Raw genomic sequence first — 56,009 nt, forward strand, 5'->3', positions numbered from 1 at the left:
TCTGCAGCGCGCCATCCTGATAGCCACGGTTAGCATGACCACGCACCTTTCTGGCGATTTGTTCATGCGAATCGCCCAGCAGGAATCCCTGCCGCACCGTGTTACTGATGCGCGTCATGCGATCGACTTCAAGGCTATCAGCCCATTCACTGAGCAGGCGTCCCTGAAATGGCTTGGCCATCGCCGCCGCATACACAGCATCAGGGGAGATTCCCACCAGCGGATGAAGCGCCAGAACATCGTCGGGGATAGCGAACTGAAACAGGCTCATCTGATAGCCTGCCTCATGCTGCGCCAGTTCCTGCAGCTCGCCGGCGAGGCTTTCGCTCATCGACTGAACCACATCACGATTTAACGCCCTGACGCTGACCAGAAGAGATTCTAGCCTCGACACCGTGAAACTTTCCGCATCGAGGGTATCTATCGCCACCAGCAGCCTGGCCGTAAGCTCTGCATCGCTGTCATTCAGGATTTTTATCATCCTGTTTGCAACGCTGGTGCTGTACCGCGCTATCCTTATCGCATGCGCTATCGATTCATCCTGAAGCTTGTCATTCGCCGTTGCCATTTGCACCACCCGGGTTACTCAGTCCGCCGGCCAGCGTGACCTGCTGATTTCGCAGCTCGTCGATTACCTCTTCGGGCTTCGCATCCGGATCGATAAATTTCAGAGCCTGCAATACGCGAACAGCATCGACCTGACGTATATCACCACCCTGACGGAGCGACTGAACAGCTGTTGCAGCTGCGGCATCAAACGTCTGGGCTGAAACATCCAGTTCGGTGCGTACATCGACATTGCCGCCTTCTTTCTCGCCCAGCCATTCCGCCATAATCTGCAGGATATTATCGAGCGCATCCTCAAGCGAGCTTGCCATGGTGTAGAGAGGTGAATTCTCCTGCATCCGCTCTTCGTGAGTCTGATCTAAGGATTTAGTCGATGTGTTTTCCGCGCGCAGCAGTTTTGCGCCGGCCTGACGCATCTGGTTTTCCAGATCCTCAAGGGAAATCTTACCGGCTTCAATCGCAGCCCCGGTATGCTCGACATATTCCAGTACCTGCCGCTGGCGGTCATCGAAACGAGTCGCAGAGGAAGAACCTATCGTCAACGTTTCGCCATCAGCCAGACCGTAAGCCACCAGCAACGGCACGCGAGCGACATGCAGGATGTTGTCCTGTTCACTCTGACTCTGCCAGTGCTTGATATTCAGTAAGGCGAGATTAAGCAGTGGCGGTGAACCGCGCATAAAGCCTGTGCGTTTTGTGTAAAGCGTCACCAGGGGAATATCATCGCGACTGGTTTCCCACTCGTCGTGAATCTGCCACTGGCTTTCGCCGTTATCACCTTTATTACGGCGATAAATTTCAACCTTGCCCGGCATGATATGGCGTATTTGCTCAACTTTCGTTTGCCCATAATCATCGCCATCAACAATGATGACCTCTCTGATACGCAGATCGGTCAGCACCACTTTCCCTTTAACCACTTTCGATTTCCAGCCGATGACCTGTCGTGGATTAAGCATCGTGGCATATGGGCGGGATCCTGCGGCTTTTTCGTCGGCTTTAGTTTTTACTGCCTCCGGGTCAATTTTCGGGAAATCCACCAGCGCATGTACCAGACCATACTGGAATCCGATGCTGAAAAATTGCTGCGCCCAGACATCGAGCCGGTTTCCTTCCATATCAATATCTGGCGACAGCTCCCGTATTTGTTCAGGAGAGTCCTCACTCAATACCGTCGGCTCAGCAAACACTCGCCCGATGTTTTGTTTAATGGCCTCTTCATAGGCAGGGAGTAACGTTGCCGAAGCCAAACGCTCCTTATAACTTTCAGGATCTTCGTTCGGCCATTTCGGGAGATACTTCTTGCCCTGCCGGCGCATTTCCAGCGTGCCGCCCATCAGCGCATCATTAATATCCCATGCCTCAACCATGTCGTTATAGTCGAGGTTGGGCGTTGAAATATCAGGCATGGTTTTACATCCGCAGTTGGGTGACTTTTCCAGTCGGTTTGATAATCGGGAATTGCTTCACAATGAAATACCCACCGGCATCGTTGGGATGATCGTTATCCGCCGTTTTATCCGGCTCACCGTTTTCGCCCCAAACCTGTTGCTCAAGCGATTCTGTGTACACCGGGCACCGCTTTACATTCACTTTGTAGCGACGTTCACCGTTACCATTGCAGAACATGGCATTCATCGCGTTGATGCGGTCTTTCACTGGCGGGTTTGATGCATTAACAACCACATTGAAGCCAGCCTGCTTAAGCTGAGCGATATCCGTGGCGCTGGCATTGCTGGATTTGCGGGAATCGCCGGAAGCGTCCGGGTAAATATAGATTTCCCGCACCTTGCGATAATCGTTGCCGTCGTACAGCCAGAACCGTTCTTTTATGATGCGGATCATGTCAGGGGTGTCGTAAGCCTTCACGATTTCATTAACCGCAAACGGAAGCCCCAGACGTAATACATGAACAACCCCGGCCATCTTCCCGACGTTGAAATCCATACCGATATACAGCGGCTCACCTGGTTGCTCTTCCTCCCGACAGTTATTCAGCTTACGGTCAAACTGATGGTAAATCGTCCCGCTGGTCAGGTTAGTGAACTGGCCACGCAGATAAGCCTTGATCAGCTCCGGCGGGTATGACTCCATCAGCGACGGGATATAGTCCGGCGGTAGATTCTTTTCGTTGTCGAACGTCGAGGCCTGCACCAGGCCGTACAGCGTTGAGAGCGAAGGCTTATCTCGTACAGCCTTTGCGAACTGCTGATAAACGAATTTAAACCCTTCCGGCGTCGTGGTAACGTCGATCCCGTTACGAAGACCGTCCACGTTGTAACGCATACGGGCAATGATTTTTCGCCAGGCTAACTGCGCCTTTTTGGCGGGCATTACGTCCAGCTCATCAATCAGCGCGTTACCGATTTTAAAACCAACGATGGTTTGCGGTTTCTCCATCGAGCGGCAAATCGTCGTTCCTCGGTACTGGCGCCCGGCGTAGAAGTGAACCTCTTTGTTTCCCTCGTTGATTTTGACATTCAGCCCCCAGTCGTGGGCCACCTCCTCAACAGTGGGATAAAAGATGTCACGGATCTGCGGATACGTTGGCGCAAAGTAACCCTGGTTGATTTTGGGGTGTTCCCACATCCCTTTGCAGATACCACCGCAGCCGACCCACGTCTTACCGGAACCGAAGCCGGCGACGTAGGCCTTAAACTTGTACTGCATCGCAAGAAATTTGGCCTGAGGGATGTTAAGCGTCGGTGCTATCGCCATCCTCTTCCCTCACTCGTGCATCGACTACGTTGATATTGATTGCAACTGGCGTTGGTTCGTCATCCTCCGGATCAGCAGCCAGCTCTTTGCGTAATTTTTCGACCTCCAGCTGCCGGCGCTCAATTTCAATCAGCTGCAGACGCTGGGCGAACTCGCTATCAGCCAGGCCGAGACGTTTCATCACCGCCTCGTACATCCGCTCCCGGCTGATAGCGGTAATCTCCACGCCATTCTTCCCAAGCTTCACACCGGAATAGGCAAGCGCAGCATCAGGCGCCAGTTTTCGCGTATCGGCGAAGAAAGGCTGGCCGATGCCATCTCCATTACAGCGAGGGCATTCCGGGTTAGGTGCGCTGGTGTGGTCGTAACCGTAGCCACCAACATCAACGGGCTCGCGACGTTTTCGCTCAAGCGCTTCGAGTCGCTTCTCTTCGTACTCCACGGCATCACGCCATTGATACTGATGACCAAAGCCCCAGCAGTAACGGCAGCTCCCGCGGCGATACTGTGATAGCTGGTTGGCGTCGTACGTTGCCAGGCTCCACATTTGCTCAAGCACTTCATCAGCACTTCCAAGCGTGCGCACAATGGATGCTTTCTGCTGCTGCGCAATAGCCTGCGCAACTGAAGTTTTCTGAAGCAGCTGATAACCAATTTGTTCAGCAGTCTTCTTGCTATACCCGGCGCGAATAGCGGCCTGTGTGGCGTTGTTGTCCTTCAGGTATTCCGCGACAAATGAACGTTGTTGATCGGTGAGGCCATCATCATCCACCAACTCTTCTGCGCACTTTTCCTTTTGCGCAGTGCGCAGTTTCTTCTGCGCAGGTTTTTGCGCAGTGGGTTTCTTGATGTATCGGCGGGCGGTAGCGTAATTCAGTCCCTGCGCTTCACACCAATCCTTCGGTGATACGCCGGTTGCGGCATGATCGGACAGGAACCGTTGCTGAAGCTCGCCCCAGTCCGGTTTTGCCATGGATTATTCCTATTTAACGTGAGGGAGAAAAAGGAATTACTGATTCTCCATAAAATATTCACTTTTATGTTTTGGAATTAAGGCTCTTTAGTTCAGGAGTTATTATGAAAAGAATTATGCTTGCTGTTTTTGTGATCTGTGGTGCGCTGTCACTTTCAGGATGTATCCTTCCCCCTGGTCCCCATGGAGGCGGACATGGTGGAGATCACTTCCATGGTCCTGAGCATCGTTAATCGCCTGAGGGCTTTCATTTTACAAATGATGAAAAAGGCCGCAAAAATATGCGGCCTTTAGTTACTACCAGCTAGCGTATAAAGAATCTCTCAGGAACCACCCGGGAGAGGTTCATCTATACGGCTAACTGACCTCTGCCGTTCTGGTGTTGGCAGGCAGAGACGTTATGAGAGTAGTGAGTATTTCAAAATTCACCGGGATAAACAGACAATGATGTCAGTTACCCCGTATAACTGGAAATTGGTGATTGATTGAACTGTCAGCTCAGACGATTTGTCTGATGGTCATTATCACAGGCACTCTATGAACGCCTGCTGTAATGCCTTAGCTGACCTGCTCAGCGGCAGTATCAAACAGCGCCAGCGCTTCGGTCGCTTCCTGGATTGCCTTACGGGTCTTCGAGACAATCTCACTTTCAGTGAAAACACGATCGAAAGAGTCAGCGAATAGCTCAGACTTCAGATAGCTGTCGCCTACCCAGTCAATGGCTAACTTCGCCGCTGCAGTGTCGTAATTCACTTTCTTGATAATATCCAGGCGGATTTGCTCAGATGCGGTGATCTCTGACATGTCTTACCTCTTTGATAAATAATACATACAGAAAGGCCCTGTATTAACAGGGCCTTTTATCGTCAAACTTTAGGGAACCAACGCTACAAGCCAGGTAAAGTAATGACACCCTGACTTTATACTAAAAAGTGACTCATATTAGAGCTAATGGTGATCATCCATAAAACCAGCCTGCGACACCAAGGAACATGGCTGACAGAAAACAACAAATTGCAGTTTTATGCATCAATACACCGTAAAAGGCGCAAGATATCACGACAAGAAGTACAATAAGGACAGGCCACATACTAAACAAAAGAATAGCATATGACTCCGAATTATTATAAATATTATTTTGCACTAGCATCATAATCCTTCTACGGTGTTTGAAAGCTTTGCAATGATGCCAATTTTAAATTCCAACAGCGAATTTATAATAAATAGAAGCCACCAAACCAACGAAAAATCACTCTTACCAAACAAAAATCATTACCAAGAAGATTCAACTACAACCCAAATATTCAACCCGTGTATATAACGCTGCACCGGAACACAAACAAATACACCTTCATTTAAACTTACTGACTTTATTATACTACCCGCAGGAGGAAAAACATCCCCACTCCCAGGCAACTTGTTAATTTGTTCAGTACCATATCGATAATACTCTGGAAGTTGTGGAAGTTTGCACTCAGTCATAATTAGCAGCTCATTTTATAAGAACTCAATGTAGCATACATGATGAACTAAAAAACCCACATTGCAAACAATATATTTCGTTAAAGTGAAAAACATTGCTTCGCGAGGAGATTTTTTTGTTCACAGCTTCTCTTACCCTCTAAATTCCCTAAGGTTTTACCTAATATCTTAATTTTGAAATGGTAGAAATATTATGAAAGTTACAGACGTACAATCCATGAAGCATACACTCACTAAGCTTGTTAAATCAGAAACACATTCTACACTTACTTATGACTTTGCTCTGCCATGACAAAGTCTACTGTTCTACCCGTGAGCTCAGGGATGAGCCACTTCCTGTAGTGTCAGACCATCCATTTTTTCTCAAAACCAGTAGAAAAACACCTCGAAATCTGACTAAACTCCGACATTGGCTGCCTCTGCAGCGCCCCGTCAATTTGTCGGATTTACTCCACGGGGTTTTTTATCACCTGAAACTGCTGGGCAAAGGCTCCAAGAATCCAGCCCACCAGCGGTACACGTTCCCGGCATCCAGAAGCAGGATACCTGAGAGATGTTATATCCTTCGATCATATGAGGAATGTATCGTAGGTAGTTCTATTCAAAGGTGAGTTCATCAAGCCTTAATGGTTTTCTTATAAAAGCCTTTTGGCATTCGATTATGAGTATCTGCCCCTCGCACAATGAGCAAAACACAGGAGAGGATTTACCGGAATCACCATTTCCACAGGTGAACTCCTTAACCCCATAAATAGTGCGCTCAACCGTGTTATCTCTGATAAGATTGATATGCCCTGCATGCTTTTCACCTTGTACTATGTATTTAGACTGCTTACCTGTTATACCCTCAGAGAAAATTGCCACCCCTTTATCAAAATCCCAGATAAAAATCTTACGCCCACCGTCAGATACAAGCATTTCCAGTGTCAGCTTGTCATTTGATGCTGGGTCAGACATTCTTGCATAGCATTTTCTAATCACAACACACCTACCCATTTTTAGGTAGAATATAAGCACACCAGAAGCGGCATTCAATAAGAAAAAATAATCTGTCCTGCATAAGCCAGCTGACCTGCCCACAGTATTAGATACAACCAGAAGAGAAAAGGCCTACCGTAATGGAAGGCCTTTATGGGGTTATGCAGTATGTTGTGGTGCCGGGTGCCTCCCGGTAAGTCTGCCCCAGCCAACAGACCTGCGTGTGTGCTCAAAGAGAAAACCTGGCTGGTCGCCCCACCGCACAGGGGGATTCACCACGCATCTACATTAGCTATGCGATAAGTGCATAGTCAATCCGATGTAACCAGTAAAAACACCTCTTTCGGAAAACTGTATATCCTGGCAGACAATAATTAATCATTTCATATTGAATCATTACAAAACCAACAATAAAGTTTCATATCAGGTTTCAAATTAAGAAAAAATTCCAGTTAGGAATTTTCTCACTTAAATCCCACACTACCCCTCATGCGAACCATAATATCCATGGTCCCTAGGAGGGTTAACTCACATGACAACCATACTGATGATAGCGTTAGCTGTAGTTCTTCTTTTAGTTGCAGTGGGTTCACTGGTTTCATACTTGCGAGAAACGAAGAAATATAAAAATACTTTTAAAAAAAGGTATTAACTTTTACCCAATTCTGCACAAAAGGGGTAGTCAACCGGCACTACCCCTGCTTTCTAACTACCGCCTTCCAGTAAGAAGGCCTAAGTCACCCTGGTGTCGCAGAGAACGTCTATACACAAGATCCATGACCTGATTACACAACCACACTCTCGCAGTGCTCTGCGCCCGTGCCCTTGAGTTCCTGTCACATCATCGCCGCTAATAACCGCTGCACGTTTGGCATTCGCGCTGTTTTACTGGAGCATTTCCCCTTATTTAAGGGTAATGCTCGGACAGTTGGCCTGCACTGCTTTGTTGTGCGCCAGGATGTCACGCTTGGTCTGCATATCCAGCGCGTCTATATCGTGGTCGGTCAGGTAGATGACCCTCACCCAGCCGCAGGCCATATCAACGACTACCGGGGCGGGTAAACTTTTCGCGCAGCTCGCGATCAACATCGTCATCGCCCATACGCTTAACGTCTTCCTGTACATCACTGGCCCCTTTCACAACTTCCGCCTTACGTTCTGCCGCAGCGATGGTAGCGGTGGCGTTCTCTTCGGTACGCTGCTGCTCGGCTTTGGCTTCCGCCTTACTGGTCCCGCGAGCATGACCTATGCCGAACGCGCCAGCGATAGCGCCCAGGATGACGACCACCAGACCAGCAATAATTTCTAAGCTCATTGCTGCGGCTCCTTCAGTTTGTCGGCCTTATCTTTCAATGCTGGCTGGCGCACGTATTGCGATAGCACGGCCAGCACCACCAGCGCAGGGCTAATCAACGCAACGATGTTTGGTGGCAGGATGTTTTTGATATCCGGCGGCAGCACCGCCCAGGCGTGCAGCGCAGCATCCGGGAACGACTGCGCCCATACACCAACCAGCGCACCGAAAGCTCCCAGCTTTACAGACCACGTTTTCAGCAGCAGGCTGGCATGGCCTACGAACTCCATCCGGGTATATTTGCGCAGCAGTAACAGAACGAGCACAGCCACCAGCACGAGCAAAGCGAAAATGATCATCTTCACAGGACACGCTCCTTAACCCAGCCGTAGAGAAAATCCTCGTTGGCTTCGCGGCCCTCTGCCAGTTCGAGGTATCTGGCGCCCTGGCTGCAGTTCAGCGCACGCAACAGAACCTGTTCCCCCTCTTTCCCGCGGGCAGAAAGATATCCCTTAAGCGCGGTGATGGTTCGGGGGCCAATGGCTCCATCCGGGATCAGATCGGGATACAACTTCCCGCGCATGTTAAGGGCAGTGAGCCAGCGCTGGAAAAACTTACTGGCAATATTTGGCCCCATGTTCACACCAGTGTCGCAAAGCTCATCTGCCAGTAACGTAGATAAACTTGCCACCTGATCGAATCGGGGGCCGGTCCAGTAATCGCTGAGCAGAATTTGCTTTGCTGTTTCCCTGGGCAGGTTTCTCATATCACCGGTGTAACCATGTGCTCGAGCTGTGGTCTGCGTGATGCCCCAGCGGGTTGGTCCGCCTTTGTCAGAAGGGTGATCGACATACCCACCTTCTTTTCCCAGGATGCCTTCAATAATCTGGTCTGCTGTCATTGTGCTTTCACTCCGGTAATTCGTTCCCAGAAATACGTAAGCGCTACGGATCCCATAGCACCACTGACACCGGCAGTGGCCAGTATCATGTAAATACTCAGCCCACTTTCAATGCTGATTAGCCCACCAATGACGCCAGTGAAAGCAGAGACCACTATCTGCGCAAAGGCATTTATCCAGCTCCATTTTGCTTTGCCCTGCTTCACATCCATCAGGAATCGGACAAGGCCGCCCCAACCAGCAATGATCAGCAGAGCCAGCCAGGTGATTCCGGCCATGCTCTCTTTGTCTTGCATATGCTTTGCCATAGGTTCACCTCCGGGTTAACGGGGTGCTGTGTGAATAAAGGGGTCAGGCCCATCGGGCTGATTTAACAACGCGCTGTATCGATGATGATTTCTGTGAGCCTGAAATAAGAAAGGCCACGCAAAGCGCAGCCTTCAACTGATATTTACCTTTTCTCTTGAAGCGCCCTATTGATGGCGTAAAAAAGCCCGCCTGAAGGCGGGCAGAAAGTAGGCATTCTAGGTAGTAACGAAACGAAGCCACTCCTAATAGTCCGAGCTACCGATTTACCAGGAAGCATTCACTTTTGCCGTTACGTTCTATAAACATAGAAGGGCAACCGCAGAAGTAAACCTTCCATAAATCTTAAATATGTTATGTGGCAGTGTGGTGCCGGGTGCCTCCCGGTGAGCATGCCCCAGTCGGCATGGCCGCGCTGCATTTACAGGTTTCTGTAACTGACTGGTCGCCCCTCCGCATAGGGGGATTCACCACATCAATACGTTATGCTGTAAACATAGCTAGCGTCAATACACTCTGCATACATTGCTATCGAAGAGCGACTAATCACAGGCATAAAAAACCCGCATTTTATGCGGGTTTCAGACTTCGCAGCTTAGATTATCTGAATGCTGAATTCAGAGAAACTTCAGCATCCGGTTCGTGCGTAATTCTGTTTCTCAGATCCCGGCGAATTATCTCAATTGACCAGAACCACACCAGGTGACCAAATATTTCAGAAACGTTTTCATACCATGGAAGCTCAATCAACGGTGGGGTTAGGCCCATAAGCGGAAACGAAACCATATGGACAAACAGTTGTGCGAGTGCACCTGCAAGTAAACCCTGCCACAGCTTGATTTTTGGAAACACCTCGGCAACTACACAATACCCAACCGCAAACACGATGGAGAATATGATATGCGTTACACCTACCCAGTTAAACACATGTCCGGCAAAGGTATAGACAGCCGCATTTGGATCGGCCAGCCCTAACCAATCACGCAGAAAAATATAAGGAGGGTTAAGGAAGTTTCTGGAGCAATCAATTTGCCCTGCAGCTCGAATTAATGACTCTGGTCCACAGGCACTGGTAAACATGTCGACAGGGCTACGCGGTGGTAGTGGTACTTCAGCACCCCATTTAACAAATGCTGAAACCACCCCAGAAATAAGCCCGATAAACAATGCAACGCCATAATGCCGTCTGCGAGGTTCGGTTCGCACAAAAATATCTTTTAACGCCATAAGACCATCACTTATAAAGAATATTTACAGTTCCTTAATATTCCTTAAGTTTGGCGCATGGCATTTTGATTCAGATCACACTTTATAGCCGATTTCAGGCATTTGTTTTCAAAAACACAAAACCCTGCAGTAGCAGGGTTTATATGAATGGTTTCGTTCAGGCGCTTTATTCCACGATTTAAAATATACACGACAACTTCGGACAAAAGCAAGCACATTGCACCTAAAATGCAAAATAATGCGCCCATTTACTCAATCAGCTGTTGCTCGTTGAAACTCTTCATCTGCCCTCTTCTCTTCCCTCAAGCATAGGTCCACCAGCGCATCGCAGAAAGGTTTCCAGTTGCGCGTCCATGTTCTGATGTGCAGGTCTGGGATAAGCGTCAGAATCGCTTTATAAGCAGCAGTAGACGGCATCGTTGAAAAGCCATTCCCCGAACAGCGTTCACAGATTTTATATACCGGTGCTCCCTGCTCTTTTGTCGCTTTGCGGTCGAGAACCTGGCCAGAACCACCGCAGCGGCAGCGTGCGTTTATCTTTCCCTTACCGTCACAAGCTTCACATTTAGCGCTTATGCTGGCTGTTACTTCAGTCCACTTATCCCAGTCGGAAGGACGGACAGCACGGGATTTTTTCGCCCAATATGGAGCTTTGCCCCACGGGTTAGAGACTTTGCGTTCCGTAGTGGTTGTTTCAATTTTCCCGGTGCCATTGCATACCCTGCAGGCTCCCGTTGTTTCCGCGGACCGGGAATACTCCGCAAAAGCAAACTTCGCCAAAATCAGGCAGCAGTGCCCCAGCTCTTTACCCGCGGTTTTGCGTACGTTCTTCGGTGCGGTTTCAATCGCATACCGCGCTAGCGCCTGGACGGCCAATTGCTGATCTGTCTTGCTGATACCAGCCTTTCCGAAGAAAGCATACAGTCCGAACCTTGCCCTGCTGCTTGTCACCCCAATACCAGCCATAACATCCGTACCGTTGAGACGGTCAGGTGATGTGCTTTTCACATCGGCGCTGATGTGCATGCCCTGAGGGCTGAAATGTTTTAAGGATGCTTCGAGTTTCATGCTTCACCTCCAAAGAGGTAAAACACTGAATGTAATAAAACGCAGGTGCATTTCTGCATCTGTGACTGGTTGAAAGGTGTTCTGAATGTCGTTTGCACTTTAAGTCCCCTCAAAGCGCAGAAGTCACCAGAGTTGTTCAGGCTCCGATGACATGATTATGGCTGGTTGATAATTGTAAATCAACTACAAATATAGCCAACTACGAAGGCTGGCTATATTTTCTTAGGTAGGCATATTACCAACTATCACGATAATCAAATGAAATCTGGTAAAGATTTTTATCAGTTTCAATTTTATTTTTAAAATGAGGTTGCAATAAAGGAATCCAACTCTCTTCTAAATCAAAGCCACCATTATTGATATTATCCTTTAAAGGAATACCAAGGCTTTCGATAACCGAACCATCATCACCAAAATCCTTAGAGTACTCTTTGCCAACTAATAAATCTGTTTGCTTATTAAACCATTCTAATCGTAATTTCAGTCCCATTAATTCACCTCAAAGATATTTTTTGATGTTACGTTTAGGGTCCGGACCTTTAAGTTGCTTGCCGGTGTTTGGATCAAATGCTCCAAGATGAGAGCCGTCGCTAGCTCTGTAACCTTCAAGTTCTCCATGCTGCGAATCCCACTCATAGATTTTTCGTCCTTTATCTCCCACCCATCGATCTCGTCGTCCACCTCCCCCTTGTTTTGGAGTTTTTTTCCGAGACTCAATCAACTCCCCCAACCCCTTAATTTCTTCAGTTTTTGGAGCCGGATGATAATCATGTCCGTAGTCTTTTACTCCTTTCCTGGGTTGACTAGTCATTACATAAATAGGTTCAACACCTGTCCCAGAAGCATCCGGCTGCCAGTAGATGAAGTCCTGTAGTGGCGGAATGTCTGCAATCGGCAAAGTTGTCGTGACGATACTGTCAGCCTGCTTCACCTCTGTACCGGTGTGAACAGGTGTTACTGGCACTGGCCCGCTATTGCCGGTATGCCACGGAGCAGCAGGTCCAATTGGAACCGGATTCACGAGGATGGTCCGCGACGGCGCACCAGACATCGCCGGTACCGTTATTTTATCAAGGCCAGTAGTACTGTCACGTACAGCATCCAATACAGGAACAGTGGAAGGTACTCCATCAGAACCGGTTTTTACAAGCATCAGAGACTGGCGCCCATCAGTTTCCGAAGAGATGAAGCCACGTACCGGGAGGTTGACGCTCTTCATGCCCGGTTCGATACTCAGCTTACCCGCCGTGAACAACCTGGCTTGCGCAGCCAACATCTCGATATCCCTACCAGGAACCTTACTGTCGCTTCCGCCACCTGCGCGAGGTGAAAAGAATAGCGTCGATGCTGCGGCAACCATGGGACCAACAGTACTAGCTGTTGCAACACCAGCTACACCTCGCCATAACGCTGAGGCAATCCAACCTGAGAATTCAGCAGTAGCCGTCATTACTGCACTAGCAGCAGTAGTTAAGACGCCATTAATTTCTGCAGCCAAAGCGGATAACTGTATCATCGCTGGAGCACGATTCAGTAACCTAACACCCGGTGTTAAAAACAACGTAGTGGCTGCTTTTGTCTTCTCCAGTGTATAAACAGGAGTGTCCTTAATCCCAGCCTTTGCAAAAAGCGCCTTTCGAGCCTCCTCTGCTTTCCGTCGCTCAGCTTCCGCTTTAGCTCTTGCCTCTGCTTCAGCTTTCTCAGCCGCAATTCTGTCAGCTTCAGCTTTTGCTTTTGCCGCTGCCTCTTGCTTCCTTGCCTCCTGCAATTTCCGTTCAATTTCTGCCTGCTTGCGCTGTTCTTCTTCCTGCGCTCTCAAAGCAGCCTGATAAGCTTCTTCAGCCCTTTTGGCTTCCCTTTCAGCCTTTTTACGAGCTTCTTCAATTGCCTTTTGACGGCCTATAAACTCGGCCATTGCGGCCATTTGTTGGTTATTCTGATGAGCAAGATCAATAACAGTAGGCCGCGTTTTGTTGTTCTGAAGCGCGCGATCCACTACATCTTTCAGATGTTGCGTGAGTTTGGCCTGTTTTGCTTTTGCTGCCTGCTGAGAAAGCATGGCAGCCTTGGCCCTTTCAGCCTGCGCAGCCTGCGTTTTTGCAAGATTCTCTGTAGTCCATTTTGCAGTCGCATGAATTGCTGCTGAACTTTCAGCCTGTAGTCGGGTTAGAGACTTTTTACCTAAGTCGGCCTGGAGGCTACCACTTCCAGGAATAATAGGTGCTTCATTCCCAGAAAACCCTGTGCCGCTGCCATCTCCACCAATGACAGTCATCTCCTCTTCGCCGTTTTCATTGACGCCAAGTGATACCATTCCAGGTGGTGCGGGGGTAAGAGGAACCGGTTGATTATCTGCCATCACTCTGTCTCCTGACCACTACGAGCTTCCAGATCGGCTAAACGCTTTTCCAGGGCAAGTCGAGCCTGACGTTCTTCCTTAAGCGCTTCAATAAGTAGTGCTACCACTCCATTGATATTGATGCTGCGAGCATCCTTCAACACACTGCCGTCATTGAGTGTAAGTTCCGTCTTTGAAACAGCCTGTGGAAGGACTTCCTCCAATTCCTGAGCGATTACACCAGCTTCGGTAACGCCCTGCTTCAGATAGGTGTAACCACTAATACAATCGAGCTTTTCTAACGCATTATCGATTTTCTCGACCTGGGTTTTCATTCGCGCATCAGAGCTACTGTTCCAGGCACCATTGGTGTAAGCATGGCCATCATTACGGAATTCATACCACCCCTGCGCGCCACCATTAGCTACATGTAGTCCGAGGAAATGATGCTGACCAATACGCTCATAGTGATAAAAGTCTGCGGATAAATCCCCCGCGCCCTGAATCCATAACGCATTGGTTTTACGGTCTTTATCATTGTTGACGTTACGGTTACCTGCAGCTTTAATCCATCCCTCTGAATTGCGTTTGGTAAACTGCCCGGCATCCAGTTCGGCATTTGATCGAACGCGCAGTTCGTTCCAGCTACCCTGCCAGTCACGATAAGAGAGTAGACCGTAATCTTGCTTGCCTGCTTCTACCCTGGCGCACATCATCATTTGGGTGGTGATATTACCGCTTGTAAAATCGGTATGAATGGATGGGGATGAATAGGTCTGTCCATTTATGATCGGCGACGGGCCGGTCGTACGCGCCGAAATGCCTGCATCATGCGAAACTACAGCCCCACCAGAAATGTCCACGCCATTACGGAGAGAAACACGACCAGTTTTGAGATTGAAAGATAATGGGCGAAGGGTGTTCCATTGCCCGTCTTGCGCCTGATCTTCTGGAGTTACAAGAGCATAAAAGTCATTACCGTCATTGCGCAGAATAACTCCCGTTTTACCACCCGCCAGACGAAAAGCGTTCTGAGATTTAGAAACCACTTCACCATCAGTTACAACACGTTTACGCAACGTAGTCAGTGATTTCATTTCTGAAATATCGTCGTTAACACCGCTTAAAACTTGTGCATTGATTTTTTGATCAACCATTTCCATTTTCCTTGTCGATTGCTAAAAAATAACCACTGTATAAATACACAGCTGTGTGTTTATACAGTGGTTATACACCTGGTTTTTCAACTCGTCAACGTCGGTTTACTATCCGGATACGAGTCGGTCCTTTAGCTAATCGTAGATGTAACCCACTGAGTATTAACCCAATGGTGGTGTCCTTTAGCCATTGCATTGAGCATTTGGATGAGAGCCATCTTTCTGGAGGATCGGGGCGGGAAAGCGTTTCGACAGACAGTAGCCTACCTATTTTGGGAGTATTTAATGCCGATACAGTCCTACCTGTAGTCTACTGATGAGGAATTCTTATCAATAGAAAAATACAAAACCCGTAGAAGCGGACTTTATCATGTACATGACCGGCGCAACGCAGAGCTGGGGGACGTAAACAATATTCGCTAGGCCATGAAAAGCGCCAAGATACCGGGCAACTTCCGTAACCTGTTTATGTACTCACCTAACGGAATAAAGTACGGCAGATCATCCTACTATGAGAAGTAGTGGCAAAGGATGGGGTTCTGAACATCAAAAACGTCAGCCACGGTAGCATGATGGTGACGTACTGAAGACCGCCGAAGATGATGGGCATCATTCCCAATAATACTGGAGGATTCGATGAAGTGGCAAAAGTCAGTCGCATCTTTTTACGTAATGAACTAATTCTATTACAAAAGCGGTTAAAAGAATTAAACCATTTGCTTGGGGGAATTCAATTCAATCCATATACATAATAAACTTAGTTAAACACCATAAGCTAACTCGTGGTTTTAATTATAAATCAGGATCGATCGGCTTATGATAAAGAACTACTGGGTAGTGAATAACTTCATACCCAAGCTTTGTTGCCGTGTGCTCATGATTACTATAAAAGACAAGAGGATTGTCTTTACATGCGATAATATTGATCTGTTTACAAGCATGAATCTTGGGAGCACATTTAGTTAAGTGTTTTTCCCATTGGGCCATCATAGCAGAACATGATTGGTTTTTTGTATATATAATCAATCCACCACTGGCACTATTCACTGTACCAGTGCTATATCGCTCAGTTAACTGTGAGTATCCTTTGAAAAGATAACTGTATCCCGAGGTGTGCTTTTTCGCCTCACCATGCCATACGAACCCACCTAGTTTTACAGTTATGTCACAGTGCCCTCTTTGATTTACTTCATGCGATGCATGAAGTCCAATGTATCTATTTTCAAGATTGGAAAGAAGAAAGAGAGTCAATTGATCTTCTGTCAAATCAAAGTTGATTCTATTTCCATTCTGTTCTAACTTCTGGATTGCATAATCTAATTCACTTCGAATGTACTGTTTAAAATTCCCATAAGAGGAGAGTGCGAAATCCATTCTCGCAATTGCATGATGGCATTGACTAAGCGCAAAGTTCTTATCAAGATCAGCAAGGCTCATCATCATTAGCGGTCACCCTTTTTACATTCATATTTAACTGTATAAAAAGGGAAAACAAATTCTTTGTAATTTTCCACTAGCTCACCAGTATATGGATGTTCCAGAAAGTGGCTTTTTTCTGCATCTATAACATCAGCAATACTAACCTCAAATGTGCCATAAATGTCATCTATGAATTGATAATTAAGTTTTAAAAAATCAACTCCAGGATTGCAAAGCACCTGAATGGCGGAAAAAACATCTAATTCATCACATTCCGAATTAAATTCTTTATGCGAATTAGCTATATCAAAAATTATATTATAGCTAATATAGACATTAGGAGAGCGACAAGCCAAACTTGAAATTTCATCATACAAATGCGTAGCAAGAGAGCCCACTCGAGGACTCTCCGCACAGATTTGCTGTATAAGTCTAGCCATTTTGCCACCCTTCATTGCTGACTCCACTCATAATATCAGCTTTGTTAGAATTTCAAAATCATCACGTGAGATACACTGACTTAGTATAGCAAATGTTACAGGGGAGCTGGACGATCCCCCAAGGTATCTTCTAAGTGTTCCCGGAATGATCAACTCAACATTGTCTAGCAATTGAAGCGCCGGATTTACACGCTCTAATCTAACACCTATCCTATAAAGTCCAATATTACCAACAGCTTTTATACCTTCTTGATTAAATAAATCCTTTCTCAAATCATTGCTTTTATCATTTTTCTTCTCTTTATGCGTAGTACCTTCTGGTGTAAGAAACGACAAATCAAAGACTTTATATTTCAAGAGAGAGTATGGTGGTTTTTTCTGATTGAATATTTCATCAATTAAAGGGAAGAAATCTTTTTCAGCCGAATTAAATTGATAACCTGCATAGTTATACAAAGTCCTAACAACATTGGATTTAGCGAATAAAATACTTTCGCCAATGGTATTCAATCCAGAATCTATGAGGATATAAATTTTTGAAGTAGCTTTATCAATTATGCAAACATCAAAACACTGATGTTTCTCTTTTTTCTTAGCTATTATTTCATCGTAGCTACTATATTGAGGTATAGTACTAGGGATGATTTTCTCTCTTACGATTTGCTCACGCACAGAACTAAATAAAACAATGCTTTGATTGCTGTCTGTCGAATAATGAATTAATTCCAATTGGTTTTTCTTCGAGTTTTGTATCTCATTTTTAGAAAGAATTGTATCACTTAGAGATGAAGGTTGATTCATAACTCCCCAATCAAATTCAATCCTTTGATCTATAGTGCTAATAGCTTTAGTATCGACTGTCAAGCTAAAAAGAGCTTTATCACCATAAATGAACTGTCCAAATAGTAACTTGTCAATCTCTTGAATTATTGAATTAAATTTCTGAATGCTCTTCGTTTTTAATTCACTTAATTCCTTTAGTATTTTTTCGTAAGTGGCATCTCGTCCCTTACCAAGAGTTAAACCAAGGGATGTAATGACTGGCTTAGCCACACCCCAGGGAAGTCTATTTACAAGTGCTATAATTGATTTTAATTCTGCTTCACTTAGTACTGCCGGGACATTGCCTGTCATAGAATCCACCCGCATAAACCGCAAAAACTCCTTCGAATGGACTACAAAGGAGAGTATCTAATAACCCTAACAAATCAGATGGAAAAAATTCAAGCGCTTTAAGCTTATTCTTACTGCAATTTTGTGATGATGATCATCTCGCTTCGTGCGCTTTCGTATCTCCGCCACGCCAGCCCGCTTTGTGTAGTGGTTTTCATGCATTTTCATGAGATGAGCAAGAGCCCGACAGAACTGGCGGGCCGGATATCTCTCATTTACAGTCCAGTATCCCTCGGTATCTTTAATGCAGAGAATTTGCAGTGAGTTGCTTGTTTGGCCTCCTAATGCAGCTGCGCTGCAATGCACGAAAAAAAAGACTCTCTCGTATGGCTGTTAAGAGCTGACGCAAACACCGCGTTAAGAACGGCAGCATCACAGCCGTCATCGATATAGAGCGCAATCTTTTTCTTCAGGCGCGCTTTGGCCTCCTGCAGCTGCATACCCCGGCAGGCGCGCGGGATATACTCAGCAATTTGAGCGATAGATTTTTCGTTCTGTTTAAACATGCTTCACCCCAATAGGCTTGATGGTGTCGAGCAGCAACCGGCGGCGCGTATTTTCTGCAAAGTGACGGCGCCCTGTTTCTTTGTGGTAAAACTCGTTTTTGCCGACGACCCACATCCGCTCTGTCTGGTGCAGTTTTTTTACCTTCGGACCGTCTTTGGTGATCACGGTGCCGGTATGGGTTTTGATAATTGTCATACGGCCTCCCCAAGCACCCAACGGAGTGCGCTCGCATACTCACCATCGGCAGATTCCAGGGCTTTTGTGATTTCTTTGCGGGTTTTCAGGCGAGGCTTTGCATCACCGAGGATCTGACGCTGACGCCGGGCTCTTTCATGGCCGGTTGTGCCAGCAGTTGCTACTTCGATTTCAGAGACCTTCTCCCGCTGCTCTTCGGGTTTAAGCGATGCCAGCTGACGCGCCTGGGTAACGGTAACTGTGCCAGCCTCCACCGCTTCCCTGACGGCCTGAGTGGCATCGAGAAGGGATAGCGTTGCTCGAACGGTCTGAACGCTGCAGCCAAACAACACCGCAATATCGTCCTCATCGAGCCCGCGGTCGAGCGCGTCTGACATTTTTTTAGCCCGGCCAAGCGGCGTATCAGGTCGGCGAATTTCGTTTTCGCTGACCATGTATTTAGCCATCTGATTTGCTGATCCGCGCTTAACGACTCCAGGTACAAGCAGTGGGTCTTTGCCTTCTTTCAGACGGAGTTTATTTGCCTCCAGGGTATGTTTAACGCGCTGACGGCCAACAACTACGCAGGTGAGCCCCGTTTCAGGGTCTTTCCAGACGATGATTGGCTCCAGTACCCCCAGCTCCGCAATGTTCAGTACCATCCCTTCCTCGATCGGCAGGTGTACACGCTCATCGTAAAGTGGGTGGGTCTTATCGGTGACAAGGTGCAGGTTTTCAGGCTCGAAATTGAGCACGTTTGTTTTGCCGCTGGCACCGTATACATCGATTGAATTCTTAGCCATGAATAGCCTCCTGAACATCTAAAACTCGCTGAAAAACAGGACTGCCAAGCAGGCTGTAATTCATCCCTGACGCTGCCTTTGGCACCATCCCAAAACGCTTCATATCAAAGTCGATGACGGCCCGCTGATCGCGGAAAAGCCCCAAACGACCATGCCGGACAACCTCGCCAGTCGCTTCTGCTTCGGAAAAATACCGTTGAACAGTAGCGCGGCTCAGCCCCAGTCTTTTCATTGCTTCGGAGGTCGTGAGGCGCCCCTGATGCCTGGTGATCCGAATCACTGCGCGGACGTACTCTCTGCGCTCAACTGCTGACAATGCTCTAGCCATGATTCCGCCCTCTGCCTAAACCGAATTTCGCTCGAATTTCCGCGATTTTGTTTAAGCCCTGCTCGTTGCTCAGCGGACGTCCACCAAGCTTTGGGATCTGTTTAACCGGCTCGGGAATCACTTCCCCGGCATTCATGCGACGAACCATACGCAGCAGCTCGTCAGAGGCTTTACGGCGCAGTTCGGAATCACTCAGTGCATTTGCACGCATGTCGGTATACAGCCCCGTAACCAGCCAGTAATGCTCATTACGTTTCCACGGATAGGATTCAGCATCAGGGTAAAGTCCTCGGGTCCGGCAGTAGCGATAAATCATCTCCATCAGCTCGTTAACATCAGGAAGACCAGCCGCAACCACTTCCTCAGAACGACACCAGGCGACGAACTGCCCCGGCGAGGGCATGAATGGTTTTTCCTGTTTGCGCGCAACCCGCATACCTGCGTTAATCTGCTCAACCGTGGTGATCCCGTTTTCCTTGAACGCCAGGAGCCACTGGCGACGCATCTCGTTGAGATCTTCCGCTGATTTGTTGGCCAGCGCCGGGAATACGGCGAGCAGCTGGCGAAACAGTTCGTTGAATACCTCAGCCGTCTTTGTCGCCTGATGTGCAAAGCTCTGTGCATCCTGGATTTCAGGCATGCCGACGGCGATACGTTGAAAGTTATTCCGATCGAAGTTATGCATGCTTTCTGCGATAGATTTCATTCGAGTACCCCGTCGATCCAGTCGGTATTGTCCAGCGCACTGGCGCCTGATGTGGTTTTTGATGGGCCATGGCTGCGCAGGCGTTGAGTTGTGAGTTGGTCCCACTTCTTACGTAGTTTTGAGGGGCAGAGGATGTTTCCCTGCCAGAAACCATCCTCATTTGCCCACTTGAACAGTTCGCAGATTTCATAGTGCGTGCGCTTGTCCTGCAGGCGCATCAGGCGGATGGCATTCGCCCATTCAACCCAGTTCGGCTCTGAGAGGGAGGCATTCACGGTGAGGGCTTTATCGAAAATCCATCGCGCGGCTTTGAGGTCGTCAGCTGTTCCCCAGGATTTACCTGCAGGGGTATAAATCCCATCGGCCGCTTCTGGATGACGAGAGAGAAACTTCAAAGTTTCCTCGTTTCGGGATTCTTTAGAATTCCGAAACGAAGAAGATCTTTTACTATTGTTCTTGTTCTTGTATTGGGTGTCTCCCGTTTCCGGGAAAGGTTTTCCCGTTTTCGGTAACACTTTTCCCGATTCCGGGAAAGGTTTTCCCGTTTTCGGTTTGTCTAAAATACACTCAGATAGCTCAGTATTTATACCGACAATTTTCATCACTCCCTGCTTATGAGCGAAGATAATTTTCCGCTCCGCGAGAGATTTGATTGTGTCGGAAATATGCGACTCTCCGAGGTCTGTCAGTTCAGCAATCACCGTGTTTGTTACTCGGTCCTGCTTCTTGTTCCATCCATAGGTAAGCCAGATAACAGCCTCAAGACACTGCCACTCACGACCTGACATCCGCAGACGCGGCTTGAGCTTCTGTATCTCGTTTGCGATCTTGGTATACCCGTTAGCCAGGTCGGCCATTTGACCTCCCGAACGCTCGGTTTTAATCGGAAAATTGATAACTTCAGCGGTATTTGACATACTTCATCCCGTGAATTGACCCAATTAATTCACCCGAAGACTGGCTGTGTTGGCGCACAACAGTCTTCACCCTTTCAGAACAACCCAGCCTGGTCGCCGCCTTTTCGCACTTTGCGCTTTGCTTCCCGACGTTCAGCTGCGCTGGTCTGCTTCTCTGCCCATAACTTTGCGTGTCGCATAACATCGTCAAACATTCCCCCTTTGCGGCTTGCCTGTGACATCCGCTTGTACATGTCGACAGCCTGGTATGCCCCCCCTGAGCCACTGCTTGCGTGAAGCCCTGGCGAAGAAGTTCGTCGCGGACGTTCTTTTCAATAAATTCGATGTGATTCATGGATACCCCGCTTACATCACGCCGAGCATTGAGCTCACGATCGTCATCAGCGCTCCTGTCTGCTCAGGCATTAGCCTGAAAAGCGACGCTATACCCTCGCTCACTTCCTTCAGTTTCTGGTGCTCTGGCGCGTTCAGCATCACCGCCTGCTTTGCTTCAGCGCATTCCTTCATGGCCGAAGACAGGCGCGACAAAATATCGTCCTGAGGCATCAGGCGATGGCGGAACTCCAACGGAAGAACGGTCATGATTGCCGGGGTAAGAAGGCGGACGTACTCGCGATAGCGCTCAGACTCGGCCGGGTTGTCCAGGTAGCGAAAAAGCTTCTGTCTGGCACGGCTGATATCATCAGGAAACGCGATCTCCTCGCCGCCCTGCTGTCGCCACTCATCGATGATGTATGCCGAGACAACATCCTGCCCTTCAGCTGCTGCCCAGGCGCGAACGGCAGAGCGAATACCGTCGTGATCTAACTCTCTCAGCTGATTTCGCTTTATCAAGGCACCGGTGTTGAATCCGGTATTTTTTTGATAGGTAAGTGAACGCATGATTTTCTCTTTAATGTTCAGAGTGCCGTATTACGCGGAGTGACGAATACAAGGCTTTCTTTGAGCACCGGGGCCTGGCTGTGAAAAAATCTTGTAGCATCTTCAATTGCGGATGCCATTTCGGGAGATGCACGGCGATTACCGTAGGCAATCTGATCCAGATAGCCCGGGGTCGTATTCGCCAGCTTCGCTAGTTGTGCCCATTCGTCAGTTGTGGCGCCCTTACGCCAGCGGTGTAGTTCTGTACTCATTGGTGTCTCCGGTTGAGTCAACAATTTTGGAGTTTAGCGTTATGCTAAATACTACGCAAGCAACATTTAGCAATTTGCGCATTTATCATTTTGCTAAAAACGACAACAATGCAGGGATGGAAAATAAAGAAATCAGAAAAGCCAACCTGGAATCTCTGTACGAGAAGCGCCAGAGCGAGTCTGGAATGACAAAGGCACAGTTCGCCGAACTCATTGAGACAAGCCCGGCAGCTCTTAGCCAGCTTCTGGGTCCAAATCCTCATCGCAATATTGGCGATAAGATGGCCCGCAAAATTGAGTCTGCGCTTAATCTGCCTTTTGGCTGGATGGATGTTTTACATGCCAAAGAAACATCTTCGAACGTTTCGTTTCGAGGATTGAATGAGACGAAAGGAAGTTATCCTGTAATCAGCTGGGTAAGCGCGGGGCAATGGATGGAAGCTGTAGAACCATATCACCGACGAGCGATCGATCGTTGGTACGATACGACTGTTGTATGCTCTGAGGACTCCTTCTGGCTGGATGTAAAAGGAGATTCAATGACCTCTCCTGCAGGTCTGAGCATACCTGAAGGGGCTGCTATTCTGGTAGATCCTGAAGTAGAGCCTCGAAATGGAAAATTAGTGGTTGCCAAACTAGATGGCGATAATGAAGCTACTTTTAAGAAACTAGTTATCGATGCTGGCAGACGCTTTCTAAAACCCCTTAACCCTGCTTATCCGATGATCGAAGTTAACGGCAACTGCAAAATCATTGGGGTTGTCGTTGACGCTAAAATTCTGAATATTCCCTAAACTCCTATTTGGACTCCTTAGCCCGCCTTTGCGCGGGCTTTTTTGTCTCCTCAATGTCCCTCCTCGTTATCGACAGAACTTAAATCCATTATTAATCAATACGCTAAAACAACACACCAGATAATTTAGCATTTTGCTATTGCATGAAATTTAGCGACACGCTAAATTTACCACGTTGCAACATCACAGATATGTAGTAATTAGAGTCAAGCCGAGAGGACTCGGTGATAACAACCGACGGCCATCCACCGTCTTACATTAAGCGCAGAAGTATTTCTTGTTCCGCTGGCCACGTAATGGCTGAGGTTGAAATGAGTAAGCAAGGCATCAGAGCCATGGTCATTTCAGCAGTAATTGGGCTCTTCATCTGGATCGCGCTTTTCTGCGCACTGAGGGAGTTATTTACATGATTGATTTCGCACGCAAACCCGCTCGTCAGCAGGCTGTTCGTTTAAGTCCGCTGTCAGCTTTCATCCGCCGGGTGTGCTACATGCTCGCGCAAAAAGGAGACCCTTCATGAGCACGATGTTCGCTCTGGTTCTCACCGTCAGCATGCTGACGGGCGGTAATCAGGATGTCCTGCTCGGCGTTTACGACACTGAGAATGACTGCAAGGCAGCTGCATAAGAGCAACATGTGAAAGCTGAATGTTATCCGCTGAAAGGTGTACTGGACGAGCATCCGGCAGGGTTCACGGTGCAAATGTAGGGGGAAGAATGCAGAAGAAATGCGGTTATTGCCGCAAAGCTATCGAGGGAAAACCAGTGGTAAGCACCCTGTTGTACCTCCAGGGGAACCAGCTCGCACGGAAAGAAAAAGAGTATTGCTCTGAACGTTGCGCCTCTCACGACCAGATGGCTCACGAGGGCTAACGTAAACCCGCCGAAGCGGGCTGTACGTCCGGTGCCACCGACCAAAGTTACACCGGAAATTACCAAAACCAATGACCACCCTAAATGGGCGCTACCAATGGCCCGGGGGATTCTACATCCAAAATAGAGGCTATCACATGGAATATTTTTATCTGATAAAAGCGACTCAAAAATCGGGTAAAGCTGATGCCGTAATCTGGCGCACTAATAAATCAGAAGCTCGCGCCCTGCTGCAGCTGGATGTCGATCTGGAAGACGCTGGGATCGAAACAGGCCGCGGTAAGGATTATCAAAAACCAATTCGCACCGATTTCCCGGTATTCAATGACCTGCCGGCGGAAGGTGTTCTCGATTACTCATGGTGCGAGCGCTACCAGCTCGGCGATGATGGTCGCACCTGGGCTCTGAAGCCAGGTCAGGTGCCTGCGGATCATCACATCGATGATGCCGGAGTATCCGCTGAGCCCGTTAGTAGCGAGCTGGTTGATGCCAATACTACTGGTGACGCGGCACAAGGTGAGACCGTGGAAACTTTCGGTAGCGATGAATACCAGAACGATTCAAGCGCGCTTTTTAACGTGGCAGAACTCCCCTTTCGCACTCAGCTGCTGGCGCAGTATATGGCCGAAGAACGCCACGTTTATCAAATCAGCATGCCTCACCGGCAGGAGCTGTCAGTTCTTGAAATGGACACTGATAACGCAGCCGTCCAGGATCTGATTCTGGCCGCCGAGAATATCCCTGAAATCAAAAAATACGATATGCCGGCGCTCTGGAAATTCACCAGTGCCAATAAAAAAGTCTTCCCCGAAGGGAAACGGCATGAGCTCGGCAAGCGTATCCAGTTTGCAAAGCTGTGGTTCGCTACTAACGCGATCGACCGCGGCATTCTCACCAGGGAATGGGCTGCCGGTAACTGCATTTCTTCGGTTATGAAAACTGATGCAGGTACGAATGCTGGCGGCGGTAATAAAACCGATCGCAATCCTGACTACACCCATACCCTTGATACGCTCGATGTAGAAATAGCCCTGGCCACAATGCCAATGGATTTCGATATCTACAATTTCCCGGCATCAATTCACCGCCGGGCCAAAGAGATCGTCCAGAAGAAAGAAAGTCCGTTCAAGGAATGGTCTGCAGCGCTGCGCAAGGTCGCAGGCATCCTGGATTATTCCCGCGCAGCCATTTTTGCCCTTATTCGTGGCGCCACCAGCGATATTCATCATTTCCCGGTAAGTCTGCAGACCTATATCAATGCGAACCTGACCGAGCATAAGCATGACGCCCCTTCTGCTGAAACGCTTGAAAAAGCTGGTCATGTTTCATCTGCCGCCGTCACTCTGGACGCTGTGAAAAAGGCTATCGATGGAGATGAAGGTGTGCCTGACCTGGAAACTCTCCCAACTGACTTTCAGGTAATTGGCACCGAACTGGTGAAAGAAGCTCAAAAGAAACGTCCTGACGCTAATCAGGTTCTGGCCGCCGAACGCGGCGAATATGTTGAAGGGATTAGCGGCCCTACAGATCAGAAGTGGGTAACCGAAGACCTGACCAAGCCCAAACAGCCTGAAGTTTCAAACATGGGCAATGGTGTTTTTTCGATTGATGGTCTGATGGATAGCCAGACATCACCAACACCAGCACTTTCTATCGTGGACCAGGCGCGCCAGCGCGCTGCAGAAGAAAAATTACATCCAGCTAATTCCGGGGAAACCACCAGCGATGTGCAGATGGAAACGGCTCAGCCGGTCGAAGACGAAAATGATAATGCGGTATCAGCAGGCGAAGGCGCTGATGAGCCTCCTGCGCAAACAACTGCCGTGAACATGAGCAAAATACTGGCTGAACGCTGCCCGGATCTTACCGCCGAAGTGCTGAAAAGCCAGGTTTCCGAGAGTGCTCATAGCGATGAAGAGGAAGTGGCTGAACAAGCAGCGCCAGCATGGCCGGAGTATTTCGAGCCTGGTCGATATGAAGGCGTGCCAAATGAGATCTACCACGCCGCTAACGGTATCAGCTCCACGATGGTTAAAGATGCACGGGTATCGCTGATGTATTTCGAGGCACGCCACGTATCTAAAACCATCCAGAAGGTACGCTCCCCTGTTCTGGATATGGGAAATCTGGTGCATGCACTGGCGCTGCAGCCTGAGCAGCTGGAAACAGAGTTCAGCATCGAGCCGGAAATCCCGGAAGGCGCCTTCACCACGACTGCGACGATCCGCGCGTTTATCGACGAATACAACAACGGGCTTCCGGTTTTGCTCAGCGCAGATGACATCAAGAGATTCTTGGAGGAATACAACGCGACCCTGCCCGCCCAGGTTCCTTTGGGTACATCAGTTGAAGAAACCGGCCAGGGTTATATGTCTTTGCCTGCTGAGTTCCAGCGCATTGAAGACGGTCAAAAGCAAACCGCTACCGCAATGAAGGCATGCATCAAGGAATATAACGCTACTCTGCCCGCCCAGGTGAAAACCAGCGGCAGCCGCGATGCCTTACTGGAACAGCTGGCAATCATTAACCCTGACCTGGTTGCTCAGGAAGCACAGAAGGCGCAGCCGCTGAAAGTCTCTGGCACAAAGGCCGATCTGATTCAGGCCGTGAAATCGGTTAAACCGGATGCCGTGTTTGCCGATGAGCTGCTGGATGCATGGCACGAAAACCCTGAAGGAAAAGTGCTGGTTACCCATCAGCAGCTAAGTACTGCGCTGGCCATTCAGAAAGCACTCCTGAATCACCCGACCGCCGGCAAGTTATTGACGCACCCGAGCCGTGCCGTCGAGGTGAGCTATTTCGGCATTGATGAGGAAACCGGGCTGGAAGTTCGCGTGCGTCCTGACCTTGAGATAGACATGGGCGGCCTGCGCATCGGTGCGGACCTTAAAACCATCAGCATGTGGAACATCAAGCAGGAAGGCCTGCGCGCCAAATTGCACCGGGAAATCATCGAGCGCGATTACCACCTGAGCGCGGCTATGTACTGCGAAACCGCAGCCCTTGACCAGTTCTTCTGGATATTCGTTAACAAAGACGAGAACTACCACTGGATCGCCATCATCGAGGCATCCGAAGAACTGCTGGAACTCGGCATGCTGGAATATCGCAAAGCAATGCGTGTCATCGCGAACGGTTTCGACACTGGCGAATGGCCGGCGCCAATCACTGAGGATTACGCCGAAGAACTCAACGATTTTGATGTGCGCCGTCTCGAAGCGCTGCGCGTACAGGCATAAGGGGATATGACGATGGAAAACACCAATATTGTTACCACTGAGCAACAGGCTCCAAATACCATTTCTGCCAGTAACGCCATCTTCAACGTGCAGGCGCTCGGCCAGCTAACGGCATTTGCAAACCTGATGGCAGATTCTCAGGTGACGGTACCTGCACACCTCGCGGGTAAACCAGCCGATTGCATGGCGATCGTTATGCAGGCAATGCAATGGGGCATGAATCCCTACGCAGTAGCGCAAAAAACGCATCTGGTAAACGGTGTGCTTGGGTATGAAGCCCAATTGGTCAATGCGGTAATCGCCAGCTCAAGCGCCATTCATGGCCGCTTTCACTATCGTTACGGCGGCGACTGGGAGCGCTGCACCAGGACTCAAGAGGTCACCCGGGAAAAGCACGGCAAAAACGGGAAATACAATGTCACCGAGCGTGTACGAGGTTGGACAGATGAGGACGAAATCGGGTTATTCGTCCAGGTCGGCGCGATTCTGCGCGGTGAATCAGAAATCACTTGGGGGGAGCCACTTTATCTCTCTGGAGTCGTCACACGTAATTCTCCTTTGTGGGTTTCTAACCCGAAACAGCAAATCGCTTATCTGGGCGTCAAATACTGGGCTCGCCTGTACTGCCCGGAAGTCATCCTGGGTGTTTACAGCCCGGATGAAGTTGAACAAAGACCCGAGCGAGAAATAAACCCGGCGCCGGCGCAAAGAATGTCTGTGGCAGAGATCACCAGAGGAACAGACATCGCCACCAGCACGCAGGATGCAGCTCTCAATATTTCCCTGGCAGATGATTTCCGTGACCGCATTGAGCGCGCCGAATCGGTCGATGCAGCAAAAGCCATCAGGGCGGATCTGGATAAAGAGAAAGCTGTGTTGGGCACTGTTCTTTTCACCGAGCTGAAAGGTAAAGCCGTGCAGCGTTATTTCATGGTAGACGCCCGAAACAAAGTTGAGGCCGCGATCAACTCTCTACCCAATCCCGGAGAACCGGAAGCCGTCGAACTGTTCGCTAAAGCTGAAGGCATTCTCAACGGCGCGAAACGCCACCTCGGCGATGAACTGTATGACCAGTTCCGCATCACCCTGGACGACATGAAACCGGAATACGTGGGCTAACCAGATCGGGAGAGGAAACTCTCCCGATAAAGGAATGTATATGCGATTGATTAACCGAAGCAGACACTCCCCTCTGGGCCGCCAGGCGTGCGATGCCGCGCTGGCAAAACACGTTGAGCTTTATGGAGCTTACGGGCGACAGAAAACGAAGAGAACTTATACGGTGGTGGTTCAAGGCTCAAAGATCACTGTAGAAGTTGTTAACAGAAAAAGTAGCTATGTGGCCACAGCCATGAGCTGCGCGCGCCGGCTACACCATCTGCCTGGACAATGTAACTAAGGGGTTTTTATGACTAATACATCTCATAAATCAGATGAAATTTTGATAACCGATGACGTTCTGTCCAGATACAAAATATCGCGCAGCACACTCTATTTCTGGAGCACCCCATCCCGGATGCCCTCTTACTTTGCTCAGCCATTCCCGCAGCCTAAAATAAATGGCAGCCCTAAAAGGTGGAGACTTTCAGACTTGCTGGCCTGGGAAGATAACGTGGGGATCAAACCAGAGGCTGACCAACCAGCTTCTCAAGGTGATCCTGCCAAACAGCAAGCCAGTGACGCTGATCATCCAGATAATCATGCAGGTTATAACGTGCCATGACACCTGCCATATGATGGCCAAGCAGTTTTTCCACAACATGTGGCGGCGCACCTAATTCAGAAAGGCGTGTCGCCACTGTTCGCCTGAGGTCATGGAGAGACCAGGGTTTCATGCCTGTTTTAGCTATAATCTGAGCAGAAAACAGAGCGACGTTTGGTTGTTGTGGCGGTCTGTCATCTTCTGGCCCTCTGTAACGTGACAGTGTCACAACGTGTTTTGAAACTGACGTTTCCTTCTCTGCTAACATCATTCTTACTACTGCCTCGGGGAGTGCCCTTCTGACCGATTTCCCGGTTTTATAATCGCTTGCCGGAATGGTCCACGTTTGCTCATGGAAATCGAACCACTCCCATCTTGCTGTCCTAATCTCTGTACTCCGGCAGCCAGTCATGATGAGAAACTTCATTATCAGCTGTTGTCTGTACTTCAATTCAGGAAGAATGTTCCAAACCGTTTTGATTTCCTCATCACTCAATCTGCGATCTTTTACGGATGCTGTGAGACCTACGTCAGAGCGCCTAAGGCTTTCAATTGGGTTAACATTAATTACCCCTCGATTGGAGCAGAAACGGAACGTACGCTGCATCAGCCCCAGCATCTGACCAGTGACAACTCTTCGCCCCATGCCATCAAAAAGGTTAAGCCAGTGCGCTTTAGTGGTCTGATCAACAATCATGTCCCCCAGCACAGGCGCGATATGGTTATTGAAGTCCCGCCGGTTAACCTTGATTTTCACAAGACCTTCAGGGATGCAGTAATACTTTTCCCAGTAATCGAAAGCCTCTTTAACGGTGAGTGCTTCGACTTTTTTCTGTTTCTCCAGAACTGTTTGCCGTCTCGGATCGAGTCCTTCTGTCAACCAGGCCCTGAACTGCTGTCTACGTTCGCGAGCTTGAGATAAGGAGGTGGTTGGATAATCGCCAATCGTTAGCTGAGCGGCTTTCCCGTTCCATCTGTAGCGGTAAAAGAATGTTATACTGCCGGAAGTAGACAACCGGACATTCAGACCATGAGCGTCCGAAATGACCTCGATCTGGTCTCTCTTTTTGCCAAGAGCTTTTCTTAATTTTGTGTCGGTAAGCAATGTGTACACTCCGGAAGACGATATACACATCAGTGTACACATTTTACTTAAATTGATAACCTTCAAATCAATGCAGAACACACAAAATTAAAGCACTCTATGCTGGCAAGATGTTGTTATTAGCGGGATTTTTGAAAAGACTTAAAGCATGACTAACAAACTTAAAACGGATTCATATGCCCTACGATAGCGTTTATCTGGAAAAGCGTCCGCCCGGCGCGCTGCGCACCGTATGGCGTAAGTTCTATGGCGACACCACGGCGATGATCGGTCTGTACGGCTGCGCGGGCCTGCTGCTGCTCTGCGTCTTCGGCGGCTGGTTCGCCCCCTATGGCATCGATCAGCAGTTCCTTGGCTATCAGCTGCTGCCGCCGTCGTGGTCGCGCTATGGCGAAGTCTCCTTCTTTCTGGGAACCGATGACCTCGGCCGCGATGTGCTGAGCCGACTGCTGAGCGGCGCGGCGCCCACCGTCGGCGGCGCTTTTGTCGTCACCCTCGGCGCCACGCTGTTTGGTCTGGTGCTGGGTGTGATTGCCGGATCGACCCACGGCCTGCGCTCGGCGGTGATGAACCATATCCTCGACACCCTGCTCTCCATCCCCTCGCTGCTGCTGGCGATTATCGTCGTCGCCTTTGCCGGGCCGCATCTCAGCCATGCGATGTTCGCCGTCTGGCTGGCGCTGCTGCCGCGCATGGTGCGCTCCGTCTACAGCATGGTCCACGATGAGCTGGAGAAAGAGTACATCATCGCCGCCCGCCTTGACGGCGCCTCGACGCTGAATATTCTGCTGTTCGCCATCCTGCCCAATATCGCCTCCGGCCTGGTGACCGAGATCACTCGCGCCCTGTCGATGGCCATTCTGGATATTGCCGCGCTGGGCTTTCTTGATCTCGGCGCCCAGCTGCCTTCGCCGGAATGGGGAGCCATGCTGGGCGATGCGCTGGAGCTTATCTATGTGGCGCCGTGGACCGTGATGCTCCCCGGGGCGGCGATTATGCTCAGCGTACTGCTGGTCAACCTGCTGGGCGACGGTATTCGCCGGGCGATCATTGCCGGGGTAGAATAATGCCGTTACTCGATATTCGTCACTTAACCATTGAATTTAAAACCAGCGAAGGCTGGGTAAAAGCCGTCGATCGCGTCAGCCTGACGCTGACCGAAGGCGAAATCCGCGGCCTGGTGGGGGAATCCGGCTCCGGGAAAAGCCTTATTGCCAAAGCTATCTGCGGCGTGACCAAAGACAACTGGCGGGTCACGGCCGACCGCATGCGCTTCGATGACATTGACCTGCTGCGACTGTCGAACCGCGAGCGCCGGAAGCTGATCGGCCATAACGTGTCGATGATTTTTCAGGAGCCCCAGTCGTGCCTCGATCCCTCTGAGCGCATCGGCCAGCAGCTGATTCAGAGTATCCCCGGCTGGACCTACAAGGGCCGCTGGTGGCAACGGCTGGGCTGGCGCAAGCGCCGGGCCATCGAGCTGTTGCACCGCGTCGGCATTAAAGATCACAAAGATGCCATGCGCAGCTTCCCCTATCAGCTGACCGAGGGCGAGTGCCAGAAGGTGATGATCGCCATCGCCCTGGCCAACCAGCCGCGTCTGCTGATTGCCGACGAGCCGACCAACGCCATGGAGCCGACCACCCAGGCGCAGATTATTCGCCTGCTGACGCGGCTCAACCAGAACAACAACACCACCATCTTGCTGATCAGCCATGACCTGCAAATGCTCAGCAAATGGGCGGATAAAATCAACGTCATGTACTGCGGGCAGACGGTGGAGAGTGGGCCCAGCGAAGAGCTGATCACCCTCCCACATCACCCCTACACCCAGGCGTTAATCCGCGCGATCCCGGATTTCGGTAGCGCCATGCCGCATAAAAGTCGCCTCAACACCCTGCCTGGAGCGATCCCACTACTGGAGCAGTTGCCTATCGGCTGTCGGCTGGGGCCGCGCTGCCCGTACGCCCAGCGCGAGTGTATCGAAACGCCGCGTCTTACCGGGGCGCGCAACCATCTGTACGCCTGTCATTTCCCGTTGAACATGGAGAAAGAGTGAAATGGTCGAAACATTGCTGGAAGTTCGCCAACTCAGTAAGACCTTTCGCTACCGCACCGGCTGGTTTCACCGTCAGACGGTTGAGGCGGTTAAGCCGCTGAGTTTTACCCTGCGTGAACGGCAGACGCTGGCGATTATCGGCGAGAACGGCTCCGGGAAATCGACCCTCGCGAAGATGCTGGCGGGCATGGTGGAACCCACCAGCGGCGAACTGCTGATTGACGATCATCCGCTGACTTTTGGGGATTACTCCTACCGCAGCCAGAAGATTCGCATGATCTTTCAGGATCCGTCGACCTCGCTGAACCCGCGCCAGCGCATCTCGCAGATCCTCGATTTTCCGCTGCGATTGAATACCGATCTCGACGCCGAGGCGCGGCAGAAGCAGATAATCGACACCCTGCGCATGGTTGGTCTGCTGCCGGACCACGTCAGCTACTACCCCCATATGCTGGCGCCCGGTCAGAAGCAGCGTCTCGGCCTCGCCAGGGCGCTGATCCTGCGCCCGAAGGTTATCGTCTGCGATGAGGCGCTGGCCTCGCTGGATATGTCGATGCGCTCCCAGCTTATCAACCTGATGCTGGAGCTGCAGGAGAAACAGGGCATCTCCTATATCTATGTCACTCAGCACCTGGGAATGATGAAACACATCAGCGATCAGGTGCTGGTGATGCATAACGGCGAAGTGGTCGAACGCGGCAGCACTGCCGATGTGCTGGCCTCGCCGCTGCACGACCTGACCCGGCGCCTGATCGCCGGCCACTTCGGGGAAGCCCTCACCGCCGACGCCTGGCGCAAAGACGGGAAATAGCTGGCAGGCAACGGCAGGGGCGGCCCTCACGCCGCCCTTGTCATTCAGGTAGAAGGGAAAAGACTCTGCGCCGGCAGCGACCGGCGGTCAAAGCGGCGCAGCGCGTAGTAAAGAACCCCGGTGCCAAACCAGCCTATTATCCATGAGACATCGTTACCGGCGAAGATCCACGTGAGCGAACCATGGAACAACGGGTTCTCAATGAACGGCAACTGGATAAGCACACCGACGATATACAGGGTGATCGCGTACAGGTTCCAGAACCCGTAGCGTTGCTGCGGGTCGCTTAGCGCCGGAATATCGATGGCGCCCTTCGAGATAAGATAATAATCCGTCAGACAGATGGCGCTCCACGGCACAAAGAACGCCAGCAGAAACAGAAGAAAATGCGTGAAATGCTTTAAGAAAGCGGGTTCGCTAAGCAACGCGATAATGCAGGAAGCCGTCACCATCAGCACCACGAATGCAATGCGACACTTTTGTGACAGCACGGTTTGCCGGCGGAAGGCGGAAACAATGGTGGTCAGCGACATAAAGCTGCCGTACGCATTGAGGGTAGTGAAGGTAATTTTACCAAAACAGATGGCGAAATAGATAACCATGGCCATCGCCTGACTCTTACCTAATCCCACCAGATAGCTCACCTCGTGACCAGGGAACGCGCTGCCGGCAATGGCCGCTGTCAGAACCCCGAGCGTCATCGACGTTTGTGTACCCAATACGGTGCCGAAAAACACTGAGCACCACGTTTTCGTGGCGGAAACATCGCGTGGCAGGTAGCGCGAATAGTCGGATACATAGGGGCAAAAAGCGATCTGCCACGATGAGGAGAGCGATACGGCTAATAAAAACGTCGGCAGCGAAAAATGGTTATTGTGCGCGAGCGCACTGAGATCGGCCGAAAGTAGCAGCGTGATGAACATATAAACGAAGGCGAGAATTCCGACGATACTCGCCAGTTTGCCCAGCTTGTGGATCACCTTATAACCGAGGACGGCGATAACGATAATAATCGCACTGAATATCAGCATCCCGGCTACGTGGCTGATATTCAGTAGTTTGGCCATTGCCTGCCCGGCCAATACGGTGCCGCTGGCAGAAAAACCGATATACATGACGCAAACCAGCACCAGCGGCACCACCGCGCCAAAAACCCCAAACTGGGCGCGGCTAAGGATCATTTGCGGAAGTCCCAGTCGCGGTCCCTGCAGCGCATGCAGAGACATCACCGCCGCCCCCAGCATCTGACCGACCAGAAGCCCGACCAGAGACCACACTACATCGCCGCCCAGCACAACGGCTAAAGCGCCAGTGACAATCGCCGTAATTTGCAGATTGCCGCCAAACCAAAGGGTGAACTGGCTAAAAGGGTGTCCATGCCGTTCGCTTTCCGGGATGTAATCAATCGACCGCCTTTCACTCATTCCAGCATAATTGCTCTTTGACTGCCCGTCTGTAGACGAAAACGAAGACATAGATTCCTCACTCAAGTTATTAATATCACCTCACTCAATCGTTCTTGTATATACAAGCATTGACAACTCACCGCCTTGCATGCACTCTCATTTTGTGACGAATATGTAAAATATTTGTATTGCAGAAAGTTACTAAACTAGCTCAAGGCGGTGCTTATTGTTGACGCCGGAAGCGATTAACTAAGGTATGCTGCCCATGATGGTCCCTTTTCAACTTTCGACGCTCCCCGTCACGCCGTGGAAAAACGGCGGCGGAGAGACGCGCGAAATCATCTGCGTATCCGCTCCAGATGCCCCTTTTCTCTGGCGAGCGAGTATTGCCACCCTGCAGGCGGATGGCCCTTTCTCCCCCTTTCCTGGCGTCGACCGGGTCATTACTCTGCTGGCGGGGCAGCCGCTACGGCTGTGTGGCGAGAATATCGACCAACCGCTGGCGCTCTGGCAGCCGTGGGCTTTCCCCGGCGAATGGGCGCTGTCCAGCGTCGGGATCGTTGCGCCAGGGCTGGACTTCAATATCATGACTCAGCGCGGGCGCGCGTCGGCGACAGTTCAGGTCGTTAGCGACCTGCAATGCCCTGCCAGCGAGGGGGTTGCTTATGTTCTACAAGGCGAGTGGGATCTGGCCGGGCGGCGCTGCGCGGCCGGCAGCGGCCTCTGCTGGCGCGGTGGATCCCCGCGGAATCTGCGTCCCGTGGGCAGCAATGGACGCCTGCTGCTGGCGGAGATCGCGCTCAAATAATCGTCAGGAGAGATGATATACTGCAGCTATCGCGATGTACTTTTGCCCCGCGCGGCGCGGACCGGCTGAAAAATATCGTGACACAAGGGGTCGTCAGTGGGATATAATTCCCGGCTAAATTTGAGTTATTTTGAAATAACAATGTTAACGTTATGATTGTTAAAGTAAAAATAAGCAATAACGATAAGGATTAAAGCTATGGGTTTTCTTTCCGGTAAGCGCATTTTGATCACTGGCGTCGCCAGCAAACTGTCCATCGCCTACGGCATCGCGCAGGCAATGCACCGCGAAGGCGCGGAACTGGCATTCACCTATCAGAATGAGAAACTGAAAGGTCGCGTAGAAGAGTTTGCTGCCGCGCTGGGTTCTGACATTGTGCTGCCGTGCGACGTTGCTGAAGATGAGAGCATCACCGCGCTGTTCACCGAGCTGGAAAAAGTCTGGCCAAAATTCGATGGTTTCGTCCACTCAATCGGTTTTGCCCCGGCTGACCAGTTAGACGGCGACTACGTTGACGTTGTCACTCGCGACGGCTTTAAAATCGCGCACGACATCAGCGCTTACAGCTTCGTAGCAATGGCCAAAGCCTGCCGCGGCATGCTGAACCCGGGTTCGGCTCTGCTGACGCTCTCCTACCTGGGCGCAGAGCGCGCGATCCCGAACTATAACGTGATGGGTCTGGCCAAAGCCTCTCTGGAAGCTAACGTCCGCTATATGGCTAACGCCATGGGTCCGGAAGGCGTTCGCGTCAATGCCATCTCTGCCGGTCCTATCCGTACGCTGGCCGCGTCCGGTATTAAAGATTTCCGTAAAATGCTGGCGCACTGCGAAGCGGTCACCCCGATCCGTCGCACCGTCACCATTGAAGATGTGGGTAACAGCGCAGCCTTCCTGTGCTCCAACCTGTCTGCGGGGATCTCCGGTGAAGTCGTTCACGTTGACGGCGGGTTCAATATCGCCGCCATGAACGAGCTGGAACTGAAATAAGTTCCTTCCCCTCCTCGCCCCGGTGAGGAGGGTTCTTCCCTCCCCCACGCCTTACACCCCACCTGTTATTCCAATCGGCTATTTGTTAGCACGTATCAATATTTTCTCCTGCTTCCGGGTTACGCCAGGATAGTTCTGCATAAACGATCCGCGGAACGGCGGTTCGCCACATACCGAACAAGGAAAGCCCATGGAGCCACGCCGCGTGAATGGCAAAAATCACTGGTATCACGAAACCCAGTCAACAATCTGCCCGGTGGATGTCCTGCCGCTCGTCCCTGAAGCCGCCCATGTTGAAGACCGCTTTTTGCTGGACCTGACGCTGCCGGCCGCCTGGCTACGTGCCCACGCTGACTGGCTACACCCCGCACGCCAGCTGGCCGAACTGCTGTTTCCCGACCAGGTGGCGGTGAGTCGCCTGCAGACCTTTACCGCTTACGATCGACTCAGCACCGCGCTCACCGTCGCCCAGGTCTACGGCGTCCAGCGGCTGTGTAACCACTACGCCGCCCGCCTTGCTCCCCTGCCAGGCCCCGACTCCTCGCGCGAGAGCAACCGTCGTCTGGCGCAAATCACGCAATATGCTCGTCAGCTTGCCGGTTCGCCCTCGGTTATTAACGCTCTCTCCCGTAGCCAGCTGGACGAAGTGGGCTTAACCAGTCGGGACATTATTCTGTTCAACCAGATTATCGGATTCGTCGGCTTCCAGGCGCGGGCGATTGCCGTCCTGCAGGCGGCCCAGGGCTTTCCGGTGCGCTGGATCCCCGGTATGCCCCAGCAAGAGGAGGCACCCGCGGAGCTGTTCGCCCCGCCGCCGGGAGCATGGCAGGCAGACATTGCGGATCCCGACCTGCAGTATGCCGATGATGAGCGTCAGCGGCGCATCGCCGGCTGGCAGTCGCTGCCCGGTCTGGGCGAGCTGGCGCCGCTGCTGGCCTGCGACCCACAGTTATTCGCGCCTCTGGAGATCTTGATCCGCCAGTTCAGCACGGATGATACCTTTGGTCCGCAGGTCGCCTTACTCACGGCGCGCACCAATGGCAGCCCCACCTGTTTTGACGCCTGGCTCCCCCACTGGCAGGGTGAAGAGGAGTTCGCCAGCCATCTGCGGGAGGGCGACCAGGCCCTCCATCACTGGCTCCAGCAGCATCCTCAGGCCCGGTCTCTCGTGACCGCGGTGCAGCTGTTAACCCGCTCGCCTGACCGGTTTAGCGCCGCCCAGTTAACGCCCCTCGCGGAATATCGACTCTCTGCGCAACAAGCAATCGATCTGTTGATCTGGAGCGGGCTGTGCGGATGGATGAATCGTCTGAAAATCGCCCTCGGCAATGTGCGTCAGCAGACGTAAATTGCTGAAACAGCGCTTGCTGCGGCAGGCATATTCGCGTAAAAATGTCAGCCGCTCTTTTAGCCACGAAAATACCTAATTATGTTTCAGGATAACCCGCTGCTAGCGCAGCTTAAACAGCAACTGCATTCCCAGACGCCGCGCGCGGAAGGGGTCGTTAAGGGCACGGAAAAGGGCTTTGGCTTCCTCGAAGTGGACGCTCAGAAGAGCTACTTCATTCCGCCGCCGCAGATGAAAAAAGTGATGCATGGCGACCGTATCGTCGCGGTGATCCATTCTGAAAAAGAACGCGAAAGCGCCGAGCCGGAATCGCTGGTTGAGCCCTTCCTGACTCGTTTTGTCGGTAAAGTCCAGAAGAAAGACGATCGCCTCGCTATCGTTCCTGACCATCCGCTGCTGAAAGACGCCATTCCCTGCCGCGCCGCCCGCGGCGTTGAGCACGATTTTAAACAGGGTGACTGGGCCGTCGCCGAGATGCGCCGTCATCCATTAAAAGGCGACCGCGGATTTTACGCGGAGTTGACCCAGTTCATCACTTTTAGCGACGACCACTTCGTTCCATGGTGGGTAACCCTGGCGCGCCATAATCTTGAGAAAGAGGCACCGGACGGCGTCGCCACCGAGATGCTCGACGAGGGGCTGACGCGCCGCGACCTAACCGCCCTCGACTTCGTCACCATTGACAGCGCCAGCACCGAAGATATGGACGATGCGTTGTATGCCGAGTCCACTGCTGATGGCAAACTGCTGCTGACGGTCGCCATTGCCGACCCGACCGCCTGGATTGCCGAAGGCAGCAAGCTGGATAACGCCGCAAAAGTGCGCGCCTTTACCAACTATCTGCCGGGCTTCAACATTCCAATGCTGCCGCGCGAGCTGTCGGACGATCTCTGCTCCCTGCGCGCTAACGAAGTGCGCCCGGTGCTGGCCTGCCGGATGACTCTGGCGGCCGATGGCACCATCGAAGACAATATCGAGTTCTTTGCCGCCACCATCGAATCGAAAGCCAAGCTGGCCTATGACGACGTCTCTGACTGGCTGGAAGGCCGCGGCAGCTGGCAGCCGGACAGCGAGGCGATCGCGCAGCAAATTACGCTGCTGAAGGACGTGTGCCAGCGTCGTAGCGAATGGCGTCAGACCCATGCGCTGGTGTTCAAAGACCGTCCGGACTACCGTTTCGTTCTCGGCGAAAAAGGCGAAGTGCTGGATATCGTCGCGGAACCGCGTCGCATTGCCAACCGCATTGTCGAAGAGTCGATGATCGCCGCCAACATCTGTGCCGCCCGCGTTCTGCGCGACAAGCTCGGCTTCGGCGTTTATAACGTTCATACCGGTTTCGACCCGGCGAATACCGAGCAGTTGGCCGCCCTGCTGAAAACCCATGATGTGCACGTCGACCCGACGGAAGTGCTCACCCTGGAAGGGTTCTGCAAGCTGCGCCGGGAACTGGACGCTCAGCCGACCGGTTTCCTCGACAGCCGCATTCGCCGCTTCCAGTCGTTTGCGGAAATCAGCACCGAGCCGGGCCCGCACTTTGGTCTTGGGCTTGAAGCCTATGCCACCTGGACCTCGCCGATCCGTAAGTATGGCGACATGATCAACCACCGTCTGCTGAAAGCCATCATTAAAGGCGAGACCATTGCGCGTCCCCAGGATGAAGCCACCGTGCAGATGGCGGAGCGCCGTCGTCTCAACCGGATGGCCGAGCGCGACGTCGCCGACTGGCTGTACGCCCGTTTCCTCAACGATAAAGCCGGGACCGATACCCGCTTCGCGGCGGAGATCATCGACGTCAGCCGCGGCGGGATGCGCGTGCGTCTGGTGGACAATGGCGCGGTCGCCTTTATTCCGGCCCCGTTCCTCCACGCCGTGCGCGACGAACTGGTGTGCAGCCAGGAGAACGGTACCGTGCAGATCAAAGGTGAAGTAGTCTATAAAGTGACTGACGTTATCGATGTCACTATCGCTGAAGTTCGCATGGAAACCCGCAGCATTATTGCGCGTCCGGCGGTCTGACGCCCCTTCACAGCGGTTCCTGCGGGAACCGCTGCTTCTTTCCTCTCTATCCAGCCATTTCCGTCGCACCGATTAAGGTTGTGCGTTTTTTTCGCTTCTCTTTTTCATTCATTTTTAGCATCATTGATTTCATTCGTTTTTGTTACCAGGATAATGCCATGTCAGATGTGAATGCCCACCTGCTCGCTCAACGTATCGATACCGTGCTGGATATTCTGGTTGCCGGTGATTACCATTCTGCGATCCATAATCTGGAGATCCTCAAAGCGGAGCTGCTGGCGCTGGCGGCGGACGATGCTGAACAACAAAACCAACCCAAGGCGCCCTGGGAAATCTGAATATCAGCCATGCCGCAGCCGGCCATATGGACCGGTTGCTCGCCATATAGCCCCCTAACAGTGATGTTGCTATGAACGCCCGACAACAAAGTATTTTGCAAGTGGTCATCGATAAAGGCCGCATGAGCGTCGCCGATCTGGCGAAGATGACCGGTGTCTCTGAGGTTACTATTCGTCAGGATTTGAATTTGCTGGAAAAGCAGAGCTATTTGCGCCGTACTCATGGTTATGCCGTACCGCTGGACAGCGAAGATGTCGAAACCCGCATGATGACCCATTTCGCCATTAAGCGTGAGCTGGCCAGCCGGGCTGCGGCGCTAGTGAATACCGGTGAAACGGTATTTATCGAAAACGGCAGCAGCAATGCCCTGCTGGCGCGTACGCTGGCCGAGCGCGGCGATATCACCATCATTACCGTCAGCAGCTATATCGCCCATCTGCTGAAAGAGACCCCAGGAGAGGTGATCCTGCTGGGCGGAATTTATCAGAAACGCAGTGAGAGTATGGTCGGTCCGCTAACCCGTCAGTTCATCCAGCAGGTGCATTTCAGCAAAGCCTTCATCGGGATCGACGGTTGGCAGGCGGAAACCGGCTTTACTGGCCGCGATATGATGCGTGCGGACGTGGTGAACGCCGTGCTGGAGAAGCATTGTGAGGCAATTATTCTTAGCGACAGTTCAAAATTCAGCGCGGTACATCCCTATCCGCTCGGTCCCGCCGGCCGCTTTAATCGCGTTATTACCGACGATCGCTTACCGGACGCCTGTCGCGAACAATTGCTCCGCAGCGGCCTGACCGTCGATATCGTGCCCTACATCTGATCTTCCGTCGCCCCATCTCCTGCCAAAGCGCCGGAAGGGGCGCTTTATCGCTCTGAGAGTATTCCGAGCCGCTAATTAAGACTTTTTACCTGACGATAAATTTTAAAAAAAGTAAAATTATTATTAGCGATATAACAGGAAGTGACTATCACCTGCGTGATTTTCGTGACACCTGCGCACCTTAACTTCATGGAATTGCCCTAAAGCTGCTTTATCAGGCTATGCTTAGAGGAGCGCTGTAATCCATGAATAGATTATTCAGGAGAAAAAAAATGATGACTTCAACGAGCAAAAAAATGGCTGCTGTCGTTCTGGCTGTCACTGTAGCAATGTCTCTGAGCGCTTGCTCTAACATGTCTAAACGCGATCGTAACACGGCTATCGGCGCTGGCGCCGGCGCTATCGGTGGTGCGGTGTTAACTGACGGTAGCGCGCTCGGTACCCTGGGTGGCGCAGCAGTCGGTGGTATTATTGGTCACCAGGTCGGAAAATAATTTAATTATCTGACGAAATAAAAGAATAATTCACACGAATTGACTTACGCACGTTAAATCATTCAAGGCCGCGGCATTTACCGCGGCCTTGTTATTTCAACCAGACCATTGGAGCAGAGGGAAAATAGCGATCAGCCACCGGCTAACTTGACCTTCATCCCTTTCGCCTCAAGCAGCGACTTGAGTAAATCCCGCTTATCGCCCTGGATTTCGATCACGCCATCTTTCACCGCGCCGCCGCAGCCGCATTTCTTTTTCAACTCTGCCGCCAGAGCGGTTAGCGCAGTATCGTCGGTATCAATCCCGCTAATCAGACAGACGCCTTTGCCCTTGCGGCCGCTGGTCTGGCGCTGGATCCGCACAATGCCGTCGCCTTTCGGGCGCACCGGCGCCGGTTTCGCCTCGTCGATACGCCCGGTTTCGGTGGAGTAGACCAGACGGCTGTTGGAATCGCTCATTATGCCCCCTTGCGCAGAGAATCGTTGATCGCCCGCAGCGTCGCGGCTGGATCCGCCGACTGAGTAACCGGGCGACCAATCACCATATAGTCTACCCCAGCTTCCTGAGCCTGCTCAGGAGTCATAATTCGCCGCTGATCGCCAGCGTCGCTGCCCTGCGGACGAATCCCCGGGGTCACCAGCTTAAACGCCTGCCCCAGCTCATGCTTAAAGCGCACCGCCTCCTGGGCTGAACACACCACCCCTTCAAGGCCGCAGCGTTGGGTCAGCGCCGCCAGCTTCGCCGCGTAGTCAGCCGGAGATAAGGTAATGCCCAGATCCTGTAGATCGCTGGACTCCATGCTGGTGAGCACCGTGACAGCGATCAGCAACGGCGCATCTTTGCCAAACGGCAGCAGCGCTTCGCGCGCGGCGGTCATCATTCGCGCGCCGCCGGAAGCATGGACATTCACCATCCATACGCCCAGCTCAGCCGCTGCGGCCACCGCGCGGGCGGTGGTGTTGGGAATATCGTGAAACTTAAGGTCCAGGAACACCTCAAACCCACGCTGATGCAGATCGCGGACAAACTGCGGGCCCAGCAGGGTGAACATCTCTTTGCCCACCTTCAGGCGGCAGTCGCGCGGGTCGATGCGGTCGACAAATGCCAGCGCTTTATCGCGATTATCATAGTCGAGCGCAACCACAACGGGAGAGGATGTGACAGCGCGGGAAGATGGGATAGCTGTAGACGTCATGACCAGACCTTAGTGTTGATGGGCGCCGGGGTGGCGCAAAAAAGGTAAACGGGCAGCATTCTACCTGTGAAGCGAACAAAATAACAGACTGCCGTACCTGCCCTGACCGGACGATGGCGCTGCCGGGGCCGCGCCTGGAGAGGAGTGAAGCCATAAATATGTTGTAACTAACGGAGGCCTTTTTTTTGGCTTTACTGGCCGTCGAGACCGCGAATGGGTTTAATGGTCGCCCACGAGCGGCAGGACGGACAATGCCAGTAGAGTGTATGAGCGGTAAACCCGCATTTCTGGCAGCGATAGCGTGGTTTGCTGCGCACCTGCTCACCAACCATGTTTCGCAGCACCCCAAGGCTTTCTTTCGCCCGCCCTTCTTCCGCTTCGTTGAGATGGTAGTCCATCAGCTTATGGAAGACGCGCATGGTCGGGTGGCGTTCCAGCTGCCGGGTAACGTAGTTTTGCGCCGCTTCGACGCCTTCCCGCTGCTCAAGGATCTGCGCCAGCATCAGTTCGGCCGTCGCCCCGGCGTTCTCCTCCACGCAGCGGCGCAGAAAAACTTCCCATTCATCGGTTTTGCCGAGCTGCTGGTAGCAGGTCTGCAGCATCTCCAGCGTTTCACCCACCAGCTCTTTATCCTGATCGATAACCCGCTCGAGGCTCTCCACCGCTTTGGCGTAGTCGCCCTTTTCCATCCACACCCGGCCCATCATGATCGATACCCGGGCGCTGGTGCGGTCCGCAGCGGCGCCTTTTCTCAACAACGCCATCGCTTTATCCAGATCGTTGGCTGCCATCTGCTGCAGGGCCAGTTCGCACCAGAAGTTGGCGATTTCGCCACGATGTTTCTCTTTCCCTAGCTTCACCAGCCGTTCAGCCACTTCAATAGCCGACTGCCAGTCGCTGGTCGCCTGGTAAATCTGCAGCAGTTGCTGCAGCGCGCCGAGGCGGAAATCGGTCTCATCCACCAGCTGTTTGAACATGTCTTCCGCGCGGTCATACAGTCCGGCGGCCATATAATCCCGTCCCAGCTGCTGCACCGCTAACAGGCGCTGATCGTAGGTTAACGACGCGCTTTCCATCAGGCTCTGGTGAATTCGGATCGCGCGGTCGACTTCGCCGCGCGAACGGAACAAATTACCGAGCGTCAGGTGCGCCTCAACGGTACCGGTATCCTCTTTCAGCATATCAAGGAACAGGTCGACGGCTTTATCCTGCTGGTTGCTGAGCAGGAAGTTAACCCCCGCCACGTAATCTCGCGACAGGCGGCTCGCATCGTCCTGTTTGGACTGTTGTGCACTTCTGCGTCCCATGTACCAGCCGTAAGCGGCGGCAACGGGTAAAAGCAGAAACAACAACTCCAGCATAAGAGGTTATTCCTTCACCGCAGGCACGCCTGCGTCGACAGCCGCCGGGCTGACGGGGGCAATCTGATGCTCAAGACGCTTAATTTTCCGCTCCGCGCGCGCCAGTGAGACACGCACCCGCAGCCAGAACAGGCCGCAGATCAGCCAGCCAATGGCAAAGCCTGCGGCAAACAGCACCGCCAGCAGCGTCGATATGCGGAATTCACCCTGAGCGAGTAAATAGTTGAAAGTGACCTGTTGGTCATTCTGCGCCCCCAGCGTCACTGAAATGACGAAGATTGCTAACACCAGTAAGAAAATGAGTAAATATTTCACATGACTTCCCGTTATGTGGGTTGCGCGAAAAAAGCCCGCTTTCAGCCCTATAAAGTATCATTTTCGCCGCAGCGGTGGAATGAAAAAGCATGGCAACTCTTCAGGATATGCGGTCGGATGCCGCTAAAATCAACATTATTCCGCTTCAGGCATCCGTTTTTTAATATCCTGCGCCTCTTCTCCGGGCGGCGAGAGCGGCCCACAAAGGCGCTGCGTCAGCCAGCAGGCCACCGTGACCAGCAGCCAGGAGATCAGCGTGGCGACGATGAGATCCAGCGGCCAGTGCATGCCCAGCGCCAGGCGACTGCCCATCACCGCCGTCGCCCACACCAGCAGCACCGCGATTGTGCCCCAGCGGCGACGCGGCCACAGCAGCCCCGCAGCGAGTAACGCCCAGCTGGCGGCAAACATGGTGTGACCTGACGGGAAAGCAAACCCCGTCTCCTTCTGCCAGTGTTTGCGTAAAAATGACGGAATGTCCTGCGCCTGCGCCAGCTGTTCATGCACCAGTTTAGCGCGTTCTTTACGCTTTAACGCGTAGAATTGCGTCACCGGCACCTGCCTTGTGTTTTCCAGCCAGATGACGAACGGTCTCGGCTCCTGGACCCGCGCCTTGACCCAGGATTTCGCCCCCTGTCCCGCCAGGATAGCGGCGGCAAGGATAAGGAACAGGATCAACGCCGCGCGCAGCCGAAAGCGCAGACACCAGAGGAACCAGCCGCAAAGCACGACATGAGTGATAATTCCCCACGGCTGGGTCACCGTTTCCGTCACCCACCACAGGCTTTTCAACATGGCAACCGGCAGTCCAGGCTGCCACAGCCACCCGGAAAGCCAGACCGTGAGGGGCATAACCAGCAGCAACGCCGCCGCGAGAGCAGTTCGTCGGGCTATCAACAGCATTTTCTCTCCTTCTCCTTGTAGATGAACATCATAGCGGAAAGTAGATCGTTTGTGCGCTTTCCACACGGCTAACCGTTCGCGATTAGGAGAACCTCCAGGCGTTGTGGCAAAATAGCGGGAAACAGAAAGCACAGTCAGGTGCTGACAGAATCTGGAGAATCACATGCAGCTTAAACGTGTGGCAGAAGCCAAACTGCCAACCCCCTGGGGCGATTTCCTGATGGTGGGTTTTGAAGAACTGGCAACCGGACAGGATCATGTCGCGCTGGTGTATGGCGATATATCAGGGCAGTCGCCGGTCCTCGCCCGCGTACATTCAGAGTGTTTGACGGGCGATGCCCTGTTTAGCCTGCGCTGTGATTGCGGCTTTCAGCTGGAAGCGGCTCTGTCGCATATCGCTGAAGAAGGTCGGGGGATCCTGCTGTATCACCGCCAGGAAGGACGCAACATTGGTTTATTGAATAAGATCCGCGCCTACGCGCTGCAGGATCAGGGCTACGACACTGTCGAAGCGAACCATCAGCTTGGCTTCGCCGCCGATGAGCGCGATTTCACCTTGTGCGCCGACATGTTCAAATTGCTCAACGTTGAGCAGGTGCGGTTATTAACCAATAACCCGAAAAAAGTGGAAATTCTTACCGAAGCCGGGATCAACATTGTGGAGCGGGTGCCGCTGATCGTCGGGCGTAACCCGAAAAACGCTCACTATCTGGACACCAAAGCCGCCAAGATGGGCCATCTGCTGAACAGCAAGCCGACGGAATAAACCGGTGGAATAACCGAAAAAGGGCCAGCGATGCTGGCCCTTTGTTTCACAGCATATTACGAATAACGTAGTGCAGGATGCCGTCGTTGCGGTAGTAGGTGAGTTCGGTCGCCGTGTCGATACGGCACCGACAAGGGATCGCTTCCTGCGAGCCGTCAGCGCGAGTCAGGGTCACCGGCACCGTAGCGCCAGGCTGAAGCGACTGCAGATTGCTGATATCAATCCGCTCTTCCCCGGTCAACCGCAGCGTTTTGCGGGTGACGCCCTGCGGGAACTCCAGCGGCAAAATGCCCATTCCGATCAGGTTGGAACGATGGATACGCTCGAAGGACTCGGCGATCACTACCCGAATCCCCAGCAGGCGCGGCCCCTTCGCCGCCCAGTCACGGCTGGAACCTGATCCATACTCCTTACCGGCAATCACCGCCAGCGGTGTGCCCTCAGCCTTGTACAGCATCGCCGCATCGTAGATCGCCATCGGTTCAGGATCCGGCAGATGGCGGGTCATGCCCCCTTCCACCCCTGGGACCATTTCGTTACGGATGCGGATATTGGCGAAGGTGCCACGCATCATTACCTCATGGTTACCGCGACGGGAACCATAGGAGTTAAAGTCGCGCCGGGCAACCCCATGCTCCTGCAGATAGCGGCCTGCCGGACTATCGGCTTTGATGCTCCCCGCCGGCGAAATGTGGTCCGTGGTGACTGAGTCGCCCAGCATGGCGAGGATCCGCGCGCCGCGAATATCCTCTACCGGCAGCGGCTCGGCGCCCATCTCGTCAAAGAACGGCGACAAGCGAATATAGGTCGAGTCCTCCTGCCAGTCGTAGGTATCTGACGCCTCCACCTTGATCGCCTTCCACTCCTCAGTGCCGGAAAACACTTCTGCGTACTCTTTGCGGAACATCTCGGTGGAGACCTGTTCCACCGCGCGGGCAATCTCCTCCCCGCTCGGCCAGATATCTTTCAGATAGACCGGCTCGCCATTCTTGCCCTGTCCCAACGGCTCGCGGGTGAGGTCGATATTCATGTTCCCCGCCAGCGCATAGGCGACCACCAACGGCGGCGAGGCCAGCCAGTTGGTTTTCACCAGCGGATGAATACGCCCTTCGAAGTTACGGTTACCGGAGAGCACTGCCCCGACGGTCAGATCGCCTTTTTTGATCGCTTCTTCGATAGGTTCAGGCAATGGACCGGAGTTACCGATACAGGTGGTGCAACCATATCCCACCAGATTGAAGCCGAGCTGGTCGAGGTAAGGCGTCAGGCCGGCATGGGCCAGATAATCCGACACCACTTTCGAGCCTGGGGCCAGGGAAGCTTTCACCCACGGCTGCGGCTGCAGGCCGCGTTCGACGGCTTTTTTCGCCAGCAGGCCGGCGGCCATCAACACGCTGGGGTTAGAGGTATTGGTGCAGGAGGTAATCGCTGCAATAGCCACCGCGCCATCCGGTAGCGAATAGTGATGCCCGTTCAGCGTATAGTCAACCGGCTGACGCTGACGCTGAAGGTGGTTAACCTCCAGCTCGCCGCTGGCGGCGAAGGCTTTCGGAACATCGCCCAGCGCCACGCGATCCTGAGGTCGCTTCGGCCCGGCGAGGCTCGCTTCGACGCTGCTCATATCCAGCGCCAGGGTACTGGTAAAGACCGGCTCATCGCCAGGCTGGCGCCACATGCCCTGGGCTTTAGCGTAGGCTTCCACCAGCGCGACCTGTTCTTCGCTACGGCCGCTGAGACGCATATAGCTGAGCGTTACGTCATCGATAGGGAAAAAGCCACAGGTGGCGCCATACTCCGGCGCCATATTGGCGATGGTCGCCCTGTCGGCAAGGGGTAAGGTATCCAGGCCGTCACCGTAGAATTCAACAAACTTGCCGACGACGCCATGCTGACGCAGCATTTGGGTAACCGTCAGTACCAGGTCAGTGGCGGTGATGCCTTCGCGCAGTTTGCCGCTGAGCTTAAAGCCCACAACATCGGGGATCAGCATTGACACCGGCTGGCCCAGCATAGCGGCTTCCGCTTCAATCCCGCCCACGCCCCAGCCCAGCACGCCAAGACCATTAATCATGGTGGTATGGGAGTCGGTGCCCACCAGCGTATCCGGCCACGCCATCCACTGGCCGTTCACCTCCTCGCTCCAGACCGCCCGGCCAAGGTATTCCAGGTTCACCTGGTGGCAAATACCGGTGCCCGGCGGCACCACGCTGAAGCGGCTGAAGGCCTGCTGCCCCCAGCGCAGAAAAGCGTAGCGTTCGTGGTTCCGCTCCATTTCCAGGCGGACGTTGTCTTCGAAGGCCTCGTCGTCGCCGAAGCGGTCAACGGTCACCGAGTGGTCGATAACAAGGTCAACCGGCGATAGCGGATTAACCTTCGCCGTATCGCCGCCAAGGCGTTTCACCGCCTCGCGCATGGCGGCCAGATCCACTACCGCCGGCACGCCGGTAAAGTCCTGCATCAGGACGCGTGCCGGACGGTAGGCGATTTCCCGGTCGGCATGGGCCTGTTGCAGCCAGCCGGCCAGGGCGCGAATATCTTCTTCAGTTACCGAGTCACCGTCCTGCCAGCGCAGCAGGTTCTCCATCAGCACCTTCAGCGACTTGGGCAGTCGACTGATCTCGCCCAGCTGCTTCTCCGCCAACGGCAGGCTGTAGTAATGCCAGGTTTTATCGTTGACCTGCAGCGTGTCCTTACTGGCTTCTCGTAGGGTTGACGACATAGCTCCTCCTTTATCTCAGGGATGGCATACCCTGATTCTCCTCAGGGTCTCCATTAAAGATAACACATACTGAGCATAACACTTTGATAACAACCCAAATTGCTAAATACGACGAGACAGAGAGAGAGGAAACGGGAATTATCCGAGAGCAGGCGAAATAGCACCAAAATAGTGCAAAGAGGGCGTATGCCGATATTGTATTAGTACACGAGGACAAAAAAAGAGCTAATCGGCCAGCGGGCAGTGATTAGCTCTGGTGAGTGATTTCAGGTTGGATGAATCCAGCGGCAAAATATATTCTCCCTGTATTGCCGGTCACTGATTTTATATTACAGTTTCCTTTCACTGTCATAAAAATGACATGTATCTACAACGATGACCTACAGCTTTAGCTGACAATCCAGATGTTGCAGATGGTGAGCGCGATGATGCTCCAGAACATCGCCAACCCTACCAACACTACGCCCCATACGCGACTACGCAGAACGGGATCGATTTCGGTTTTGTCATTCTCGTATGACATCGCCAGTTTCATGTAATCGATATTACTTATCATATTGTCACCACCAATTGCTCAAATCATCAGGTACAGATAAATCTTAATTATGGATAAAAGATTAATCCAGTGAATTTAGGCCTGATGGAATATATTTAACCGGTTATTTGATCGCGGCGGGCATAATGAAAAACGTGTTGCCAAAAATTATTAATTTTGTGATTGGTTCGAGGTTTAAGTTGTTAAATACAGTCCATCATAGTTAATGGCACTCCTCGCAGGGAGTGCCATTATTATTTTCAGGGTTATTTTTCCGGAAGTTTTATATCTTTGAACATCGCTTCAATATCTTCATTCGAGCGTAAAGCCACCGCGGTATCTACCACGTCCCTGGTCAAATGGGGAGCAAAACGTTGAATAAAATCATACATGTAGCTTCGTAAGAAGGTGCTACGGCGGAAACCTATCTTAGTGGTGCTGTGGCTGAAAATACCGTTCGCATCCAGCTTCACCAGATCCGGGTCAGAGACCGGATCCACCGCCATGCTGGCGATTACCCCTACCCCCAGCCCCAGGCGAACATAGGTTTTGATGACGTCGGCATCGGTGGCGGTAAAAACAATGCGCGGCGTCAGGCCCGCACGGTTAAACGCGGTATCCAGTTCGGAGCGGCCGGTAAAACCAAAGGTATAGGTTACCAGTGGATACTGGGCCAGTTCCTCTATGGACACCGAGCCCTTGGTGGCCAGAGGATGCTCGGGGGTCACTACAATCGACCGGTTCCAGTGATAGCATGGCAGCATCACCAGATCGTCATACAGATGTAGCGCCTCGGTGGCGATGGCGAAATCGGCATTGCCTTTCGACACAGCCTCCGCGATCTGAGTCGGCGAGCCCTGATGCATATGCAGCGACACCCGCGGGTAGCGTTCAATAAACCCCTTGATCACTCCCGGTAACGCATAGCGCGCCTGGGTATGGGTGGTGGCGACGTAAAGAGACCCTTTGTCAGGCCAGGTATGCTCTCCGGCGACAGATTTGATGGCATCGACTTTCGACAGCACTTCGCGGGCGATGCGGATGATCTCCTGCCCGGCCGGCGTCACCTGGGTTAAGTGTTTACCGCTGCGGGCAAAGATCTGAATGCCCAGCTCATCCTCCAGCATGCGGACCTGCTTACTGATACCCGGCTGGGAGGTATAGAGCCCTTCGGCGGTGGATGAAACATTCAGGTTATGGTTAACCACCTCAACGATGTAGCGAAGCTGTTGTAGTTTCATGGCTGATATCCGTTTGCGCGTAAAATGAAGCCGCTTAATACACTTTACGTTCAGGCAACTTGTCGCCGATGAAGGCCCTGGGCTCCCGGCAGTTGGCCATAGTGGCGCCGCAATGCATCCTGAAAGCGATGATGTATAAGACGTTTTAATAATAAAAAAGGCATTAACTATAACCACTATATCATTTATATCAACACTGTATAGACGCTAACGAAAAATAATATAGGTGGTTATAAGGGGAGGAAATTAACGCAAAGAGGGGAAGACGACACGGCAGAGAAATGCACTCTCTCTGCCGGTCGCCTGAGCAGGAAAAGCGCGCTTTTCCTGCCCGAACGAACGCCATTACTTTTTGGCTTCCGTCCACTTACCGTCGATAAAGAAAGCTGACCAGCCGGTCGCTTTGCCCTCTTTTTCAGACGCCACGTACTGCTGCTTGGTTTTACGGCTAAAGCGTACCAGCGTTTTATTGCCTTCCGGATCCTGCTGCGGCGCATCGGCGAGATAACGCAGTTTTTCCGGCAGACGATCGCGGAAGCGGTACAGCTCCTCCACCAGCGGCGCACGCGTTTCCCGTGATTTCGGGAAGGTGTTGGCCGCCAGGAAGACGCCCGCCGCCCCGTCGCGCAGCACAAAGTAGGCGTCAGACTTCTCACACGGCAGCTCCGGCAGCGGCACCGGATCTTCCTTCGGCGGAGCCACTTCGCCATTGCGCAGGATCTTACGCGTGTTCTTACACTCGTCGTTGGTACAGGCCATGTATTTACCGAAACGCCCCATTTTTAGGTGCATTTCAGACCCGCACTTCTCGCACTCCACCACCGGGCCGTCATAGCCCTTGATGCGGAATTCGCCCTCTTCAATCTCGTAGCCGTCGCAGGTCGGGTTATTACCACAGACGTGCAGCTTACGCTTAGGATCGATAAGGTAGCTGTCCATCGCCGTCCCACACTTCTGGCAGCGACGTTTGGCGCGCAGCGCGTTGGTTTCCGCGTCATCGCCTTCCAGCACGTTGAGGACTTCGTTCTCCGGCACCAGGTTGATGGTGGTTTTGCACCGCTCTTTCGGCGGCAAGGCATAGCCCGAACAGCCGAGGAAAACGCCGGTGCTGGCGGTACGGATCCCCATTTTACGGCCGCAGGTCGGGCAGTCGATGCTGGTGAGCACCATCGGGTTCGGCTGCATGCCGCCCTCTTCCGGATCTTTCTCTGCCGTCGCCAGCTGGGTGGTAAAATCGCCGAAGAAGTGGTTCAGCACCTCTTTCCACTCGGCCTGGTGGTTCGCAACCTGGTCGAGGCGATCCTCCATCTGCGCGGTAAAATCGTAGTTCATCAGATCGCGGAAGTTTTCTTCCAGCCGGTCGGTAACGATCTCGCCCATTTTTTCGGCGTAAAAACGACGATTTTCCACCCGCACGTAGCCGCGATCCTGAATGGTCGAAATGATCGACGCGTAGGTCGACGGACGGCCAATCCCGCGTTTTTCCAGCTCTTTCACCAGCGAGGCCTCGCTGAAACGCGCCGGCGGCTTGGTAAAGTGCTGCGCAGGCGTCAGCTCCACCAGGCTCAGGCGGTCGCCCTGTTTGACCAGCGGGAGCGTCCGGTCTTCATCGCCCTTGCGCAGCGCCGGCATGACTTTTGTCCAGCCGTCGAAACGTAAAGTGCGACCGCGCGCTTTCAGTTTGAAATCACCCGCAGCCACGGTCAGCGTGGTGGAGTCGTACTGCGCCGGCGTCATCTGACAGGCGACAAACTGGCGCCAGATCAGCTGATAAAGCTTCTGCGCATCCGCTTCCATATCTTTCAGCGTTTCCGCCAGCACGTTCACATCAGACGGACGAATCGCTTCGTGCGCTTCCTGCGAGTTTTCTTTGCTGGCGTACTGGTTCGCGCTATCCGGCAGATATTTTTTGCCAAATTTGTCGCTGATGTAGCCGCGAACCATGTTCAGCGCGTCCTGACTCAGGTTGGTGGAGTCGGTACGCATATAGGTGATGTGCCCTGCCTCATAGAGTCGCTGAGCCATCATCATGGTCTTTTTCACGCCGAAGCCCAGACGGGTGCTGGCCGCCTGCTGCAGGGTGGAGGTGATGAACGGCGCGCCCGGCTTGCTGCTGGTCGGCTTATCTTCACGCTCCAGTACGCTGTAGCTGGCTTTTTCCAGCAGCGATACCGCCGCCATGGTCTCATCGCGGCTGACCGGACGGAACGGCTTATCATCCTTATGGGTCACCTGCAGCGGCAGGGCGTCACCGCCCGGCGTGGTGGTGCTGGCGTCGACTTCCCAGTACTCTTCCGGGACGAACGCTTTAATTTCACGTTCACGCTCCACCACCAGGCGGACCGCGACGGACTGCACGCGCCCGGCAGAAAGACCACGGGCGATTTTTTTCCACAGCAGCGGCGAAACCATATAGCCCACCACGCGGTCCATAAAACGACGCGCCTGCTGGGCGTTAACCCGATCGATATTCAGTTCGCCCGGCTTTTCAAAGGCCTGACGAATAGCGTTTTTGGTGATCTCATTGAACACCACGCGGCTGTAACGCTGTTCATCGCCGCCGATGACTTCCCGCAGGTGCCAGGCAATGGCTTCCCCTTCGCGGTCAAGGTCGGTTGCGAGATAGATGTGGTCAGCTTTTTCCGCCAACTGTTTGAGTTCTGAAACTACCTTTTCTTTACCCGGAAGTACTTCATAGTGCGCATTCCAGTCATGCCATGGGTCCACGCCCATACGGTTAACCAGAGCACTACGTTCGTCCTTTTTAGGCTTTTTAGCCCCTTTGGTGGCGGTAGAGTCGGCGCTCTTTTTGGAAGCTGATCCACTGGTCGGCAAATCGCGGATATGACCGACGCTGGATTTCACCACGTAGTCATTACCCAGATACTTATTGATCGTTTTGGCTTTTGCCGGGGACTCAACGATAACGAGAGCTTTACCCATATTCACCTTTACCTAATTTGATTCATCCAGGAATACATCGCACATTCATACACCCTCCACTGGCGACTGCCTCATATGTTGCGGCACCGTCGGTGAATATCAACCCTGAACACCCGTTTCATCTCCGTAAAACCAGGCGCTTGAGTTTGCTGACTTTTTCTCGTCAGGTGACATAGCACGAAGAATTTTTGGCCGAATGTCAAGCAAATCTGTTGCCAGATCGCCGAAAGCGTCACACTGTACCTGATAAAATTCGTTACGCAACTTTATTAGCATGCAAAAGCAAATCCCGCCAGTAAACGGCTGTTTCTCCACTGGTTACCATTACCCCTGATTTATGCATGGAAAATTTGCCCCACGCCGCCGCGCGGCGTAAACTACGCGCGGAGAAAAAGAGGAGTCCGTTATGCAAGGTACAACCCAACCAATCGATCGCCAGACGCTGCTCGAAAAAGCCAACAAACTTATTCGCGAACATGAGGATACGTTAGCCGGTATCGAAGCCACCGACGTCGTTCAGCGCAACAATGTCCTGGTGTTTAGCGGTGAGTTTTACCTTGATGAGCAGGGACTACCGACGCCGAAGAGTACAGCGGTATTTAACATGTTTAAGTATCTTGCTCACGAGCTGTCGGACAAGTACCACCTGGTCGATTAAGACCAGTGAAAACAATAACGCGAGGCCCAGGCCTCGCGTTATGTTATTTACATCAGCGGTTTCTGACCGCGCTGCCACCAGCGCAGCAGAAGCCGATCGGCGCTCTCCGCCGCGCTACCGGTAAAGCGGTCGAGCATCTTCTTACGCTGTTGATAACGCACCCCGATCACCTCGTGGCTCTCCATCAGCCCCAGCAGCAGCTCATCGCTGGTTTCAACCGCATCCACCAGACCTTTTTCCAGCGCCTGCACCCCGTACCAGTGTTCGCCGGTGGCCACCTGCTCAATATCAAGTCCCGGACGCATCCGGTGGACGAAATCCTTGAACAAATGATGTGTCTCATTGAGATCCTCGCGGAACTTGCGCCGCCCTTCCTCGGTATTTTCGCCCAGCATGGTGAGCGTTCGTTTGTACTGCCCGGCAGTGTGCAGTTCGATATCGATATCTTTATTCTTCAGGAAGCGGTGCAGGTTCGGGATCTGCGCCACCACACCAATAGATCCGAGGATCGCAAACGGCGCCGAGACAATTTTGTTCGCCACGCAGGCCATCATATAGCCGCCGCTGGCCGCCACTTTGTCGACCGCCACCGTCAGCGGGATCTGCTTGTCGCGCAACCGCTGCAGCTGAGAGGCGGCCAGACCGTAGCCGTGCACCACCCCGCCGGGGCTTTCCAGGCGAATCACCACCTGATCGCGCGCTTTCGCCGCCGCCAGTACCGCGGTGATCTCTTCCCGCAGGCTATTGACCTCATGAGCATCCATACTGCCTTTGAAATCCAGCACCCAGGCGCGCGGCTTGCCTTCCGGCTCGGCATTGCCCAGCTTCGCCCGCGCTTTGGCCGCCTTCGCCTCTTGTTTTTGCTTTTTCTTCTGCGCCTTATGCCACTGCTTCTGCTGCGGGCCGTCCAGCAGCGCCACCGCCAGCGATTCCTTCATCTCTTTATAATGCTCGCTAAGATTGGTCACCCGCAGCTCGCCGCGCTGCTTCTTGCGCTGAGCGAGGTTGACGATAATAGCGGCAATCACCGCGATGGCGACGACAACCGTCGCGATCTTGGCTAAAAATAAGCCGTACTGAGCAAGTAATTCCACGTTTTCACCTTGTGTAAAGCACTGACGTTGCTGCACAGTGTACCTCAGCCGCTGGCGAGAAGTCTTTGTGCTTTGTGTTCTCTGCGCAGCGGATTCTGTTTTTTTTCGCGCGGCTGAAATCGTTGCAAGATATTAATTTTGTGAATACTTTCCGCTTCGCCGATTGCAATGGCGGGCGCTTTCAGGCATAACAGCGCAAAAGTGAGATACCAAAGATGAAGCGCGATCGGGAACCGATCGCCCAAGGAGTTGCCGTGCATTATCAACCACAACGTCACTTGCTGAAAGATCGCATCATCCTGGTCACCGGGGCCAGCGACGGGATTGGTCGTGAAGCGGCCCTGACCTACGCGCGCTATAGCGCCAGCGTTATCCTGCTGGGTCGCAACGACGACAAACTGCGCACCGTCGCCCAGGAGATTGAGCGTGAGGGTGGTATTCCCCCTCGCTGGTTTACCCTCGACCTGCTCACCTGTACGCCCCAGGCGTGCCAGCAGCTGGCGCAGCAGATCAGCATGCACTATCCCCGCCTTGACGGCGTGCTGCATAACGCCGGCCTGCTCGGCGACATCTGCCCAATGGAAGAGCAGAAGCCGGAGGTCTGGCAGCAGGTGATGCAGGTGAACGTTAATGGCACCTTTATGCTGACCCAGGCGCTTCTTCCTTTATTACTCCGTTCGGAATCGGGCTCGCTGGTCTTCACCTCATCCAGCGTCGGTCGTCAGGGCCGCGCCAACTGGGGCGCCTATGCCGTTTCCAAATTCGCTACCGAAGGGATGATGCAGGTGCTGGCCGACGAGTATCAAAGCCGCCACCTGCGGGTAAACTGTATCAACCCCGGCGGCACTCGCACCGGAATGCGCGCCAGCG

The 56,009-nt window shown here is 52.4% G+C and carries 58 protein-coding genes and 3 pseudogenes (2 of these 61 running past the window's edge); 21 read left to right on the forward strand and 40 right to left on the reverse strand.

From position 1 onward, the window contains the following. The 6 genes from KHQ26_RS05275 to KHQ26_RS05300 all read right to left on the reverse strand — a co-directional run. Window positions 1-568 carry the 5' portion of a phage minor head protein gene (locus KHQ26_RS05275; protein ID WP_211777857.1) on the reverse strand. It extends 545 nt beyond the left edge of the window, so only the first 568 of its 1,113 coding nucleotides appear in the window; the start codon lies at window positions 566-568; the stop codon falls past the left edge of the window. Next, on the reverse strand, window positions 552-1,976 hold the full coding sequence (locus tag KHQ26_RS05280; protein ID WP_211777858.1) for a DUF4055 domain-containing protein: 1,425 nt from the start codon (window positions 1,974-1,976) through the stop codon (window positions 552-554). Before KHQ26_RS05280 ends, KHQ26_RS05275 begins: the two co-directional genes overlap by 17 nt. 4 nt (window positions 1,977-1,980) lie before the next feature. Next, entirely contained in the window at window positions 1,981-3,285 is a 1,305-nt protein-coding gene (locus KHQ26_RS05285) for a terminase large subunit domain-containing protein (RefSeq protein WP_060876511.1), read from the reverse strand. Further along, complete coding sequence (locus tag KHQ26_RS05290) at window positions 3,263-4,258, reverse strand: terminase small subunit (RefSeq protein WP_186932006.1); 996 nt, start codon at window positions 4,256-4,258, stop codon at window positions 3,263-3,265. The genes KHQ26_RS05285 and KHQ26_RS05290 overlap by 23 nt, the downstream gene beginning before the upstream one ends. A 558-nt stretch (window positions 4,259-4,816) precedes the next feature. After that, on the reverse strand, window positions 4,817-5,062 hold the full coding sequence (locus KHQ26_RS05295) for a DUF2560 family protein (protein ID WP_004184480.1): 246 nt from the start codon (window positions 5,060-5,062) through the stop codon (window positions 4,817-4,819). A 1,275-nt stretch (window positions 5,063-6,337) separates the two neighbouring features. Then, on the reverse strand, window positions 6,338-6,697 hold the full coding sequence (locus tag KHQ26_RS05300; protein ID WP_032436042.1) for a hypothetical protein: 360 nt from the start codon (window positions 6,695-6,697) through the stop codon (window positions 6,338-6,340). Between the two features lie 568 nt (window positions 6,698-7,265). On the opposite strand from KHQ26_RS05300, the gene KHQ26_RS26280 reads away from it, so the two are divergent. Beyond that, window positions 7,266-7,370, forward strand: coding sequence for a small membrane protein (locus KHQ26_RS26280; RefSeq protein ID WP_226328117.1), 105 nt, complete (start codon window positions 7,266-7,268; stop codon window positions 7,368-7,370). Between the two features lie 251 nt (window positions 7,371-7,621). Here KHQ26_RS26280 and KHQ26_RS05310 read toward each other — a convergent pair whose 3' ends face one another. From KHQ26_RS05310 to KHQ26_RS05360, 10 genes are all read right to left on the reverse strand, one after another. Next, window positions 7,622-7,807, reverse strand: coding sequence for a hypothetical protein (locus tag KHQ26_RS05310; protein ID WP_069734219.1), 186 nt, complete (start codon window positions 7,805-7,807; stop codon window positions 7,622-7,624). Further along, window positions 7,758-8,033: a hypothetical protein gene (locus KHQ26_RS05315; RefSeq protein WP_069734220.1), complete on the reverse strand. Its 276-nt coding sequence runs from the start codon at window positions 8,031-8,033 to the stop codon at window positions 7,758-7,760. Before KHQ26_RS05315 ends, KHQ26_RS05310 begins: the two co-directional genes overlap by 50 nt. Continuing rightward, window positions 8,030-8,377 (reverse strand): hypothetical protein, encoded by a 348-nt coding sequence (locus KHQ26_RS05320; RefSeq protein ID WP_069734221.1) that lies wholly within the window; start codon window positions 8,375-8,377, stop codon window positions 8,030-8,032. Before KHQ26_RS05320 ends, KHQ26_RS05315 begins: the two co-directional genes overlap by 4 nt. Beyond that, window positions 8,374-8,913 (reverse strand): glycoside hydrolase family 108 protein, encoded by a 540-nt coding sequence (locus tag KHQ26_RS05325; RefSeq protein ID WP_048987716.1) that lies wholly within the window; start codon window positions 8,911-8,913, stop codon window positions 8,374-8,376. The genes KHQ26_RS05320 and KHQ26_RS05325 overlap by 4 nt, the downstream gene beginning before the upstream one ends. Next, the gene (locus KHQ26_RS05330) at window positions 8,910-9,209 is read right to left on the reverse strand and encodes a phage holin family protein (protein ID WP_123260042.1); all 300 of its coding nucleotides are present in this window, start codon (window positions 9,207-9,209) and stop codon (window positions 8,910-8,912) included. Before KHQ26_RS05330 ends, KHQ26_RS05325 begins: the two co-directional genes overlap by 4 nt. Window positions 9,210-9,819: 610 nt before the next feature. Next, the gene (locus KHQ26_RS05335) at window positions 9,820-10,446 is read right to left on the reverse strand and encodes a YagU family protein (protein WP_211777859.1); all 627 of its coding nucleotides are present in this window, start codon (window positions 10,444-10,446) and stop codon (window positions 9,820-9,822) included. Window positions 10,447-10,698: 252 nt separating this feature from the next. Further along, window positions 10,699-11,514, reverse strand: coding sequence for an antitermination protein (locus KHQ26_RS05340; RefSeq protein ID WP_211777860.1), 816 nt, complete (start codon window positions 11,512-11,514; stop codon window positions 10,699-10,701). A 235-nt stretch (window positions 11,515-11,749) separates the two neighbouring features. Continuing rightward, on the reverse strand, window positions 11,750-12,004 hold the full coding sequence (locus KHQ26_RS05345; protein ID WP_023282492.1) for a colicin E3-like toxin immunity protein: 255 nt from the start codon (window positions 12,002-12,004) through the stop codon (window positions 11,750-11,752). A 9-nt stretch (window positions 12,005-12,013) separates the two neighbouring features. After that, window positions 12,014-13,873, reverse strand: a complete 1,860-nt coding sequence (locus tag KHQ26_RS25985) for an S-type pyocin domain-containing protein (RefSeq protein ID WP_228297881.1) — start codon at window positions 13,871-13,873, stop codon at window positions 12,014-12,016. Further along, window positions 13,873-15,009 carry a tail fiber domain-containing protein gene (locus tag KHQ26_RS05360; RefSeq protein ID WP_023282490.1) on the reverse strand — a complete coding sequence of 379 codons (1,137 nt, stop codon included), beginning with the start codon at window positions 15,007-15,009 and terminating at the stop codon, window positions 13,873-13,875. The genes KHQ26_RS25985 and KHQ26_RS05360 overlap by 1 nt, the downstream gene beginning before the upstream one ends. A 358-nt stretch (window positions 15,010-15,367) precedes the next feature. Between KHQ26_RS05360 and KHQ26_RS25990 the strand changes: the two are divergent. Continuing rightward, window positions 15,368-15,761 (forward strand): annotated as a pseudogene (locus KHQ26_RS25990) (hypothetical protein); the annotation flags it as partial. A gap of 40 nt (window positions 15,762-15,801) precedes the next feature. Here the strand turns inward: KHQ26_RS25990 and KHQ26_RS05365 are convergent. The 11 genes from KHQ26_RS05365 to KHQ26_RS05415 form a co-directional block, all read right to left on the reverse strand. Next, complete coding sequence (locus tag KHQ26_RS05365; RefSeq protein WP_023282489.1) at window positions 15,802-16,452, reverse strand: hypothetical protein; 651 nt, start codon at window positions 16,450-16,452, stop codon at window positions 15,802-15,804. Further along, window positions 16,452-16,883, reverse strand: a complete 432-nt coding sequence (locus tag KHQ26_RS05370; RefSeq protein ID WP_023282488.1) for a hypothetical protein — start codon at window positions 16,881-16,883, stop codon at window positions 16,452-16,454. The genes KHQ26_RS05365 and KHQ26_RS05370 overlap by 1 nt, the downstream gene beginning before the upstream one ends. A gap of 12 nt (window positions 16,884-16,895) precedes the next feature. Further along, on the reverse strand, window positions 16,896-18,002 hold the full coding sequence (locus KHQ26_RS05375; protein ID WP_126315581.1) for a hypothetical protein: 1,107 nt from the start codon (window positions 18,000-18,002) through the stop codon (window positions 16,896-16,898). A 320-nt stretch (window positions 18,003-18,322) separates the two neighbouring features. Beyond that, complete coding sequence (locus KHQ26_RS05380) at window positions 18,323-18,547, reverse strand: hypothetical protein (protein ID WP_211777861.1); 225 nt, start codon at window positions 18,545-18,547, stop codon at window positions 18,323-18,325. Continuing rightward, a complete protein-coding gene (locus KHQ26_RS05385) occupies window positions 18,540-18,743 on the reverse strand; it encodes a hypothetical protein (RefSeq protein ID WP_023282485.1) in 204 nt (67 codons plus the stop codon). Before KHQ26_RS05385 ends, KHQ26_RS05380 begins: the two co-directional genes overlap by 8 nt. Beyond that, on the reverse strand, window positions 18,740-19,525 hold the full coding sequence (locus KHQ26_RS05390; RefSeq protein ID WP_023282484.1) for a ParB/RepB/Spo0J family partition protein: 786 nt from the start codon (window positions 19,523-19,525) through the stop codon (window positions 18,740-18,742). The genes KHQ26_RS05385 and KHQ26_RS05390 overlap by 4 nt, the downstream gene beginning before the upstream one ends. After that, window positions 19,518-19,853 (reverse strand): DUF977 family protein, encoded by a 336-nt coding sequence (locus KHQ26_RS05395; protein ID WP_023282483.1) that lies wholly within the window; start codon window positions 19,851-19,853, stop codon window positions 19,518-19,520. The genes KHQ26_RS05390 and KHQ26_RS05395 overlap by 8 nt, the downstream gene beginning before the upstream one ends. Next, on the reverse strand, window positions 19,846-20,559 hold the full coding sequence (locus KHQ26_RS05400; RefSeq protein WP_023282482.1) for a replication protein P: 714 nt from the start codon (window positions 20,557-20,559) through the stop codon (window positions 19,846-19,848). The genes KHQ26_RS05395 and KHQ26_RS05400 overlap by 8 nt, the downstream gene beginning before the upstream one ends. After that, on the reverse strand, window positions 20,556-21,476 hold the full coding sequence (locus tag KHQ26_RS05405) for a replication protein (RefSeq protein ID WP_211777862.1): 921 nt from the start codon (window positions 21,474-21,476) through the stop codon (window positions 20,556-20,558). The genes KHQ26_RS05400 and KHQ26_RS05405 overlap by 4 nt, the downstream gene beginning before the upstream one ends. A gap of 345 nt (window positions 21,477-21,821) precedes the next feature. Beyond that, entirely contained in the window at window positions 21,822-22,358 is a 537-nt protein-coding gene (locus tag KHQ26_RS05410) for a toxin YdaT domain-containing protein (RefSeq protein ID WP_211777863.1), read from the reverse strand. 17 nt (window positions 22,359-22,375) lie between these two features. Beyond that, window positions 22,376-22,609, reverse strand: coding sequence for a hypothetical protein (locus KHQ26_RS05415; protein WP_023282479.1), 234 nt, complete (start codon window positions 22,607-22,609; stop codon window positions 22,376-22,378). A gap of 41 nt (window positions 22,610-22,650) precedes the next feature. Between KHQ26_RS05415 and KHQ26_RS05420 the strand changes: the two genes are divergently transcribed. The 6 genes and pseudogenes from KHQ26_RS05420 (at window position 22,651) to KHQ26_RS05445 (ending at window position 28,913) form a co-directional block, all read left to right on the forward strand. Continuing rightward, window positions 22,651-23,403, forward strand: a complete 753-nt coding sequence (locus KHQ26_RS05420) for a LexA family protein (RefSeq protein WP_023282478.1) — start codon at window positions 22,651-22,653, stop codon at window positions 23,401-23,403. Window positions 23,404-23,919: 516 nt separating this feature from the next. Continuing rightward, window positions 23,920-24,111: pseudogene (locus KHQ26_RS05425) on the forward strand (YebW family protein). Window positions 24,112-24,119: 8 nt separating this feature from the next. Next, window positions 24,120-24,275: a YdaE family protein gene (locus KHQ26_RS05430; protein WP_023282477.1), complete on the forward strand. Its 156-nt coding sequence runs from the start codon at window positions 24,120-24,122 to the stop codon at window positions 24,273-24,275. Window positions 24,276-24,412: 137 nt separating this feature from the next. Next, on the forward strand, window positions 24,413-27,514 hold the full coding sequence (locus KHQ26_RS05435) for a RecE family exodeoxyribonuclease (protein WP_211777864.1): 3,102 nt from the start codon (window positions 24,413-24,415) through the stop codon (window positions 27,512-27,514). Further along, window positions 27,477-28,633, forward strand: a pseudogene (locus tag KHQ26_RS05440) (RecT family recombinase). Before KHQ26_RS05435 ends, KHQ26_RS05440 begins: the two are co-directional and overlap by 38 nt. A 40-nt stretch (window positions 28,634-28,673) precedes the next feature. Continuing rightward, entirely contained in the window at window positions 28,674-28,913 is a 240-nt protein-coding gene (locus tag KHQ26_RS05445) for a DUF4060 family protein (RefSeq protein ID WP_022631172.1), read from the forward strand. A 220-nt stretch (window positions 28,914-29,133) separates the two neighbouring features. Here KHQ26_RS05445 and KHQ26_RS05450 read toward each other — a convergent pair whose 3' ends face one another. Further along, window positions 29,134-30,351, reverse strand: a complete 1,218-nt coding sequence (locus tag KHQ26_RS05450; protein WP_080892535.1) for a tyrosine-type recombinase/integrase — start codon at window positions 30,349-30,351, stop codon at window positions 29,134-29,136. A 146-nt stretch (window positions 30,352-30,497) separates the two neighbouring features. On the opposite strand from KHQ26_RS05450, the gene sapC reads away from it, so the two are divergent. From sapC to sapF, 3 genes are read left to right on the forward strand one after another with little or no spacing between them, the layout of a single operon-like run. After that, on the forward strand, window positions 30,498-31,388 hold the full coding sequence (gene sapC / locus KHQ26_RS05455; protein ID WP_004151901.1) for a putrescine export ABC transporter permease SapC: 891 nt from the start codon (window positions 30,498-30,500) through the stop codon (window positions 31,386-31,388). Next, window positions 31,388-32,380 carry a putrescine export ABC transporter ATP-binding protein SapD gene (gene sapD, locus KHQ26_RS05460; protein WP_004140266.1) on the forward strand — a complete coding sequence of 331 codons (993 nt, stop codon included), beginning with the start codon at window positions 31,388-31,390 and terminating at the stop codon, window positions 32,378-32,380. The genes sapC and sapD overlap by 1 nt, the downstream gene beginning before the upstream one ends. A 1-nt stretch (window position 32,381) precedes the next feature. Next, complete coding sequence (sapF, locus tag KHQ26_RS05465) at window positions 32,382-33,191, forward strand: putrescine export ABC transporter ATP-binding protein SapF (RefSeq protein ID WP_004140269.1); 810 nt, start codon at window positions 32,382-32,384, stop codon at window positions 33,189-33,191. A 44-nt stretch (window positions 33,192-33,235) separates the two neighbouring features. On the opposite strand, the gene KHQ26_RS05470 is transcribed toward sapF, so the two are convergent. Beyond that, the gene (locus KHQ26_RS05470) at window positions 33,236-34,615 is read right to left on the reverse strand and encodes a purine-cytosine permease family protein (RefSeq protein ID WP_004151902.1); all 1,380 of its coding nucleotides are present in this window, start codon (window positions 34,613-34,615) and stop codon (window positions 33,236-33,238) included. A 247-nt stretch (window positions 34,616-34,862) separates the two neighbouring features. On the opposite strand from KHQ26_RS05470, the gene KHQ26_RS05475 reads away from it, so the two are divergent. From KHQ26_RS05475 to osmB, 7 genes are all read left to right on the forward strand, one after another. After that, window positions 34,863-35,405, forward strand: a complete 543-nt coding sequence (locus KHQ26_RS05475) for a HutD family protein (protein ID WP_020803560.1) — start codon at window positions 34,863-34,865, stop codon at window positions 35,403-35,405. 198 nt (window positions 35,406-35,603) lie between these two features. Beyond that, entirely contained in the window at window positions 35,604-36,392 is a 789-nt protein-coding gene (gene fabI, locus KHQ26_RS05480) for an enoyl-ACP reductase FabI (RefSeq protein WP_004140277.1), read from the forward strand. 190 nt (window positions 36,393-36,582) lie between these two features. Continuing rightward, window positions 36,583-37,740: a carboxymuconolactone decarboxylase family protein gene (locus KHQ26_RS05485; RefSeq protein ID WP_020803567.1), complete on the forward strand. Its 1,158-nt coding sequence runs from the start codon at window positions 36,583-36,585 to the stop codon at window positions 37,738-37,740. A gap of 81 nt (window positions 37,741-37,821) precedes the next feature. Then, entirely contained in the window at window positions 37,822-39,756 is a 1,935-nt protein-coding gene (locus tag KHQ26_RS05490; RefSeq protein ID WP_002901787.1) for an exoribonuclease II, read from the forward strand. 158 nt (window positions 39,757-39,914) lie between these two features. Then, complete coding sequence (locus KHQ26_RS05495) at window positions 39,915-40,094, forward strand: hypothetical protein (protein ID WP_002901786.1); 180 nt, start codon at window positions 39,915-39,917, stop codon at window positions 40,092-40,094. Window positions 40,095-40,165: 71 nt separating this feature from the next. Then, window positions 40,166-40,915: a DNA-binding transcriptional regulator YciT gene (locus KHQ26_RS05500; protein ID WP_002901785.1), complete on the forward strand. Its 750-nt coding sequence runs from the start codon at window positions 40,166-40,168 to the stop codon at window positions 40,913-40,915. A 275-nt stretch (window positions 40,916-41,190) separates the two neighbouring features. Further along, window positions 41,191-41,409, forward strand: a complete 219-nt coding sequence (gene osmB / locus KHQ26_RS05505; RefSeq protein ID WP_002901783.1) for an osmotically-inducible lipoprotein OsmB — start codon at window positions 41,191-41,193, stop codon at window positions 41,407-41,409. Window positions 41,410-41,540: 131 nt separating this feature from the next. Here osmB and yciH read toward each other — a convergent pair whose 3' ends face one another. The 5 genes from yciH to pgpB all read right to left on the reverse strand — a co-directional run bounded on the left by yciH (window position 41,541) and on the right by pgpB (window position 45,183). After that, a complete protein-coding gene (gene yciH, locus KHQ26_RS05510) occupies window positions 41,541-41,867 on the reverse strand; it encodes a stress response translation initiation inhibitor YciH (protein WP_049125332.1) in 327 nt (108 codons plus the stop codon). Beyond that, a complete protein-coding gene (gene pyrF / locus KHQ26_RS05515; protein WP_014907762.1) occupies window positions 41,867-42,604 on the reverse strand; it encodes an orotidine-5'-phosphate decarboxylase in 738 nt (245 codons plus the stop codon). The genes yciH and pyrF overlap by 1 nt, the downstream gene beginning before the upstream one ends. Before the next feature lie 191 nt (window positions 42,605-42,795). Beyond that, window positions 42,796-43,965, reverse strand: a complete 1,170-nt coding sequence (lapB, locus tag KHQ26_RS05520; protein WP_002901781.1) for a lipopolysaccharide assembly protein LapB — start codon at window positions 43,963-43,965, stop codon at window positions 42,796-42,798. 6 nt (window positions 43,966-43,971) lie between these two features. Beyond that, on the reverse strand, window positions 43,972-44,280 hold the full coding sequence (locus KHQ26_RS05525) for a LapA family protein (protein WP_002901780.1): 309 nt from the start codon (window positions 44,278-44,280) through the stop codon (window positions 43,972-43,974). A 135-nt stretch (window positions 44,281-44,415) separates the two neighbouring features. Beyond that, window positions 44,416-45,183, reverse strand: a complete 768-nt coding sequence (gene pgpB, locus KHQ26_RS05530; RefSeq protein ID WP_002901779.1) for a phosphatidylglycerophosphatase B — start codon at window positions 45,181-45,183, stop codon at window positions 44,416-44,418. A gap of 163 nt (window positions 45,184-45,346) precedes the next feature. Between pgpB and ribA the strand changes: the two genes are divergently transcribed. Further along, the gene (gene ribA, locus KHQ26_RS05535; RefSeq protein WP_002901778.1) at window positions 45,347-45,949 is read left to right on the forward strand and encodes a GTP cyclohydrolase II; all 603 of its coding nucleotides are present in this window, start codon (window positions 45,347-45,349) and stop codon (window positions 45,947-45,949) included. 46 nt (window positions 45,950-45,995) lie between these two features. Here ribA and acnA read toward each other — a convergent pair whose 3' ends face one another. From acnA to topA, 4 genes are all read right to left on the reverse strand, one after another. Further along, window positions 45,996-48,668, reverse strand: a complete 2,673-nt coding sequence (gene acnA / locus KHQ26_RS05540; RefSeq protein ID WP_004176472.1) for an aconitate hydratase AcnA — start codon at window positions 48,666-48,668, stop codon at window positions 45,996-45,998. 388 nt (window positions 48,669-49,056) lie between these two features. After that, window positions 49,057-49,224 (reverse strand): YmiA family putative membrane protein, encoded by a 168-nt coding sequence (locus KHQ26_RS05545; RefSeq protein WP_002901776.1) that lies wholly within the window; start codon window positions 49,222-49,224, stop codon window positions 49,057-49,059. Window positions 49,225-49,469: 245 nt separating this feature from the next. After that, window positions 49,470-50,444 carry an HTH-type transcriptional regulator CysB gene (gene cysB, locus KHQ26_RS05550; RefSeq protein ID WP_002901772.1) on the reverse strand — a complete coding sequence of 325 codons (975 nt, stop codon included), beginning with the start codon at window positions 50,442-50,444 and terminating at the stop codon, window positions 49,470-49,472. Between the two features lie 345 nt (window positions 50,445-50,789). Continuing rightward, window positions 50,790-53,387, reverse strand: coding sequence for a type I DNA topoisomerase (gene topA / locus KHQ26_RS05555; protein WP_002901763.1), 2,598 nt, complete (start codon window positions 53,385-53,387; stop codon window positions 50,790-50,792). 406 nt (window positions 53,388-53,793) lie between these two features. On the opposite strand from topA, the gene KHQ26_RS05560 reads away from it, so the two are divergent. Then, complete coding sequence (locus KHQ26_RS05560) at window positions 53,794-54,045, forward strand: YciN family protein (RefSeq protein ID WP_002901761.1); 252 nt, start codon at window positions 53,794-53,796, stop codon at window positions 54,043-54,045. 47 nt (window positions 54,046-54,092) lie between these two features. Here the strand turns inward: KHQ26_RS05560 and sohB are convergent, their stop codons facing one another. Both sohB and KHQ26_RS05570 read right to left on the reverse strand, forming a co-directional pair. Beyond that, entirely contained in the window at window positions 54,093-55,139 is a 1,047-nt protein-coding gene (sohB, locus tag KHQ26_RS05565) for a protease SohB (protein WP_002901758.1), read from the reverse strand. A 44-nt stretch (window positions 55,140-55,183) separates the two neighbouring features. Beyond that, a complete protein-coding gene (locus KHQ26_RS05570; RefSeq protein ID WP_004210741.1) occupies window positions 55,184-55,399 on the reverse strand; it encodes a hypothetical protein in 216 nt (71 codons plus the stop codon). Between KHQ26_RS05570 and KHQ26_RS05575 the strand changes: the two genes are divergently transcribed. Continuing rightward, on the forward strand, window positions 55,394-56,009 hold the 5' portion of the coding sequence (locus KHQ26_RS05575; protein ID WP_004196459.1) for a YciK family oxidoreductase. The gene runs 146 nt beyond the window's last position; only the first 616 of its 762 coding nucleotides appear in the window; the start codon lies at window positions 55,394-55,396; the stop codon falls past the right edge of the window. The two genes, KHQ26_RS05570 and KHQ26_RS05575, sit on opposite strands and share 6 nt — an antisense overlap.

The sequence above is a fragment of the Klebsiella sp. 10 genome, assembly GCF_018223925.1.
Lineage (GTDB): Bacteria > Pseudomonadota > Gammaproteobacteria > Enterobacterales > Enterobacteriaceae > Klebsiella > Klebsiella pneumoniae.

Bases quoted from the DNA above. Each gene is read 5' to 3' on its own strand.
- KHQ26_RS05280 (WP_211777858.1), bottom strand. From the start codon at position 1,976: ATGCCTGATATTTCAACGCCCAACCTCGACTATAACGACATGGTTGAG.
- KHQ26_RS05285 (WP_060876511.1), bottom strand. From the start codon at position 3,285: ATGGCGATAGCACCGACGCTTAACATCCCTCAGGCCAAATTTCTTGCG.
- KHQ26_RS05290 (WP_186932006.1), bottom strand. From the start codon at position 4,258: ATGGCAAAACCGGACTGGGGCGAGCTTCAGCAACGGTTCCTGTCCGAT.
- KHQ26_RS05295 (WP_004184480.1), bottom strand. From the start codon at position 5,062: ATGTCAGAGATCACCGCATCTGAGCAAATCCGCCTGGATATTATCAAG.
- KHQ26_RS05300 (WP_032436042.1), bottom strand. From the start codon at position 6,697: ATGTCTGACCCAGCATCAAATGACAAGCTGACACTGGAAATGCTTGTA.
- KHQ26_RS26280 (WP_226328117.1), top strand. From the start codon at position 7,266: ATGATAGCGTTAGCTGTAGTTCTTCTTTTAGTTGCAGTGGGTTCACTG.
- KHQ26_RS05310 (WP_069734219.1), bottom strand. From the start codon at position 7,807: ATGTTGATCGCGAGCTGCGCGAAAAGTTTACCCGCCCCGGTAGTCGTT.
- KHQ26_RS05315 (WP_069734220.1), bottom strand. From the start codon at position 8,033: ATGAGCTTAGAAATTATTGCTGGTCTGGTGGTCGTCATCCTGGGCGCT.
- KHQ26_RS05325 (WP_048987716.1), bottom strand. From the start codon at position 8,913: ATGACAGCAGACCAGATTATTGAAGGCATCCTGGGAAAAGAAGGTGGG.
- KHQ26_RS05330 (WP_123260042.1), bottom strand. From the start codon at position 9,209: ATGCAAGACAAAGAGAGCATGGCCGGAATCACCTGGCTGGCTCTGCTG.
- KHQ26_RS05335 (WP_211777859.1), bottom strand. From the start codon at position 10,446: ATGGCGTTAAAAGATATTTTTGTGCGAACCGAACCTCGCAGACGGCAT.
- KHQ26_RS05340 (WP_211777860.1), bottom strand. From the start codon at position 11,514: ATGAAACTCGAAGCATCCTTAAAACATTTCAGCCCTCAGGGCATGCAC.
- KHQ26_RS05345 (WP_023282492.1), bottom strand. From the start codon at position 12,004: ATGGGACTGAAATTACGATTAGAATGGTTTAATAAGCAAACAGATTTA.
- KHQ26_RS25985 (WP_228297881.1), bottom strand. From the start codon at position 13,873: ATGGCAGATAATCAACCGGTTCCTCTTACCCCCGCACCACCTGGAATG.
- KHQ26_RS05360 (WP_023282490.1), bottom strand. From the start codon at position 15,009: ATGGTTGATCAAAAAATCAATGCACAAGTTTTAAGCGGTGTTAACGAC.
- KHQ26_RS05365 (WP_023282489.1), bottom strand. From the start codon at position 16,452: ATGATGATGAGCCTTGCTGATCTTGATAAGAACTTTGCGCTTAGTCAA.
- KHQ26_RS05370 (WP_023282488.1), bottom strand. From the start codon at position 16,883: ATGAAGGGTGGCAAAATGGCTAGACTTATACAGCAAATCTGTGCGGAG.
- KHQ26_RS05375 (WP_126315581.1), bottom strand. From the start codon at position 18,002: ATGACAGGCAATGTCCCGGCAGTACTAAGTGAAGCAGAATTAAAATCA.
- KHQ26_RS05380 (WP_211777861.1), bottom strand. From the start codon at position 18,547: ATGTTTAAACAGAACGAAAAATCTATCGCTCAAATTGCTGAGTATATC.
- KHQ26_RS05385 (WP_023282485.1), bottom strand. From the start codon at position 18,743: ATGACAATTATCAAAACCCATACCGGCACCGTGATCACCAAAGACGGT.
- KHQ26_RS05390 (WP_023282484.1), bottom strand. From the start codon at position 19,525: ATGGCTAAGAATTCAATCGATGTATACGGTGCCAGCGGCAAAACAAAC.
- KHQ26_RS05395 (WP_023282483.1), bottom strand. From the start codon at position 19,853: ATGGCTAGAGCATTGTCAGCAGTTGAGCGCAGAGAGTACGTCCGCGCA.
- KHQ26_RS05400 (WP_023282482.1), bottom strand. From the start codon at position 20,559: ATGAAATCTATCGCAGAAAGCATGCATAACTTCGATCGGAATAACTTT.
- KHQ26_RS05405 (WP_211777862.1), bottom strand. From the start codon at position 21,476: ATGTCAAATACCGCTGAAGTTATCAATTTTCCGATTAAAACCGAGCGT.
- KHQ26_RS05410 (WP_211777863.1), bottom strand. From the start codon at position 22,358: ATGCGTTCACTTACCTATCAAAAAAATACCGGATTCAACACCGGTGCC.
- KHQ26_RS05415 (WP_023282479.1), bottom strand. From the start codon at position 22,609: ATGAGTACAGAACTACACCGCTGGCGTAAGGGCGCCACAACTGACGAA.
- KHQ26_RS05420 (WP_023282478.1), top strand. From the start codon at position 22,651: ATGCTAAATACTACGCAAGCAACATTTAGCAATTTGCGCATTTATCAT.
- KHQ26_RS05430 (WP_023282477.1), top strand. From the start codon at position 24,120: ATGCAGAAGAAATGCGGTTATTGCCGCAAAGCTATCGAGGGAAAACCA.
- KHQ26_RS05435 (WP_211777864.1), top strand. From the start codon at position 24,413: ATGGAATATTTTTATCTGATAAAAGCGACTCAAAAATCGGGTAAAGCT.
- KHQ26_RS05445 (WP_022631172.1), top strand. From the start codon at position 28,674: ATGCGATTGATTAACCGAAGCAGACACTCCCCTCTGGGCCGCCAGGCG.
- KHQ26_RS05450 (WP_080892535.1), bottom strand. From the start codon at position 30,351: ATGTGTATATCGTCTTCCGGAGTGTACACATTGCTTACCGACACAAAA.
- sapC (WP_004151901.1), top strand. From the start codon at position 30,498: ATGCCCTACGATAGCGTTTATCTGGAAAAGCGTCCGCCCGGCGCGCTG.
- sapD (WP_004140266.1), top strand. From the start codon at position 31,388: ATGCCGTTACTCGATATTCGTCACTTAACCATTGAATTTAAAACCAGC.
- sapF (WP_004140269.1), top strand. From the start codon at position 32,382: ATGGTCGAAACATTGCTGGAAGTTCGCCAACTCAGTAAGACCTTTCGC.
- KHQ26_RS05470 (WP_004151902.1), bottom strand. From the start codon at position 34,615: ATGAGTGAAAGGCGGTCGATTGATTACATCCCGGAAAGCGAACGGCAT.
- KHQ26_RS05475 (WP_020803560.1), top strand. From the start codon at position 34,863: ATGATGGTCCCTTTTCAACTTTCGACGCTCCCCGTCACGCCGTGGAAA.
- fabI (WP_004140277.1), top strand. From the start codon at position 35,604: ATGGGTTTTCTTTCCGGTAAGCGCATTTTGATCACTGGCGTCGCCAGC.
- KHQ26_RS05485 (WP_020803567.1), top strand. From the start codon at position 36,583: ATGGAGCCACGCCGCGTGAATGGCAAAAATCACTGGTATCACGAAACC.
- KHQ26_RS05490 (WP_002901787.1), top strand. From the start codon at position 37,822: ATGTTTCAGGATAACCCGCTGCTAGCGCAGCTTAAACAGCAACTGCAT.
- KHQ26_RS05495 (WP_002901786.1), top strand. From the start codon at position 39,915: ATGTCAGATGTGAATGCCCACCTGCTCGCTCAACGTATCGATACCGTG.
- KHQ26_RS05500 (WP_002901785.1), top strand. From the start codon at position 40,166: ATGAACGCCCGACAACAAAGTATTTTGCAAGTGGTCATCGATAAAGGC.
- osmB (WP_002901783.1), top strand. From the start codon at position 41,191: ATGACTTCAACGAGCAAAAAAATGGCTGCTGTCGTTCTGGCTGTCACT.
- yciH (WP_049125332.1), bottom strand. From the start codon at position 41,867: ATGAGCGATTCCAACAGCCGTCTGGTCTACTCCACCGAAACCGGGCGT.
- pyrF (WP_014907762.1), bottom strand. From the start codon at position 42,604: ATGACGTCTACAGCTATCCCATCTTCCCGCGCTGTCACATCCTCTCCC.
- lapB (WP_002901781.1), bottom strand. From the start codon at position 43,965: ATGCTGGAGTTGTTGTTTCTGCTTTTACCCGTTGCCGCCGCTTACGGC.
- pgpB (WP_002901779.1), bottom strand. From the start codon at position 45,183: ATGCTGTTGATAGCCCGACGAACTGCTCTCGCGGCGGCGTTGCTGCTG.
- ribA (WP_002901778.1), top strand. From the start codon at position 45,347: ATGCAGCTTAAACGTGTGGCAGAAGCCAAACTGCCAACCCCCTGGGGC.
- acnA (WP_004176472.1), bottom strand. From the start codon at position 48,668: ATGTCGTCAACCCTACGAGAAGCCAGTAAGGACACGCTGCAGGTCAAC.
- KHQ26_RS05545 (WP_002901776.1), bottom strand. From the start codon at position 49,224: ATGATAAGTAATATCGATTACATGAAACTGGCGATGTCATACGAGAAT.
- cysB (WP_002901772.1), bottom strand. From the start codon at position 50,444: ATGAAACTACAACAGCTTCGCTACATCGTTGAGGTGGTTAACCATAAC.
- topA (WP_002901763.1), bottom strand. From the start codon at position 53,387: ATGGGTAAAGCTCTCGTTATCGTTGAGTCCCCGGCAAAAGCCAAAACG.
- KHQ26_RS05560 (WP_002901761.1), top strand. From the start codon at position 53,794: ATGCAAGGTACAACCCAACCAATCGATCGCCAGACGCTGCTCGAAAAA.
- KHQ26_RS05570 (WP_004210741.1), bottom strand. From the start codon at position 55,399: ATGCACGGCAACTCCTTGGGCGATCGGTTCCCGATCGCGCTTCATCTT.